Consider the following 56,064-nt stretch of genomic DNA (forward strand, 5'->3'; position numbering starts at 1 on the left):
CATGCAGGGCATGGATCACTCCGGCATGCAGGGCATGGATCACTCCAGCATGCAGGGCATGGATCACTCCAACATGCAGGGCATGGACTACCCCGGTAAGAAGGAGCCCACCCCAGAGAGCCGTACTACTGGACTACTACCGGCGGGCACGGCACAGCCAGGCTCACGTTATGACCAGCCGGGTATCGGCATTGACCCCAGCGAGAGACGCGTACTGGTTTATAGCGATCTCAAGGCATATACGCCTTGGCCGGATCGTCGCCCGCCTGGACGCGAGCTGGAACTACAGCTGACTGGCAACATGGAGCGTTACATATGGTCGTTCGACGGTAAGAAGTTCAGTGAGGTCAATGGCCCGATTCACTTTGAACACGGCGAGCGCCTGCGGTTGATCTTCGTTAATAACACCATGATGGAGCATCCCATTCACCTACATGGCATGTGGATGGAGCTGGAAAACGGCGCCGGCGAGTTGATCCCGCGGAAGCACACGCTGAACGCCAAGCCCGGGGAGCGGGTCTCCGCTTTGGTCAGTGCCGATGCACCGGGAAGTTGGGCCTTCCACTGCCACCTGCTCTATCACATGGATGCCGGCATGTTCCGGGTCGTCAAGGTCGCTTAAGGAGTGCGGACTATGCGTTTTACTGCTCAATTATTGGCGGGGCTGGGCTTCCTTACGTTTACCTCGGCTACCTTGGTGCATGCCGATGAGGGTTATGACGCTCCGCCAGGATGGGGCTTGCCGATGGAACAGCATAACTTCGGCACATTTCTCGTAGATCGCCTGGAGTATGCCTGGACAGACGAAAACGAAGAAGGCGTCGTCTGGGACTTTCAAGGTTGGTACGGCGGTGATTTTCAGCGCGTGTATATCAAGGGTGAAGGCGAGAACACCCAGGGCGATGGAGAGGATGGTGAGTTCGAGTCGCTAGACTTGCTTTATAGCCATCTGGTCGCCGACTACTGGGAGTTGCAGGGCGGCATAGGCTATCAGGGAGTGATCGCGTCCAACGACCACCCTGAACGCACTTTTGCGGTAATCAGCCTTCTTGGCACGATGCCCTACCGCTTTGAGGTTGATACCTCGCTGAGGGTCAGCGATGAAGGGGATGTGTCGGCCAGCCTGGAAGCTGAGTATGAAGTCCGGTTGACACAGCGCGCCATCCTGCAGCCGAGAGCTGAAATCGAAGTGGCAGCCAGCGATGTCGAAAAATTTGGCGTTGGCGAGGGTTTGAACTCTACCCGTGTCGGTTTGCGTCTGCGTTACGAGATCACGCGCAAGTTCGCCCCCTACGTGGGGGCGTACTGGGAAAAACAATATGGCGACACAGCCGACATGACTCGAGAGGAGTTCGGAGAAGTCGAAGGCTCCGGTGTCGTTGCTGGGGTAAGGATGTGGTACTAACCCTCGGACGATATTAAGGAGGATAAGATGCGAATAGTTTATGGGGCAGTCTTGACGCTGGTTGCGCTGGCTGCTGGCGGTGTTGCGATTGTCTATAGCGGAGCCTACAACGTTGCTGCAAGTGATGAGCATACGGCGTTAGGAAAGTGGGTAATGCATACCACAATGCATAACTCGGTCAAGGCGTCTGCTGATGACATAACAGCTCCTGACCTGAACGACAGCAGTCTGATTAAACAGGGCGCAAGTGCCTATGACTCGTTGTGTGCCGCCTGTCATCTTAAGCCTGGTTTGGAGGACACGGTACTACGGGCAGGACTCAACCCGATGCCACCCAACTTGACGAAGCAAGACCACTGGGGACCGGAAGAACAGTTCTGGATCATCAAGCACGGCATCAAGATGACCGGTATGCCGGCTTGGGGTAAAACCCACGAAGATCAGGAACTCTGGGAGATGGTCGCGTTTCTTCAGCGTTTACCTGGGCTCTCCGAGCAAGAATACCGTGAGTTGGTACAACCGGCAGGGTCCTCTACAAGCGGGCAGGCTGATGATGGGCATGATCACGAGCATGGTGATATGAACGCAATGATGGGTTCATCGTCCAATACCCCCTCAGATGATCATCATGGGGAGGATGATGGCCATGACCATGAGCATGGAAACATGAGCGGGATGATGGGCGCACCGTCAAAAACGAGTGATCAGCAAGGCGATGGCTACGCTCACGACCATGGGGATATGGGAGGCGAGGAGAAGGTAACGGCGCCGGATAGCCAAGATAAGGCATCCGATACCACGTCGCCTGCTTCTGCAGAGGAAGAAGCTGAGCCGGATGACCACTACGCAGATGGCCATACCCATTAACAGGTTGGGCTAGCGAGGCATGTCATGCGCTTGTTGCTCGTAGAGGATGACGACCTGCTGGCAGACAGCTTGGCCGAGGTCTTGGAAGATGAAGGGTACCGGGTAGATGTCACGGCGCTGGTTCGTGAGGCTGAAAAACTCATGGCCCGGGAGGATTACAGTCTAGTGATCCTTGATCTGGGACTACCCGATGGATCTGGCCTCGAAATGCTTGAAGGCTGGCGGCGCGGTGGCCACCGGTTGCCTGTGCTCGCCTTGACCGCCCGTGATAGCTGGGAAGATAAAGTGGCAGGCTTGCGACGAGGTGCGGATGACTATCTCACCAAGCCGTACCATGAGGCTGAGCTGCTCGCCAGGCTTCATGCTCTGCTAAGACGAAGCTCGGGGGCAGTGGAAGCGGAACTGCGAGTGAACGGGATTATTCTCGATGAAGTAGCCAAGCGAGCCTGTGGTGTCGATGGCTCTTGGCACACCCTTACTGCAACCGAGTACTGCCTGCTGCGTTATCTAATGTGCCATCCGGACCGGGTGCACTCGAAGGAGAACTTGCTTAACCAGCTTTATACACTCAACCAAGATGCTGCCGCGCCGAACTTGGTCGAGGTTTACATCGGCCGGCTGCGGCGGCTGTTAGGTAAGAACTGCATCCAAACGCGGCGAGGGCAAGGCTATGTTCTTCCCTCGCATTGACTCGCGAAGCTTGCGGTTTCACCTGCTAACCCGCTTGGGACTGGTTGCGCTAGTCGTTGTCGGTGTGATGTGGCTACTACATGGCATGTTACTGCGTGATCTGGCCCGAGAGTTTCTTGCGGATCGGTTGCATCAGGAAGCTCACTATACTATCGAGCGCTTGCAACAACATGGAGGGCCTCCAATCCAGTGGCTCGAGTCGGACTCTCTGGCCTCGGAGGTTTTCCATCACCTTTATGTTTTGCGTGTAGGAGACCAAGTCTCTTCTTCTCATCCGGACAGGCTTCCCCTCCTGTCGCCTTATCTAGGTGAAAGCAAGGCTGAAGTACTTGAAATCCAATGGCAAGGGCGGAAACAGCTTATCTACCGAGAAGCACTAACTGTAGAGGGCCAGCAAGGTGTCCTATTGATTGGCGAAGACTTTGCGCAAGTGGAGTCTGGGCTTGATGCACTGCATTGGTGGGTAGGAGCCATCGCCGGGGCCCTGTTAGTGCTACTGATATTGCTAAATTTAATCGCGGTCAATCGCAGTTTGCGCCCACTTGCTTTCTTACAATGGCAACTTGCTGAGATACAGTCGGGCCAACGGGAGCGGCTTGGTCTCGACGCACCGTCTGAGTTGGACAGCCTAATTACCCAGCTCAATCATTTTATGAATGAGTTGCAGCAGCGATTGCTCCGCTCGCGAGAAGCCGTGGCCAACTTATCCCATACGCTACAAACGCCGCTCGCAGCCGTTACACAAGTTTTAAGAGGTAGTCGGCCCATCGACGAGCAACGTCGTCACCGCATGCTGGAACGTATGGAAGGAATGCAGGCGCAACTGGCCTCCGAGTTGAGGCGGGCCCGTTTCGCCGGACCAGTGACTGGGCAGCGTGCCAACGTTACTGATGAGGCAGAAATGCTTATCGACATGATGCGCTCACTGTACCCAACGAAACGCTTCGGGTTGCAGGTTTCTCTCTCAACAAACCATAACATTGCTATCGAGCGCCATGACCTAAATGAGATGCTTGGCATCGTACTCGATAATGGCGGCAAATGGTCCCGCGAACGCGTGCTATGTCACGTATACCAAGACCAAGATTTAGTTATTGATGTGGAAGACGATGGCAAAGGGGTAGACTCATCGGCACTCTCTGAACTCGGTCAACGAGGGAAACGCCTCGATGAAAGCACTCCCGGGCACGGGTTGGGCCTCGCCATTCTGAAACAGATCGTCGCTCAGTATCGAGGCAGGGTGACGTTCTCTTCGCCTTCTGGGAGAGGGTTTCAAGTGCGGATAGTATTGCCCTGTTAATAGCTAAAAGTTAGAGCTTCAATATAGCTAGACGATTAAATTGATTCGCTTGGTTCGCCCGCTTTTGACGACTGCCACTCTGGCTCTTGCTACCCTCGCGCTGCCCGTGTCTGCCGACACGAACCATAGCCACGGGAGCAGTTCCGGCGGCCATCACTCTACTACTGCTCAGACAGTACAGGGTGAAGGTTGAATCGCCCCTAGTTTCGTAGACACCTCCAGGCCTTATACTGAAGGCATCAGGAGGTTCCATGAGCCGTCAACGATATACCGAAGAATTCAAGATCGAAGCCGTCAAGCAGGTGACGGAGCGAGGCCATCCCATTGCCGAAGTTGCCGCCCGGCTGGGAGTGTCCGGCTACAGCCCGTATCAATGGATAAAGCGCTACGCTAAGCTTGCGGAACATCGACAACAGAACGCTGATCTTCAAGCTGAGAACCGGCGCTTGAAGGCTGAGCTGAAGCGTGTATCAGAAGAACGAGATATCCTAAAAAAGGCCACCGTCGGAATGCCGCCCAGAACTTCGCCAGAGAGCCCGACTAAGGTGCGCGTTTATCCACGACCATGCGGACCAATACCCGGTGCGGCACCTGTGCCGCATGATGGCGGTGCATCCCAGCGGCCACTATCCCTGGTGCCGTAACGGCCTGTCTGAGCGGGCCCGGGATGACCAGCGCCTGCTGGGACTGATCAAGCACGCCTGGCTCGAGAGTGGCGGCGTGTATGGCTATCGTAAAATCCATCAGGACCTGCGGGAGGCTGGCGAAGCTTGTGGCAAGCATCGGATGGCCCGCCTGATGCGCCGGGAAGGGCTACGTTCTCAAACGGGTTACCGGCGCCGCCCTGGTTGATACGGCGGCACACCGGCAGTGGTATCGCCCAACCATCTGGATCGCCGATTTGAGGTGGCATCGCCCAATGTTGCATGGGTCACCGACATCGCCTACATCCGCACCTACGAGGGCTGGCTCTACCTGTCGGTGGTCATCGACCTGTTCTCTCGGCAGGTGGTGGGCTGGTCGATGAAGCCTCGCATGACCACTGACTTGGCGTTGGATGCCTTGCTGGCAGCGGTTTGGCGAAGAAAGCCGCAAGGCGTTGTCATGGTGCATTCGGATCAGGGGAGCCAGTTCAGCAGCACCGACTGGCAGAGCTTTCTGAAGGCCAATCAACTAGTGGGTAGCATGAGTCGCCGTGGTAACTGCCACGACAACGCCGTTGCCGAAAGCTTCTTCCAACTCCTCAAGCGTGAACGGATCAAGCGGCGAATCTATCCGACCCGGGAAGCTGCCAGGAGTGATGTGTTCGATTATATCGAGATGTTTTACAACCCAAGGCGCCGACATGGGACGAGTGATGATCTATCACCCGTTGAGTTTGAGCGGCGATACTTCCAGAGCCTGACGGGTGTCTAGAATACCCGGGGGATTCATTCTCCCGTTCCTTCTCTGTCGCCGTATCGCATCGACTACGCAACTCCGGCGCATTGATCCCGATGTTTCCCACCAGTAGTCGCTCACCGATGATTGGCGGTCAGCCTTCGATGTTTGCCCTGAATGTATCGGTATCAGAGGCTGGTGACCTCGGTCATCTTAATGCTGCATAAATCGTCTTGATCGTTTAAGCAAATATTGCTGCTTATGAAAGCACTTTGGATGGTGGCGCCTCACTCGAAGGGATTTGCTGTTGCAGAGACTTTTTTGTCAGAGGGGATCAGGCCGATATGAAGTCGTTCCAGCGTCTGACCAAATAGTTGTGCTCATCCATTGCTGTGTTCCAAACCGCAATGCGGCTCATGCGCGTCCGATAAGCTCCTCCGTCGCGCACTTCTCCGCGACGAATCATGCTACACGTGCCGGCCGGTCCCGGTAGGTCCTGCGCGGCGGGCTGACCGTCATACCAAAAGTCCCATTCCGAAGCTGACAGGTGGGGACGGGCCAGCTCTGGGGTAGAAATATAATAGCCTTGTCGCGCCATGACGGCCCCGGGCCATCCTGATAACCACCAATTGAGGTAATCGTAGGCGGCATCCAGGGTTCGGCCTTGCACGCCTCGAGAGATCGACATGCCGCCGTACCAGGCTCGATAGCCTTCCTTAGGCGAGGCCATGCGCACCTTGATCTGATGCTGTTTGAGAACGGTCATGGCCGGCGACCACAAGCTTTCGATACCGACCCGTCCGCGCATCATATCCGACGAGGCTTGGTCCTGATTGCTCCAGAAGGTACGAAAATGCTGCTGGCGCTTGAGGCTGATCAGGCAGCTGATGAGGGTGTCGATCTCGGCCACGCTGAGATTGCCGACATCTTCGATGTGCAGAAGCCCCGCCGCCTGGGCGGCCAGCGCGGCATCGATGGCGCCGATGGCGCTGTCTTCAAGCGAAGTGAGCAGTAAAGGCAGTTTCATCGGGTTACCCATCCATGAGGAGGCTGACGAATATGTTCTTGCATGAATATTTGGTGTCACCTTTCTTGCAGGACAAATTCGACGCACAGCGCGTTGGGTAACAACTGAATTTCTGGAATTTTTAGGATTCACACAGAAGTGGTGCAAGGAGGGGCGAAATGGGAAGCGCAGCGTTCAAGCGAAAATGTAGTGAATGTCTTACAAGTAATGAGGCATTGCTCTGGCGTAAAGGTCAGACTTTAAATAATATGTGCATGTACAAGCAATAGTGCTAGTAAGGTAACAAATACCTTGATTGCTTAGGATGAAACCAGAAATGACCCCCAAATCGGTAATGTGGCAACAGGTGAGGAATGTTTTCGAGGCGGTTGAAAGCCAGGTAGCCAAAGCCCTCCAACGCGAGCATGGGCTCGGTCTCACTGAATATCGAGCCTTGTACTTACTCTCTACGGCGCCGGACTCAGAGTTGCGCATGCAGGTACTTGCCAGCCAGTTGGGGCTAAATCAGAGTTCCGTGACTCGCCTGGTCGAGCGCATGGAGCGCAATAACTATACGATTCGCGATGTATGCCCGAACGATAAGCGTGGCGTGTATACCGTTATTACGGGACGTGGAAAACAGATCCAGGAGGAAGCAGGAAAAGATTATGAGGGCTTTCTGGATGTCGCGTTGGATGAGGCTGCAAGACAGCCGGAGAATCGCAACATCGTCGACTGCCTGCGGCAAATGATTGCATAACCCGCGGCTCAGCTATGCGGAACCTAACTCAGCACGACTCTTTGCCTGACATTCGGTTGCTTCTGAAGGGATTGGACGCGATAGCAAAGCATTAGGCACAGTTGCGCCATGACGCCAATCGTTAAAAGTTAAGCGTGAAACCAAGAGAGTGATAAATGGCGCGACTGAAGACACACCTGAAAGCAGAAGGAGCAGAGTTTCTCGTCCTTGGGCAGTTGCTGCTTCATAGAATTCCTTCCTACAAGACCTACACCAATATGCCGGGGTACGACCTCGTTGCAACCCATCCGGAAAACAATACCTCAGCCCGTATCCAGGTTAAAGCCGATGGAGGACAGGGGCCAGCGGCTTTCTTATCAATTGTTTTGATTGTGATTTTGTAGTAGCCGTCTTGCTCAACCGAGGCTCGAAAGATGGGAAAAAGGAGGTATTGGCACCCGAATTTTACGTGTTTCCAGTAGATGTGATACAGGCTGCCCCAAGAAGCATTGACTGGGGAAAGGTGAATATGAAGGGGATATCAGGCCTAGAGAGCTATCGAGAGGGGTGGGAGCTGGTGTCCGATTTTCTAGATAAATGAAACCGTAGTATTAGGGATGCACCTAACCATTATCCGGGTGGCTATGATGGTTTTGCTTGAGTTCAGGCATAAAAACAAAGATGTTCAGTAGGGGATGGAATAGGCGAATCATGATGAACGAGAAACAAAAGCAAATAGCAACCGTGGCGGGAATCATCTTTGTGCTGATGATCATCTTTCCTCCATTTTCCTTCCATTTACAAGGCGGCGCAGTAGTGAATAAAGGCTATGGCTTTATTTTTGATCCTCCCAGCAGGGGCGCAGCGATTAATATACCTACCTTACTAATTCAGTGGTTGTTTGTAGCAACCATTGGAGGAATTGCGTATAAGCTCTCAGAAGAGGAAGAGTAACAATCCAAAAGGATCCTCAGTCGTGATGTATTGCTACTGAAAGCGTAGAGGCGCCAGTCGGGATCTACACTTTTAGTAGAACATATCATTAACTTTTTCTCGCAGCGAATCGATCCGCATTAATGGTGGCCGCCTTCGCCCGGTATTCGCTGCTTTCATCGAAGACATAGGTTTCGGTAGTCGACATCGAAGCGTGCCCCAGTAGGATCTGCAGCTCGCGTAGGGCCATGCCGGCATTGAACAGGTCGGTGGCGAACGTACGGCGCAGGTCGTGCGGGGCGATCGTGATACCGGTCAGTCCCTCGGCCTGCTTACGGATGACATCGATGCGACTGTTGATGCTAGCCGTCGACAAGCCCTTGGCCACGACGTCAGGAGCCTTACGCTTGTTCCAGATCGGCGTGAACAGGGCGCCTGGCTTATCACCCCGGAACCGTTCGATATATACCATTAATCTTTCCCAAACCGATCCGGGCACCTGAATGATGCGGTCCTTGTTTCCCTTACCAGTGATCTTGATCTCGCGGGTGTGGAAATCGATGTCCGCCATTTGGATCCCCGACACTTCCGCACGCCGGGGGCCGGTGGTGGCCATCAAGGCAATCAATAACCCATCCCGGTGGGATCGGGCATCATCCCTGGCATCACAGACGTCAAGCAGGGCACGGATCACTCGCTCGGGATGGGCCTTGCCACCCGGCAGTTTTTTGTAGCGGATCGACGATACGCTTTTGATCAGTTCAAAGGTTTCGTGGCTCATTAGCTGTAGCTTCCAGGCTTCCTTAGCCACGCCGCGTAATAGGGCGCGGTAGGCGTTGCGTGTTGCACCAGAGAGCCCGAGGTCACGCAGGTGGGCGAGGAGCTCGTCGACGACGTCGGAGCTGAGATCTTCCCAGTGCACGAAGTCATAGGGGAAGAGCTGGTTGGGATGAAGTTTGCGGGCGTCGCCATCCACCTCAAGCTTTGAGGGGTTGGGGGCGCCGAGCAGCAGCGCCAGCTTGTTCATCTGACTGCGTTTGCTCACGGCAGAAACAGACGACTCCTGGGAGCGAAGGTGGCGGTACCCTGGGTTTCGCGATCGGGGCAGTGGTGACGGCGAAATCCGTACGGGGGCACGATCGAAGTCAACGGGAAAGGGCTGCAGCGGGGCGTCGACAACACCGCCGGCGGGCAGATAAGCGCCATCCAGGCTGGAAATGGGCTGCGGATAGGAGGTTTCGGACGTCATTAGGCCTCACTTATTTTATAGTCATTCATGCTGAAACCCGCATGGCTTCTGGCCTGAAGGCTTATTTTCACCGGATTTCGAGCCGTCGAATTTAAAATCTGACGAATCGCACGTACTAGGCATCCCAACTTTTTGCGTACAGCCGCCATTTTGCAGGCGTGGTCCGACCATGACCTGGTCGAGTCATACCGAGTCAGCCAAAGGAAGCCGAGGCTGAGTTAACCGATACGAACGCCCTATCGACTGATATCACCAAAACTAATTATAACGACCATTATATCAAATTTAGAATACCTCGGAACGCTTATGACCCTCTCCCCAGAAACCTGTGGTGCTCACGGATGATGAAGATTGCCATTTCGGGGAATTCGGGCATTCCTTCGGCGTACACGTCAGCCAGCCGCTCGTAATCCCTATCGCGGAAGCTGATGATGTCGCCGAATTGACGCAGCTGTACCCGATCGAAGATCCCGCCATGCACATAGCCGGAACCTTAAAGGAGTACTCGCCGCGGCCCAGCACGGCGACAGCATGCTCGCCGGCCTCGAGCTCCTCCATCAGGAAGCGATACTGATTCTCGCCCAACAGATTACGACTAATGGTCGGCGGATTGAGATGGGCAACGTACAGGTCGATGAAGTTTTTACCGGCCTCTTCAGGGGTAGCCTCGTCGAGCCCTTCGGCCTCGGTGCCCTTGAAGGCCTCGTCAACGTCGCCGTGGGTCAGGTGCAGTCGACGGATCGCGCCGTTGCCGGTGAGTTCGCTCCAACTGGCCGGCTCGAACACGTCTTCGCGGACAACGGCCGGCTTCTGTACCGCGCCGGCACTTGCCTCGACCAGGCCCAGCGCGACGGCGACATCATGAGCCGAACGCATGATGATCTCGTTGACGACCATTACCGTGACCGTGGCGCCGGTCACAGCATCCACCGTCACCGCGTCGGGGTCGGAAGAGCGCCCGACGACGACAAGCTGATCGGCGCTGATGCCTTGATACTTGGCGGTAAATTCGTGCAGCCTTTCTTCGGGAATACCGATAAGAAGAATCGGCTCGTGGTGCTCGAGGACGTAGGCATCCTGAATGACACCGGCGGCATCCATGAGAACCTGAATATTGACCGGCTTGCCTGAGTAGGCAGGAATATCCACCACATCCAAGCTCTGAAAGGCGTAGCCCAATATCCCCCCTGCCAAGGAAATGGTTCTTACGAAATAGTCGCCTTCCGGCTCGGAAACCTCGTCGGCTTGGGGAAAGGCAGTCTCGATACGCTGCTGCTCGACATCGCCGTACTCCTCCCTGGCCTCGACCGGCTGGAGGAAGAACAGAACGATGATGGCAAGCAGTAGCATGCCGACCTGGCGGTAGCGGAAAAGGTGGCCCCTTGCGGGTGGTCTAGCTTCCATGGTCGGCCTCGACTCAGGCTACGATGTGTTCCTGAATGGTGACGAGAGGCCGAACGCCATCACTTGATTGAAATCATTCTTTTGACCGGTCGGACAGAATTAGTTAATTCAATCGTATCCGGAAAAACGCCGGGGTTTTTTAAAACCCCAGCGAAATAACCATGAAAAATATAAGGGATTAACGCAGAAAAAATAAAAGCAATTACGCTGACGTTTGTACGCCAGTGCTCGATAAACAGGAAAGGGTATCAGGCAGAAATGCCTGCGATGGCATCGGTTAACTTGGCCTCACCATCGCAGACGTTGCCACGGGCGGCTACTCCTGTTGCAGGATCCACTCAGCCAGGATCTTGGCTTCTTCTTCGGTCACGGCGTTGGGCGACATCGGAATCGGGCCCCACTTGCCCTGGCTGCCATTCATGATGCTATCCATCTGCGTGGCGACGGCATCGTCCTGGCCAGCATACTTTTCGGCGACGTCGGTGTAGGCCGGCCCAACCATCTTGGTGTCGATGGCATGACAGGCGGCGCACACCTTGGTCTTGTAGAGCGTTTCGCCATCGATGGCCAGGGCAGACGACGCAGCCAAGGTGTCACCCAGGGCCAACAGGGGAATCAGGAGTTTTTTCATGGGTATCTCCTCTAAGGCTGCTGAGGCGGACCTCGCAACTCTGCCATGTCATTCATGTGCCGGTACACCAGTGAGCTTAGCCAGCCCGGTCATTACCGCACGGAATGACTTATACAAACTAGGCTAATCAAGTGTGCCGTCACTCGGCTTGATCGTAATCAAGGAGTTTTCCAAAAAGCCGCCGGGCTCCGCTGAGCCTATCGACGAGACGGCAGCCCGGGCCGATTAGATCGCCTCGATAATGATCGAACGCAACTTTTATGCTGACGAGGACTCGTATAGTGCGCTCATCACTCCCCTTGGATGACAGCACCATGAGCCAAGCGCAGGCCTTCGATCGCGCCCTGGTCGGAAAATACGACTTCCCGGGGCCACGTTACACCTCCTACCCGACCGCGCCGCAGTTCCACGAGGCCTTTGCCATGGATGATTACCGGCAGGCCACGGAAACCAGCAACGGCGATCCGTTGCCCAAGCCGCTGTCGGTCTACGTCCACATCCCATTCTGCAAGAGCCTGTGCTACTACTGCGCCTGCAACAAGATCATCACCCAGAAGACCGAGAAGGCCGTCGAGTACCTCGACTATCTCAAGCGCGAAATCGCAATGCAGGCCGAGCTGTTCGATGCCAACCGCCGGCTGACCCAGCTTCACCTGGGCGGTGGCACGCCGACCTACTTCACCAACGAGCAGCTTGCCGAGTTGATGGAGGCCTTGCGTCAGGCGTTCCGCTTCGATACTCGCAGCGCACATGAGTTTTCCGTGGAGGTCGATCCACGCACGGTGACGCCCAATCGCATCCATGACCTGCGCCGGCTGGGCTTCAATCGGTTGAGCTTCGGGGTGCAGGATTTCGATCCGGATGTCCAGGCCGCCGTCAACCGTATCCAGAGCGAGTCCCAGGTGCGGGGCCTGGTCGAGGCGGCCCGCGACGCCGGTTTCGACTCGGTCAGCGTCGACCTGATCTATGGCCTGCCGCTGCAGACCGTGGAGAGCTTCGATGCCACTCTGGCCAAGTTTATCGATATTCGCCCGGATCGTATCGCCGCCTACAGCTATGCCCACCTGCCCAGCCTGTTCAAGTCACAGCGTTTGATCCGCCCCGAGCACATGCCGCCGCCAGAGCGCAAGCTGGAATTGCTCGAGCTGACCATCCAGCGCCTGACTGCAGCCGGCTATGTGTATATCGGCATGGACCACTTCGCCCTGCCCGACGACGAGCTGGCCCTGGCTCGCGAGAACGGTACGCTGCAGCGCAATTTTCAAGGTTATTCCACGCACGCCGATTGCGACCTGATCGGTCTTGGCGTGTCGGCCATCGGCAAGGTGGCCGACAGCTACAGCCAGAACGTCAAGGAGCTTTCCCAGTACTATGCGCGTCTCGATGCCGGTCGCCTGCCGGTCAAGCGCGGTTACCAGCTCAGTGACGATGACCGCCTGCGCCGCGAGGTGATCATGGCCCTGATGTGCCAGGGCCGCATCGACATGGCCCACTTCGAGCGCCGCTACGGTATCAATTTCGCCAGCTATTTCGCCGAGTCGCTGGACCAGCTTGCCGGCCATGTCGCCGACGGTCTGGTAACGGTCGAGAACGGCACGGTGACGCTGCTGCCCCAGGGCCAACTGATGATGCGCAGCGTGGCCATGGCCTTCGATGCCTACCTCGGCGAGGGCCAGAGCGGCATGTTCTCGCGGACCGTGTGACGCCATGGAACACTTCTTTCTGGCCCGGGTCGTGCACGTTCTGTCCATCGTGCTGTGGATCGGCGGGGTGGCCATAGTGACTACCGTGCTGCTGCCGGCGGTCAAGCGCTTCAAAAGCGAGGCGGAGCGCGTGGAATTTTTCGAGAAGGTCGAGTCGCGCTTCGCCTGGCAGTCGCGGTTCACCACGCTGCTGGCAGGGCTCAGCGGCTTCTATATGATGCATGTGCTTGGCTGGCAGCGCCTGGCGATGACTGAATTCTGGTGGATTCACGCGATGATTGCGGTGTGGCTGATCTTCACGCTGATGCTGTTCGTGTTCGAGCCGCTATTTCTGCATCGCTGGTTCAATGCGCGCAGCAAGCGGGCCCCGCAATCCACATTTCGACTCGTTCAGGGGCTACACTGGTTCCTGCTCGCCATCAGCCTGATTACGGTGGCAGGAGGTGTCGCGGGCAGCCACGGCTGGTTCTGGATTTAACGAGATAGCAGGCAAGGAGGTACCCATGACTTCGACTGCTTCGCCACGCCGCCTGGCCTACCTCTGCCTGGCCTATAGCTGCGTCGGGCTCGGCGCCGCCGGCATCGCCCTTCCTCTGCTGCCTACCACTCCCTTCCTGCTGGTCGCCGCCTGGGCAGCGCCTAAAGGCTCGGCACGCCTGGACGCTTGGTTGCATAACCACCCATACTTTGGCCCGCCCTTGCGCGCCTGGCATGAACAGCGCGCCGTACCCCGGCACGCCAAGTGGCTGGCCTGCCTGCTATTACTGAGCAGTTGGCTGATCCTGTGGCTGACTACCGATAGCCCTCTGGTTCCGGTAATTACCGGCATCCTCTTTCTTAGCGTGGCGGCCTTTCTTCTCACCAGGCCCGATGCGGCGCCCGAGACGGCCAGAGAGGATAGCACTCCCTGACCGCCTCGGAATGACACGACACGGTGGCCGTTTACATTACGCCGTACTCAGCGCAGCGAGGCGCAAGCTGTCGATCGAGAATGCAAAGAAGGCCATCGTAGTTCCGGTGATCGTCCTTCAACTGCTTGAGAGCGGGGATAGTCATGATTGCCTCCTGATATAGTAGGCAGATAAATCCCTAATCTGCCCCCTTACTCTAGTGTCTTGATACGCATTATCTATGCATTAACTATGCCAATCTCAAGCGCCTAAAATCACCCTACCTTTTTATTCAGGGTAATAAAAGCCCGACCAAAGCCGGGTGAATATTACCTCGATGGGTATAATCCATGTTTCAAGAAACGCGACGATACGACAAAATAGATCTACTTAGACGCTTTCCTTCAACAGCATTTCCCGGATACGGCCGATGGCCTTCATAGGATTCAATCCCTTGCGGCAGACCCACATGCAATTGCCAATCTGACGGCAGCGGAAGACACTAAAGGGGTCTTAGAGCTCAGCCAATCGCTCCCTCGTTGTGGTATCGCGGCTGTCGTTCAGGAAGCGATAGTCCTGAAGCAGCCCCGCCGGCCCGATGAATTTTTCCGGGTTCCACCACCAGGAAGGGCACTGCGAAGAACAGCAGGCGCATAGGATGCATTCGTACAGGCCATCGAGCCTGTCACGGTCTTCGGGGCTCTGCAGGCACTCTATCGCCGACGGCGTGCTGTCATTGATCAGATAAGGCCGGACTTTCTCGAACTGCTTGAAGAACAGGGCCTGATCGACGACCAGGTCGCGAATGACCGGCATGCCGGGCAGTGGCCTGAGCATCAGCGTATTTCCCTTGCCCAGTGCTTCGGCCACCGAGGTAATGCAGGCCAACCCGTTCTTGCCATTAATGTTCATCCCGTCCGAACCGCACACGCCTTCGCGGCAGGAGCGTCGGTAGGCCAAATCGGGGTTCGAAATCTTCAGGGTTTCCAAAACCTCAAGCACCATCCTCTGACGGAACTCATCCCCGATCTCGAAGATTTCCATGTAGGGTGCATCATCATGTTCGGGGTGGTAGCGGTACAGCTGGATGGTAAGCATGGCCTTCCTCGTGGGTCGTGGGCGGATTGGGGTACTACGGAGCAGCATAATTCTCCTGGCTGCGGCTAACTAAGCCAGCATGCAAGTCGTATCGGCTAGCGAACAAGCTACCGGGAACACTATTCCCGCCTGGGCGCCATGATGCGCTGTATGGCCCCGATCAGCAGGGGACGGCGGCTACTAATGAGCCGCTTTCATCGTCACGATACCGGCAATAATTAGCAGAGCAGCCATCACACGCATTGGAGAGAGCGATTCTCCCAGTAGCCAGACACCTACGATGAATGCACCGATTGCGCCGATGCCAGTCCAAACCATGTATGACGTACCTAGAGGCAGGTGGCGCATTGCCAGGGCCAGAAGGCCAAAGGAAGCGATCATCGAGACGAGCATGATCGAGGTCGGCAAAAGCCGTGTGAAACCCTGCGACTCCTTCATGGCGTATGCCCAGACGACCTCAAGCAGGCCTGCAATGACGAGAATTCCCCAATACATAAACATTCCAATAATTGGGTCGTCCCGATACTAAGGCCCTTCAGGTGAAAGGTCGTCCTCTCCGAGCCGGGTTATAAACCGCAATGACATCTCGTGTCTTAATAATGCCTATGTCGTGTTTCCCTATCTTACGCAAGATCGACATGTGATGTGATCTCGACCTGGCTTGCTGTCATCAGGCGGTGGATTGGACAACGGTCCGTAATCTCATGCAACCGTTTCGCCGACGCTTCATCCTCGATGCCATGAAAGGTCAACGTAACATCAAGCCGGTAGATGCCTTGGCGCTCCTTGCTGTCATCACGTAGCACATGTGCCGTCACGCCCTGCAGGGGAAGTTCCTTGCGCCGTGCATAAATGATCGCAGTCATCTGCCTTGCAGACACCCAGTGACAAATCGAAGTGATCATGCGCATCGGGTGCCGAAGCTTCACCACCGAACTCAAGCGGAGCATCCGTCACGAACGACTCGAAGCTGTCTACCTGTACTTGTTGGCGTAGTGTTCCATTACGCTCTGTGGTAACGCTTATTCCCATGTCATTTCCTTATACCAGCGATCCCGAACTGTGCCCGAGGTGGCTCTGGCTGGCCACCCCAGGCTGGATACGACTCTGCCCCACCCCGCCGAATTCACCGCAGCGCGGCACTCGGCCCGAAGTGCTCATAGTGCCGGTGTTCCTCGGGCACGCCGAGAGCGTCCAACGCCTGGTCCATGGCCTGCATGAACGGTAGCGGGCCGATAAAGTAACAGCTCGGGGTCTGGTTGTGGGGCAGGTACTCGGTGAGCAGATCGCGGTTAATCAGGCCCTTGTACTGCTGCGTCTCCTCGGAGATCGGCTCACTGTAGAAGAAGCGATAGGTCAAGGCATCGCCATGCTGCGCGACCAGCGACTCGATATGCTCGCGGAACGCATGCACCTCGTGATGGCGGGCACCGTGCAGGTAGACGACCCGACGTCCTTCGGCCAGAGCCTGCTCGGCCAATGACAACATGGGCGTCTGTCCCACCCCGCCACTGACCAGAAACACCGGCGCATCGCGGTCATCGAGGATCAATTCGCCCACCGGCGGCAGCAGCTTGACATGATCGCCTACCTTTAACCGATCATGCAGGAAACGGCTGGCGGCCCCTTCGGACTCCCGCTTCACCGAAATTCGATAATGATCCTCGCCCGGCTTGGAGGTCAGGCTGTACTGGCGCAAGGTGCGCTGACCATCGACATCCAGCGCGATGCCAATGTACTGCCCCGAGTGAAAGCTCGATATCGGCTGGCCGTCACTAGGCTTGAAATAGAACGAGACGATCTCGCTGCTCTCCTGGACCCGATCAACAAGCTCGAAATCGCGCTCACCACGCCAGCCTCCCGGTGCCTTCTCCAAACGCTGATAGGAAACTTCCTCGGCTTCCATCAGCCGATCGGCGAATTCCCAGTACAGGCCGCCCCAGGCGTCGGCGATCTCGGGGATAACTGCATCGCCCAGCACTCGGCCGATGGCTTCCATCAGGCACTCGCCGACAATGGGATACTTGTCAGGCTGCAGATTAATCGCCACGTGCTTGTTGACGATCGGTGCCATCATCTCTTCCAGCGCCTCGGGATCGTGGCGATTCAGGGCATAGGCGACGACCGACCGGGCCAGCGCGCGCGGCTGGGCACCGGTCTCTTGATGGCGCATGTTGAACATCGAGCGCACTTCGGGATAGCGCTCGAACATCAATGGGTAAAACGTCTGGGCAATCGTTTCGGCATGCTCTGCAACCACGGGCGCCGTTGCCTTGATGACCTGAAGCTGATTCTCGTTGAGTTCGCGCATAGAACACCTAATTAATGGGTAGATTCAATGATAGGGTATGCACAGGCCTATCTAGCGATGGTAAAAAAGGGTGACATTTTTAATGGCTTGGGAAAGCCGATACGCTCATTGTTCATAAAGCCACCTCGCTGCAGCCTTGGATTCTCTCTGGGTCCTGGGGCTTCGTTCAGCCGGGACGCCCGTCGGCGCGTGGCTGGCTCAGGATTGGCCAGTAGACAAGCACGAAGAGTAGAAACGCGACGGCCCAGGCAAATGCCGAACCGATGAGCGCGGGGTATGCCAGTTGCGGCACGAATGCCGCGATTATGCGTACCAGCCCCGCAATGATGACGGCGACATAGATCCATATCGCAAACCGCGGCAGCTGCATTGGCCGCCCAGTATGGCCCATGGCCACGCGGGTCATCACACCCAGGATCAGGGTACCGCCAGCACCTGCCCCCATCGCATGCATCCACACACTGGGCGACAGTTCCAACCAGGGCGTCATCGCCTTGAGCAGCAGGGCAACGACAATCCAGGCCAGAGCAAAGTGAAGTATCCACAGCAGCGGCTCTTCCGAGGCCTTCCAACCGCGCCAAGCAAAGAGCCGCCATCCGTTAATGAGTGCAGCGAACAATGCCATGACACTCGCCAACGCAGGTAAGGACATGGTCAGGTCGGCTGGAACCATAACGACCGTGCTCCAGAAAGCGGCACGATCCAACGCCTCCGAGCGTCTGACCTGGGCGGGATCCCTGCCCTTCATGCGTAGCCAGTTGGCAGTGAATGCCGGCGTGATTCGACCGCCGACCACGACCATGATCACGGCAATCAGATCCAGTGCCAGTATTTCACCCAGACGCCCTCCGGTGGGCCAAATTCCACTGAACCCTAGATGCATCAGCAGGTTGGCCCCGGTGAGTAGCGCAAGCAGCGCGACCAGCACCAGATTGCGGCGGTTGCCGTGACGCAGCAGCACCCGTGCGACATAGGCCGCCATTAGCGGCAGAAAAGCCAGGTCGATTGCCTCGACCAGCCACAATGGTAGCCAGCCCGACAGCCATATTGCCGCCCGCCCGGCAGCCCACAGCAGGATCAATGCCAGCAGACCGCCGCCACGCAGGGGCGAGGCTCCTGTCCAGTTGCACATCGCGGTGAGCAGAAAGCCTGCGATGGCTGCGGGTACCATACCGAAGAGAAGCTCATGGGCATGCCACTGTACCGGGTTCACACCTAGCGGCAGGGGCATCCCAGCGAAGAGGAAAGCGACCCATGCCGCTACCAGGCCCGCCGCATAGAGTGCGGTAAGCAAGAAGAAAGGGCGAAAGGGAAAGGCTAATAGTACGGGAACATCGTTTGCCCGGCGGCTGAGCGTATCGCTCATGTCAAAGTCCTCGCTCTAGTGAATGGTCGGCATAGTAGTGTCAGGCAACAAGCCTGCATCTCCCCTCCTCGCACCGGCGCATGGATTTTCCGCCTAAGCGAAGTTACATGGTGTACCCCACGGCATGGCAAACGAGCGTCATCCTGTTGGGACTGGACCAGTATGGCGAAGCGGGAATCACGCAGTCTTGATCGAGGTCAGGTATGCGCCTCCCGGGCGGCATGCCCGGCCAGATACCGCCGTCGTGTCACGCCTGCATCGCCCTGCGGCCGTCAGCCAGGCCAGGCTCCAGGCGGCAGCGGCGCACCATAGCAGCGTCAGGTATCCTTCACCGAACGAAGGGACCATGAGCCGCAATACGGTTGCCACGGCGATCAGCAGGGTGAATGCAACGATGACCCTCTTGCGCCCCAGATCGGCTTCGCTCCGATTCGCGGACTGGTTGGCAAGCCGCAGCATGATGGCGCCCGTCAGCGTGCCCAGTGTCCCTAAGGTAATGATATGGATCAACGCCGGCGTCACTTGCTGGTACCCCTGAGCAATACCGTTGCTCACCAGGCCGGCCGCCAGCCCGCGCCGAGACAGAGCAGGTCGGGCCGCCCAGTGCAATGCCACAATTGCCAGCGCAGCAGCCGTAGCGAGGCCAGCAGCCTCACCGCCAATACCCCGGGCACTTCCCGAATCCGGTCGATGACGCCCATGATCTCCCGCTGCCCCGAGGCTTCCAGAACCAGGATCAGCACGCCTTTCGGGTCCGTGGCGTGCACCTCGGCCTTGTCCAGGACGTTGCACCAAGCGCATATCTCTTCCAGCCGCTCGGGCTGCAGCTGCACCACCAAGCTGGATATATGTACTTTTTCGTCCATGTCATCTTTCCTGTTTCACCATGTCACGGCCCCACCTTCACCGCCTGGGCAGGGCACCCCTCGACACAGGCACCACACCCGGTACAGGCATCGACCTCCACCGTCGGTTCGGGAACACGGTATTGATTGAAGGAAAAACGGATTGCCCCCACCTCGCAGCTTTCACCACAACTGCGGCAATAGATGCCTGTCATGCCGAGGCAGGCCTGACTGATCGTGGCCACGTAAGACCACGGCGCGTCCTGCTCGGGATCGCTGAACGCACCAGCGTCGCAGGCCTGGACACAGGCAGTGCAGAACGTGCACTCGCCGCGACTGAAGTCGACCTCCGGGTAACCGCCGCCGCCCTTGATCAGGGTGCCGGTCTCACAGGCACTCAGGCAGTCGCCGCACTGCGTGCAGCGATCCAGGAAGTGGGGCTCGCGCTCGGCCCAGGGCGGGCGCAGTACGCCCCCTGACCCGGGGCGGCCCAACAGCAAGGCACGCCGGGACTGGTCCACTGGCATTGACATGAAGGGCTGCCTCGCTAGCCCGGTGGCCCTGGTGGGCCTGGTGGGCCTGGTGGGCCGGCGAATATCTGGTATATCCAGACCAGAAAGCCATAACCGGCCACCACAATCACGGAGAGAATCGGGAACAGAATCCCGGCGAGGAAAACGAACACGGCCAATTCGCGTTTCTTTCGTTTTTTATCGTCGACTGCTTTTTCCATAGCCCCACCCAACGAAACGCTACTCATGTACTACCGCAGGAAGTAACTTTTGGGGAGGCAAACTCAGTAAATAACTAATCATAAACGGATTGATATGGATCAAGGGTGAGGATGCTTATGAAATGTCATCAGTTTGCAGGTATTGCAGTGTTGCTGGGGGCCTCTTTCGGCCCGGCGATTGCAGCCCCTGACATGACGCCAGAAGAATTGCTGGCAACGCTGAACGCATTGCACCAACGCCAGGCTGAGATCGCTGAACTGGCCGAACAGCGTGCCGACCGTGCCGGGGTAAGCGACCTGGCCGAGGCCCTACAGCAGGACCATATCATTCTTGCCGATTGGCTGGCTCAGGCTGCCGAAGGCGGTCCAGGCGATGCCTCTGCAGTCAGTCTTCCCGGCAGCGATACCTACCAACAGCTCAAGGGGCTCGACGGAGAAAAATTCGACACCGCTTTCCTGCGCTACCAGACCCAGCTTCATGAGCATGCGCTGGAACTGCTCGAGCAAAACCTCCCTGAAGAAAGTGAACTTTTCAGCTATACCAACCTCATCAAGGTGACCCACGAGGCCATGCGAAAACACCTGGCGCTGATCCAGGTAGAGCGCTAGAGCGTCATTTCCATGATCGATATCAACGGCTTGGGGCAGACACTTGCTTAATATCGGGTCGTCCACCTTCGGAGACCCTTATGGAACTCGTCTGTCCCGCAGGCAACTTGCCGGCGCTCAAGCGCGCCGTCGACGAAGGGGCGGATGCCGTCTACTTCGGCTTCCGCAATAACACCAACGCTCGCGGCTTCGCAGGGCTCAACTTCAGTGAAGGGCGCGCCGCGGAGGGTATCGAGTATGCTCATCGTCGCGACTGCCGGGTGTTCTGTGCGATCAACACCTACCCGCAGCCCGGCGGCTGGGCGCAGTGGTCGTCGGCTGTGGATCAAGCCGCCGAGCTGGGCGTCGATGCGTTGATCCTCGCCGACATGGGCCTGCTCGGCTATGCCGCGAGTCGCTATCCCGACCTGCCCCGGCATCTCTCGGTTCAAGGCTCGGCGACCAGCTACGAGGCGCTACGCTTCTATCAGCGCGAGTTCGGCATCCGCCGCGCCGTGCTGCCCCGTGTACTCTCGCTCAATCAGGTTCGCGATGTGGCCCGCCACAGCCCGGTGGAACTCGAGGTATTCGCCTTCGGCAGCCTGTGCATCATGGCCGAGGGGCGCTGCTATCTGTCGTCCTATCTCACCGGAGGTTCGCCCAACACCCGCGGCGTCTGCTCGCCGGCGGCGCATGTGCGCTGGGAGCAGACCGACACAGGGCTGGAATCGCGCCTCAACGGCGTATTGATCGACCGGTATGCCGAGGGCGAGCGCGCCGGCTACCCGACGTTGTGCAAAGGGCGCTTCGAGGTTGCGGGTTCGACCTACCATGCCATCGAGGAGCCGACCAGCCTCAACACGCTGGACCTGCTGCCCGAGTTGGCCGAGCTCGGCATCAGTGCGGTAAAGATCGAAGGTCGCCAACGCAGCCCTGCCTATGTCGCCCAAGTCGCCGCGGTGTGGCGCCAGGCGCTCGATTCCCTGACGCGTGACCGAGAGCGCTTTGCGCCGACGCCCGCCTGGCAGGCCCAGCTCGGTGCCCTGTCCGAAGGCACCACCACCACATTAGGCGCCTACGAGCGTCGCTGGAAGTGACCTTACGACGAGGAACCACCATGCAACTCTCCCTGGGCCCGGTACAGTTCTACTGGGCACGCGAACGTTATGCCGTATTCTACCGCGAGGCCGCTGATTGGCCGCTGGACATCGTCTATCTCGGCGAAACCGTCTGCTCACGGCGCCGCGACATGAAACTCGACGACTGGCTGGGTATCGGCCGTGAGCTGCAAGAAGCCGGCAAGCAGGTCGTGCTCTCCAGCCAGACCCTGATCGAGTCCGAGGCCGACCTGCGAGGCCTGCGCAAGCTATGTGCTAACGGTGAGTTCACCATCGAGGCCAACGATCACAGCGCCCTGCAACGCGTGACTGAGGCCGGTCTGCCCTTCGTCGCAGGTCCGGCACTGAATCTCTATAACCTCGCCTCACTGGACACGCTGACACGGCGCGGGCTCACACGCTGGTGCATGCCGGTGGAGTTGGCTCGCGATGCCTTGGCCACGCTACTGGATGAGCTCCAGGCCCGCAGTCTCGACGCCCCCTGCGAGGTCTTTGCCTATGGCCACCTGCCCCTGGCCTGGTCGGCACGCTGCTTCACCGCGCGCCACCACGACCTGCCCAAGGACCGCTGCCAGTTCGTCTGCCAGCAATATCCCGAAGGGTTGCCGCTGCGCTCGCAGGAATCGCGTGAGGTATTTACTCTCAACGGCATCCAGACCCTGTCCGGCGCCTGCTACGATTTGCGCCACGAGATCGACGACATGAGGCGCCTCGGCGTAGCCGTGGCACGCTTGAGCCCACGCGCCGAGGACATGGCCGAGGTCGTCAACGCCTTCGATAAGGCCCGCCGCGGCGAACTGCCTGCGCGCGACCCGCTGGTGCTGGTGGACGCCGAGACATGCGCTGGCTATTGGTACGGCCGGCCGGGCATGGACGCGGTCCAGGCCGAGGCGGGCCGCCTCGGCTAGAAGATGTGCATTTTGGAAAAGACAGGACAGGGCGGGTCGAAGATGGCCGAGCCACGGAGAGCTCAGAGCGTGACGCGCAGCCGAACCTGTGAGTAGCCACCGGCCGGAAAGCGTGCCCGTGTGGCCGGCTTCTCCACAACGCTAGCGAGTTGACGGGTATGCTTGAGTAGCGCCTGCGTGAACAGTTGTAGTTCCATGCGCGCCAGGGGTGCCCCAGGGCAGACGTGAACGCCCGCACCGTAGAGCAGGTTGAGGCTGGGATCGCGATCGAGCCGGAACTCATCCGGATCGCCGAATGCCGCCTCGTCGCGGTTGGCCGAGCCCCACAGCAGGGTCAGGCGTTGCCCGGCCTCGGTACGCCGTCCACCGATCTCCACCGGACAGGTAGTGACGCGCCGGTTGGACATCAGCGGGGCATCAATACGCAGGATCTCGTCGATGGCGGCGGGCAACAGTTCGGGCTCGCGACGCAACCGGGCCTGCACCTCGCCATGCTCGGCCAGGTAGCGCAGCAGGATGCCCACGCAGGCCGAGATGGTGCCCAGCTCGCCCACCGTCCAGTTACGGATAATGCTGACCACCTCCTCGTCGGTCAGCGCTCGCCCGTCGACACGCTCGTTCATCAGCCGGGTGGTAACGTCATCAGGGGCCAGCGCTCCGGCCAGGCGCCGCTCCGCCAGCAGACTGCGGATCACCCCGTCGAATTCCAGTGCCAGTCGACCCAGCGCCTCGCGATCACCGGCCAGGGTCGCCGCCTGCTGGCGCTCCACCCAGGCCTGCATAGGTACGTGCAGCGCGTCCGGCCAGCCCATGAAGGCGCACTGCACACGAAGCGCGAACGGATGACCGAGCGCGGTCATGACCTCAAGCTCACCCTCAGCTGGTAGGCTATCGATCAGCTCCACAGCAATCTCGCGGCACAGCGGCTCGAAATCGCGCATGGGCCCCGGCGCGAAGTAGGGCTCTATCAGGCGTCGGAAACGGGTGTGCTCCGGCGGGTCCATGGCGTTGGGGATAGAGAGATGACGGCTGGCGGCGTTGCTGAACGTGGCGTGGTCCTCCAGTACGCGCTTCACGTCCTCGTGACGAAACAGGGACCACTGCAGGTAATCGCTGAAGGCGACCGGGCAACGCTGACGCATCGCATCGTAGGCAGCCAGCTGGTCGTCGAGTACGGTGTCGGCTCGCGGATCCCAGTCCTGATGGGGGCAGTGCTTACTCATGAGGTCTCCTTCCGGCGCTGGATCCGGGCATGCCGGCCCGGCGCCCTGTCTAGGCGTTCAGAGATTTCATCAGACCAGAATGCGACCAAAGAAGCCTTGACTTAAATCAGGGCACAGTCATGTAGTCCACAGCCAATGATGCGCTTCAGTCGCATTTTACTAACGAGGCTTGAGGGCACCACTTCGATAACAACGACGGGTTAACCCTTGGACGATCTCAAATAGAAGAAACGGTTCATGGATCAACGATTGGCCAAGCGTTCGAGGCGTAAGAGCCAATCGCCCAACCGTCCCTGGGCAATGCCTTCCTCAAGCCCGTCGAGCAGATTCTTGACCGTCAGCCCCAGTTCGGTATCCCCCTCGATGACCAGACGGCGCTGAAAGAACAGTCCGTCGGGGTCCTCGCGGCGCGTAGCCAGGCATAAAAACTCGCGCCAGCCACCCCAGATGACGACCTCGGGTGCCGCATCGACCAGTACCAGGCGAGAGCGCTCGACCGACAACCCAAGGGCAATGCCCAGATCCTCGATGGCCAAGCCCACACGGCGCCCCTCGAGATCGTCGAACTCGCCCTCGGCCAAGGGTGCGGCATAGGCCCGGTTGAGCAGCGGCTCGACCAAGCATCGCTTGACGCTCAGTGGGACCCTGGGATCAAGCGTTCGCAGCAGCGACGACGGTGATGGCAACGGCAACGACATGGCGGCTTTCCTCGCGATCAAATGGTGCCCATCGTGCCACCGGCCATCGCCACTCGGCATGACATATATCAATGCCCGGAACAGTATGCCGGCCTAGTCTAGGCACAACATGTAGTACATCAATGCCTTAACGTATCGCACACATAGGATTCACCATGCCTGCTGATGCTGCCCCGCACCGACTCGACATTGCCGCCACGGTCGAGGAGTACCTGGACCGAGAAGACTGGCGCGTACAGGCCAATGCCAACCAGGGGTATTCGTTGGGCGGTCTGATTCTCAATGCCTCCGGCAAGCTGATCGCCAATTACTGGCTCGACCGGGTCTATACGCATGAAATGGGACAGGCGCATCGGCAGGGGGCTCTGCATATCCATGACCTCGACATGCTGTGCGGCTATTGTGCCGGCTGGTCGCTGCGCCAGTTACTGCTCGAAGGTTTCAATGGTGTCTCCGATCGTGCGGAGAGCGATCCGCCCAGACATCTGTCCAGCGCCCTGGGTCAGATGGTCAATTTCCTGGGGACACTCCAGAACGAATGGGCCGGGGCGCAGGCATTCAGTTCCGTCGATACCTATCTCGCTCCGTTCGTGCGGCGCGATCGGCTGGATTATCCGGCCGTGCGCCAGGCCATGCAGGAATTCATCTATAACCTCAACGTACCCTCGCGCTGGGGCACGCAGACGCCATTCACCAACCTGACCTTCGACTGGGTCTGCCCCGAAGATTTACGCCAGCAGGTCCCGGTCATCGGCGACGAGGAGCAGCCCTTCACTTACGGCGATCTTCAGGCTGAGATGGACATGCTCAACCGGGCCTACCTGGAGGTCATGGAAGCGGGCGACCGCCAGGGTCGGGTATTCACCTTCCCGATCCCTACCTACAACATTACCCATGACTTCGACTGGGACAGTGCCAACGCCGAGCGCCTTTTCGCGCTGACTGCCAAGTACGGTCTGCCCTACTTCCAGAACTTTCTCAATTCGGATCTCGAGCCGCACATGGTGCGCTCGATGTGCTGTCGCCTGCAGCTCGATGTCAGCGAGCTGCTCAAGCGTGGCAACGGCCTGTTCGGCTCCGCCGAGCAAACCGGGTCACTGGGCGTAGTGACGATCAACTGTGCCCGGCTGGGCTATCGCTTTGCCGATGACCCGGCCGGTCTTTGCCGTGAACTGGACCGTCTGCTCGATCTGGCCCGCGACAGTCTGGAGATCAAGCGCGGGGTCATTCAGCAGTGGATGGATGAAGGGCTTTACCCGTACACCCGGCGCTATCTGGGTACGCTGCACAACCATTTCTCGACCGTCGGCGTGAACGGCCTCAACGAGATGGTGCGCAACATCACACGCGACCGGATCGACATCGCCGATGACGAGGGCCGCGACATGGCACTGGCCCTCCTCGATCATGTTCGTGCCCGGCTGCGTGAATTCCAGGAGAGCACCGGTCATCTCTATAACCTTGAGGCGACACCTGCAGAGGGCACCACCTACCGCTTTGCCAAGGAAGATGCCAAGCGTTTCCCCGGCATTCTCCAGGCCGGTAGCGCCGAAGCACCCTATTACACCAATTCCAGCCAGTTGCCGGTTGGCCATACCGACGATCCATTCGCGGCGCTGATCCACCAGGACCCGCTGCAGACACGCTACACCGGCGGTACCGTGTTGCACCTGTACATGCGTGAGCGCCTCTCCAGTGCGCACTCCTGCAAGCAACTGGTACGCACCGCGCTGTCGCGCTTCCGGCTGCCCTACCTGACGATCACGCCAACCTTCTCGATCTGCCCGGTGCATGGCTACCTGGCCGGAGAACACGAATTCTGCCCGCGGTGCGACGACGTACTGCTGGCACAACGGGCCTCGGCCTGCACCGAAGCGGCATGCTGAGCCTTTTCACCCAAGCAAGGAGAATCATCATGACGGCTTTTGCCGATATCGATCGTAACGCCCTGCCCAGCGAAGTTCGCCAGCGCTGTGAGGTCTGGACCCGCGTGATGGGCTATCACCGTCCGGTCAGCCAGTTCAATCCGGGCAAGCGTGCCGAACACCAGGATCGACGCCACTTCGAGGAAGCCCTCGCCATGCAGGTCGGCCAGGGATAAACGGAATTCCGCGGGCGGGGGACCACCCCCGCTCCAGGAGACATGACCATGGAAGTGATTGATTCCCGCCGCTTTTGCCTGCCGGTCGCCGGCCTGACGCCGATGACCACGTTGGACTTTCCCGAGCGGTTGGCCTGCGTGGTATTCACCCAAGGCTGTCCGCTGCGCTGCGGCTACTGCCACAACCCTCATATGCTCCCGCCTCGCCGGGGCGAGCCCTATGAATGGCAGGACGTCTGCGACTTTCTCGACCACCGGCAGGGCTTGTTGGAAGGCGTGGTAATCAGCGGCGGCGAGCCGACCCTGCACCGCGACCTGCCACCGGCCTTGCGTGACATCAGGCAGCGTGGCTTTGCTACCGGATTGCACACGGCGGGCGTCTATCCTGAGCGCTTGGCTCAGGCGCTGCCCTGGCTGGACTGGGTGGGGCTCGACATCAAGGGCTGGGGACCGGACTTCGATCGTGTCTGTGGCCGACAAGGCATGTGGCGTCGCAACGCCCAGAGCCTGGCACTGTTACTGGATGCGAAGGTCGAACTGGAATGCCGCACCACCGTGCACTGGCAGGATTTCCATTTGCGCGACGTGGAAAAACTCGCTCTATCGCTGGCAGATTGCGGGGTGCGACGCTACGTGTTGCAGATTGCCCGCCATGAACAATGCCTCGATCCTCACTACACCGTAGCCCTATCCGGCACCCCAACCGCGCATGCCGTGGACATGCTGGTATCGCGACTCACGCCGCACTTCGAGCAACTCACGGTGCGTCGTTAGCCTGAATGACATTTCGTCGCTACTTGATGCCCAACCGGCGCGCCAGCTTGTGAAGATTGCTCGAATCGACCTCGAGTAGCCGCGCCGCTGCCGACCAGTTGCCGTCGGCGCGCTCGAGGGCATGATGGATGGCTTGGCGTTGGCTGCGCGCCACGCTGTCGTGCAGTGCTTCCACCGGAGCGTCCCGGGATGGCGTCACCGTCACGTCCGGGGCGGTAGAAGCGGTCAGCGGTAGATCGAGCAGTCCAGGCTCCAACGTGACAATGTCCTCGCGGCGCGCGCCGTGGCTGAGCGCCTTGATCGCCGCCCGGCTGATGACGTGTTCGAGTTCGCGCACGTTGCCCGGCCAGTCGTAGCCACTCAGCACATTTTCTGCGGCCGGTGACAGCCGCAAACTACGCACCCCCAGGCGGGCCCGGTTGAGCTCGAGGAAATGCCCGGCCAGCACCAGTACGTCGCTGCCCCGCTCGCGCAGCGGCGGGATCGGTACCGGATAGACCGAGAGCCGGTGATAGAGGTCGGCGCGAAAGTGCCCGGCACGCACGCTGTCATGCAGGTTGCGGTTGGTGGCGGCAATTATCCGAACATCGACGTGGCGCGGCTCATCCTCGCCCAGGCGTTGAATTTCACCATTCTGCAGCGTGCGCAGCAGCTTGGCCTGGATGGACAGCGGTAGTTCGCCGACCTCGTCCAGGAACAGCGTTCCGCCGTCAGCCGCCTCGAAGCGCCCGGCACGGGCATTGCCCGCCCCTGAGAAAGCCCCCTTCACATGGCCGAACAGCTCGCTCTCGGCCAGCGACTCCGGCAACGCTGCGCAGTTGACCTGAATCAGCGGGCGCCGCCGACGCTGCGAATTCTGGTAAAGATGACGGGCGAACAGTTCCTTGCCGACGCCGGTCTCTCCGGTGAGCAGTACGGGCAGTTCGGAATCCGCCACCACCTTGAGCTCATCTAGCAACTGACGAATGGTTGAGCTCTGACCAATGATCTCGTCCTCCTGACGTTCACGGATATCCCTGGCAGTATCGCTTCGCGCCAGGCGCAGGCGACACACGTCCTGCTCCAGGCGAGTCATGCGCACGGCGGCCTCGGCCAGCAGGGTGAAACGTTGCAGGTCGTCCTGCGCACGCTCATCGAAGGTGCCGGGTGTGAGCGCATCCAGGGTTAGTGCCCCCCACAAGCTACCTTCGATATGCAGGCTGATGCCCATGCAATCGTGTACCGGCAAGGGGTCGCCGACATGATTGCCGACCAACCCATCGTAGGGGTCGGGCAGGGATGAGTCGGGCGGGAAGGCCACCGTCTCGCGGCGGGCAAGAATCGCCGCCAGACGCGGGTGCTGGGCTACCACGAAACGTCGCCCCAGCGCCTCGCGCACCAGCCCATCGACCGCCACCGGACACAGCGCATCGCCATCGAGGCGCAGCAGCCCCACCGCGCCACAGCGAAAGTACTCACGCAGGGTTCTGACCAGCCGCTGTAGACGTACTGCACTGGGCAGTTCGGCGGTGAGATCGGCAAGCACGACATCTTCCAGCATGGCAGGGCTCCTGACGGATCATGGCGGACGGGGGCGGCGAGGTAGAAACCACCGAGCCAAGGTCATTATCACCCTCCCTGCGCGGGGTAGAATTGACCGCGATCAATAATACTCAAGCCCAATCAACGACTTAAAAGTTGGCACGCCGCGTGCAATAGAAGGATACAGACTTATCACTGGAGCACGCCATGACCCTTCTCGACCAGCCCGTCGGCCAACTGGCCCGCCAACTGCCCGGCGCTACCCGGATATTTCATGACTACGGCATCGACTTCTGCTGCGGTGGCCGCACTACCTTGCGCGATTCGCTCTTCGGCCGCGACGCCGATCTCGCGCGTCTCGTCGCCGCCCTGGAAGCGCTGCCCGCCAGCCAGCCCGGCGAGCGCGACTGGCAGGACGCCAGCCTCAGCGAACTGATCGATCACATCCTGACCCGCTATCACGCCGTACATCGCCAGCAGATGCCCGAGCTGATCCGCCTGGCGCGGCGCGTCGAGCACGTCCACGGAGAGCGAGGAGGTTGCCCCAACGGCTTGGCCGACCACCTCGAGGGGATGCATCAGGAACTGGAGAGCCACATGCAGAAGGAGGAGATGATCCTGTTCCCCATGCTCAAGCGCGGCCTCGCCCATAACGTCCACGGGCCGATTGCCGTGATGCGTTTCGAGCACGACGAGCACGGCGAATCCCTGGCCCGGCTGATGGCGCTCACCAACGACATCCAGACACCCAAGGGTGCCTGCACCACGTGGCGAGCGCTATATGCCGGCCTGCGCGAATTCCGCGAGGACCTGATGCAGCACATCCATCTGGAGAACAACGTGCTGTTCGAGCGGGCCACCGCCAGCCAAGGCCTGGCAGGTGAGCCAGTACCCGCTTCGCCGGTTATTGCCGAGACACCCCAAACATGATCGAACGCAACTTTTGCCGGTCGGTGACACCGTATAGTCGCCGCCATTACGTCACTGTCAGGAACCGCAACATGTCATTCACAGCAATCAACGATCAGGCCAATGCGCAGGAGGTTCAGCATGGCTAGCTACCGCAAACTCTGGGGCCTGCTACTGTTGGTCCTGGGTATCTCTTTTGCCTTGCTGGGGTACTTCGGCAAGGAAGTCTATCGCGAAGCGCCGTCGATACCCGACCGGGTCGTCACGGAAAACGGCGAGCTGCTGATGACCGAGGAAGGCATCCTTGATGGCCAGACCGCCTGGCAGTCCGTGGGTGGTATGCAACTCGGCTCGATCTGGGGCCACGGCGCCTACCAGGCGCCGGACTGGACCGCCGACTGGCTGCACCGCGAGCTGGTGGCCTGGCTGGAACTGGCTGCCGAAGCTACCTATGGCGCACCCTATGCCTCGCTGAGCCCAACCGAGCAGAACCAGCTCGAGTTCGAACTCAAGCAGGAATACCGCACCAACACCCTGGATGCCGCCAGCGACACGGTCGTCGTGTCCGAGCGTCGGGCCCAGGCCATGGCCCAGACTGCCGATTACTATAGCCGTCTGTTCAGCGATGACCTGGCACTTCGGGGCACCCGCGAAAGCTATGCCATGAAGGAGAACACGCTGCCGAGCGCCGAGCGCCGTGCGCAGATGGCCGACTTCTTCTTCTGGACCGCCTGGGCCGCTGCTACCGAGCGACCCGGAAGCGACGCCACCTACACCAACAATTGGCCGCATGAGCCGCTGATCGACAACACCCCGACCGCAGAAAACATCATGTGGTCGCTGGCCAGTATCGTGCTGCTGATCGCCGGTGTCGGCCTGCTGATCTGGGCCTGGGCCTTCCTGCGCAAGGAAGACGAAACCGAGCCTGCCGCACCGATCCAGGATCCGCTGACTACCATCGCCCTGACTGCATCGCAGAAGGCACTGGGCAAGTACCTGCTGCTGGTCGTTGGCCTGTTCACCTTCCAGGTATTTCTGGGTGGCGCGACTGCGCACTACACCGTGGAAGGCCAGACGTTCTACGGCATCGAAATGTCCAAGTGGTTCCCCTATACCCTGCTGCGCACCTGGCACATCCAGAGCGCGCTGTTCTGGATCGCTACCGGCTTCCTCGCTGCCGGCCTGTTCCTCGCACCGATCATCAACGGCGGCAAGGACCCGAAATACCAGAAACTGGGTGTGGATATCCTGTTCTGGGCGCTGGTTGCCGTGGTCGGGGGCTCCTTTGCCGGCAACTACCTGGCGATTGCCCAGATCATGCCGGAGAACCTCAACTTCTGGCTGGGTCACCAGGGCTATGAGTACGTCGACCTGGGCCGCCTGTGGCAGATCGGCAAGTTCGCAGGCATCGCCTTCTGGCTGGTGCTGATGCTGCGCGGCATCGTGCCCGCCCTGCGTCAGCCCGGCGACAAGCACCTGCTGGGTCTGCTCACCGCCTCGGTGGTCTGTATCGGCCTGTTCTACGGTGCCGGCTTCTTCTACGGCGAGCGGACTCACCTCTCCGTGATGGAATACTGGCGCTGGTGGATCGTCCACTTGTGGGTGGAAGGCTTCTTCGAGGTGTTCGCAACGACTGCACTGGCCTTCATCTTCTGCAGCATGGGCCTGGTCTCTCGCCGCATCGCTACCACTGCCAGCCTGGCTTCGGCCTCGCTGTTCATGCTCGGCGGCATCCCCGGCACCTTCCATCACCTATACTTCTCTGGCACCACTACCCCGGTCATGGCGCTCGGCGCCACCTTCAGCGCGCTGGAAGTCGTCCCGCTGGTCGTGCTCGGCTACGAAGCCTGGGAGAACTGGAGCCTCAAGAACCGCGCTCCGTGGATGGAAAACATCAAGTGGCCGCTGCTGTTCTTCGTCGGCGTGGCCTTCTGGAACATGCTCGGCGCCGGGGTGCTCGGCTTCATGATCAACCCGCCGATCGCGCTGTACTACATCCAGGGCCTCAACACCACCGCGACTCACGCACACGCAGCCCTGTTCGGTGTCTATGGCTTCCTGGCGCTGGGCTTCACCCTGCTGATCCTGCGCTACATCAAGCCGAACCTGGTATTCAACGAGCGTCTGATGAAGGTCGGTTTCTGGTGGCTCAACGCGGGCCTGGTACTGATGCTGTTCACCAGCCTGCTGCCGGTCGGTATCATCCAGTTCTTTGCCAGCGCCAGCGAAGGTCTGTGGTATGCCCGTAGCGAAGCCTTCATGCAGCAGCCGCTGCTGGAGACCCTGCGCTGGATCCGCACCATCGGTGACGTAGTCTTCATCGTCGGCGCCCTGGCGGTGGCCTGGCAGGTCGTCTCCGCCCTGCTCGGACGCACACAACCGCAGCCGACCGGAAGCGCCGGCATCGAGGCCAAAGGCAAGATTTCAGCCTGACGCACGGCAGAACATACCAAGCAACGATTTCAGGATGGCCCTCGCGGCCATCCTTTTTTACTGGGCGATTGCCAAGCAGAATCCTGACATGGCGCAACGCAATGCACTTACCGAGTCGATTTCACGAGGACACTCATGGATTACTTCCTGATAAAGCATATCCACATGACTGCCGCCGGCCTCAGCCTGGCGCTTTTCAGCCTGCGCGCCTGGTGGTCGGTGCGCGAATCGCCGCAACTGCAACGGCGCTGGGTGAAGGTATTACCGCACCTGATCGATACAATACTTCTGGCCGCGGGGATTACGCTGATGATCATGCTGCGCGCCTGGCCGACGCAGCACCCGTGGCTGGCGGCCAAGCTGGTCGGCCTGGTGGCCTACATCGTCATTGGTACACTGGCGATCAAGCGTGGAAAGACACCCACGATCCGCGCCGTGGCATCCCTCGTCGCCATCGCCATCTTTGTGTACATCGTCGGGGCGGCGCTGTCGCATCACCCTTGGTCGTGGTGGATGCAAGTCTGAACCGCCGAGTATGGCATTCAACGAAAGTGCCATTTTCGGGTATGAGTAGCCTGCTAGGCTAAGCGAACCAGTGCGCGTTACGCGCACACTGGTTCGTTAAACAATAAAAAGAGATTCCTGCCCGAGAGAAAACACCACTCCTTCCTGTCGCTCTCCTTCTCTGCTCTGCTGACGGCCTTTGCCCACTCCTCCTTGGCAGACACTCAGGTCGTCATGCTCGGCACGGGTACTCCGGTGCCCAACGGTGAGCGCGCCGGCGCAGGCGTTGCAGTCATCCATGACGGTGAAGCCTATCTCTTCGACGTGGGTGCCGGCGTCGTCGAGCGCGCCACGCAAGCCGCCGAGAGGCTCGGCATCGATGCACTGTACCCCACGAACATCGAGCACCTGTTCCTGACCCACCTGCACAGTGACCACGTGCTGGACTACCCGGCGCTGCTGGGCACTTATTGGTGGCGACGCGAAAACCCGCTGCAGGTCATTGGACCCAAGGGAACACAGGGAATGAGTGAAGGCATGTACCATGCTGGCGGCGGATACCGAGACGCGCCTGAAGGACAAGAGTCCTGTCACCAATCCCGACGCCGCCTATGCCGAAGTGACCGAATTCGATCAGCCCGGCACGGTCTACGAGACGGAGGATATCCAGGTGGAAGCCTTCCCCGTTTCCCATGGCGACTGGGACTTGGCCTATGGCTACAAGGTCACCACCCCCGACAAGACCGTGGTGATTTCCGGCGATACCTCGATCAACCAGGAAGTGGAGAAACAGGCAGCAGGTGCCGACATTCTGGCCCACGAGGTCATCAGCCGCACGGGCTGGGAGGGCCTACCGAAACAGTGGCAGGACTATCATCAGTACACTCATACACTGACAAACGAGTTGGCCGAACTCGCCAACCAGGCCCAGCCGGACCTGTTAGTGCTCACTCACGTACTGCATTACGGCGCCCCTATCGAGACGGTAGTGGAGGAGATCCAGCGCGACTACAGCGGCGAAGTCCGACTGGCCGACGATCTGGACGTCTATGAGTAGCGCTGGCCTCCGATAGCGACAGCCAGCGTCTCAGTTCCTGTTACCGCCCGCCATCCTTCGAGGCGGGCCGTAACTCGGCGGTTCAGGTGCCCAGTTATGACGCGTCGAACATGCCGGCAAACAGCGCGCTGGGCAGGTAGCGCTCGCCGGAGTAATGCCAGCGCAATACCGGTATTTCCGCTGGTGGGCTCGATGATTTCCTTGCCGGCCCTGAGTAGCCCTTGGCGCTCGGCCTCCCAGACCATGCTCGCGCCGATGCAGCACTTCACCGAATAGGCGGGATTGCGCCCCTCGGTCTTGACCAGCACATTGCCGTACCCCAAACGGCCCAGCCGTACCAGCGGCATATTCCCGATGGAAAGGGAGTTATCGTCATAGATGCGTGCCATGCAAGCTCCTGTCATTGTCGTTGAGCCCGCGGAACGGGACTCCGCCGAGCCACGATACCAGCCTATGCGGGCCTAGGGGCATCATGAACAGAGCGGACCGGACTCCGCCCTTTCTGCCGCGTCCTTAACGAAGCATCTGTAGGCGGCGCGGCTGCAGTTCATTGAGGCTACTGTCAAAGATCATGGCGATGCGATTCATCAGCAGATGACCTGCCGGGGTCAGCAACAGCGCCCCGCGTTGGAGTTCGACCAGGCCATCCTCAGCCAGGGGCTGCAGTGCCACCAGCTCAGGGGCGAAGTAATTGCGAAACACGATGCGATGGCGCCGTTCGACATCGGCGAAGCGCACCCGTCCTTCGCCCATCAGCCGCCGAATGACATCTTGGCGCAGCAGATCGTCAGCCCCCAGCTCGAACCCCCGCCAGATAGGCAGGTCGCCGGCATCCAGGCGGACATAGTAGCGTGGCAGTGCCAAGGCGTTCTGGTAATAGTTGCCGTTGACATGACCGATCGCCCCGGCACCCAGGCCGATGTGGTCGGCATCGGCCTGGGCGGTGTAGCCCTCCGTGTCGCGCAGTAGCTTGCCGTTGCGCTGGGCGACGGCCAAGGCATCGGTGGGCCAGGCAAACTGGCCCATGCCGAGGTGTACGTAGCCCGCTGCCGTCAGTTGCGTCACTCCCGCCCCGAACAGGGCCAGTGCTGCCTCCCGCAAGAGCAGCCCCGCGTCGCTCGCCAGCAGGCGTCCTGGCTGCGTCTGGGAGTGGCGGTAAAAGCCGATGCGTTCGGGCCGAAGTTCGGTCAGGGCCCTAAGTGCAGCCGACAGACCTTGGGGAGACTGTCCCGGTAGTCCCAGTATCAGGTCGACTCCCAGGGTCTGGAAGCGCGCCCGCCGAGCCGCATCAACCAGTTCGACCAGGCGATCCACACCCAACGAACGATCAATGGCCCGCTGTGCCCGCGGGTCGAGAGCACGGACACCGAAGTTGAGCCGATTGAAGCCCAGTGCGGCCAAGGTAGCCATGCGTTCGAGGGCGATATTGAGCGGATCGATCTGTAGCGAGACATCCCGCGACGGCCCTTTTTCGAGCCCGAAGTGGCGATGCAGGGTGTTGAGCAGATCGGCCAGTTGGACATCGGACAGGCAGGTCGGCGTACCGCCACCGATGGAGAGCCGCTCAATGGGCCGGTCATGGTCGTAGAGCGCGCCCTGCAGGGCGATTTCACGCTTGAGGTACGTGAGGTAACGCGCCGTTGTATCGGGTTCGTGCATAACGATGCCGTCGACCGTGCAGTGACGGCAGCGTCGATGGCAGATCGGCACGTGGATATAGGCTGCCAGCGGCTTGGGGATCGGATCCTCGTTGCTGGCCTGAGCCGCCTGAAGGTAGTCGGCAGCCGAGACGGCTTCGCAAAAGCGAGCCCGCCGCGGATAGGTAACGTAGCGCGGAGCGGGCTGGTCGTACTTGCCCAGCAGGGCAGGATCGAAACTCGTGGGGCGGTCCATCTCGTCACCAAAGTGAGCGTGTACAGCTTCACTTTAGCGACCGACGCGCCGCCCGGCGTTGATTCAAGTCACGCCGAGACGAGGCATGGCTTGATCTCGGTCAGGCCGAAACCATCAAGGCGGCATGCAGCAGCCCGGCCACAGGCAGGCTCAGGCACTACCGAATACCGCCTGAAAGTCTCTGGCCAATGTTCCTAGGATATTGGTTTCCGAGAGCAGACAGGCGCAGGGCTCGATCCCGTCAGCGTAGGGCCTGCCCGAGGACAGCGGTTCATTCTCGTCGGGCCAGTAGGGCCGGTCTTCCTGCAAGGAGAGCTCAGGTGTGCATTTCTTCATGGCGACGCTCCGTAACGACTGGATAGGGGGCGGCAGGCCGAGGCCAGGCTCACGAGCAGTTTGGATAATGAGCCGCCTTGCTGATGGCCGGCCTGCCAACGCAGAGCTATCAATGGTTTGCAGGAAGCGTGCCAGCTATTAGCTGACTGAAAAGGCAGGTCTTTTTTGCGGATGGGTAGTAACTACCCCACACAACCAAGGTAAAAATTACCCTGTTGGGTGAAGTTCACCCACTGTCAGCGTGAAGCGGGAGCGGTGCGGTCTTGCGGAGCGGGATTGCAGTCCAGGAATCAGGCCTGGCCGGCTACCGGAGCGAACATTGCTCGCTCCGGTACTCGTTTGGGTTGCAGCAGGGATTGGTGGCTTACGCCTTGGCAGCCAGGTCGCCTTCATTGTTGCCGTAGGCCAGCGCCTTTATGGCACAGACATCGACGATCTCGATCTCCTTGCCGGCAATGCTGAGTAGCCCCTGCTCCTCCAGGCGGCGGAAGGTGCGGCTCATAGTCTCGGGCACCAGGCCCAGGTAATTTCCTAGATCGAGGCGCGACATCGGCAGGCGGAAACGCAGTGCTGACAGGCCACGGTTGGCGAAGCGCTCGGAAAATTTGAGCAGCACGACGGCCAGGCGCTGCTCGGCAGCACGGCGCGTCAACAGGTGCCCGGTGCTCTGCTCGGCGAGCAGCTCGCGACTCATGATCCGCACCAGCTGGTGCTGCAGGGTCGGCAGGCGGTCCCCCAGGCTTTCCAGCTCGGCATAGGGTATCTCGCAGACACTGGTCGATTCCAGGGCGATAGCGGTCGAGGGATGATCGCGCGAGACGATGGCATCCAGGCCGATGACATCACCCGGCAGGTGGAAGCCGGAGATATGCTCGTCGCCGTTGGCCAGCAGCGTGGATGCTTTCACCGAGCCGGTACGCACCGCAAAGATCGAGTTGAAACGCTGACCGGCCTGGAACAGATAGGCGCCACGGGCGACCGGCTTGCGACGCTGAACGATGCTGTCCAATTCGCCGATGTCTTCCTTCGACAGGTTATCGGGCAGGCACAGTGAGCGCAGACGGCAATCGTGGCAGTTGCTGCGTGTTTCACTCAGCGTGGCAATACGGGTCATGGCGAATCTCTCCTTCCTGCGGGGGGCCCCGCAACGTCATGAACATGATGTTACTCAATTCCCGCTTCAGCCCCGATAGCCCTTTATAGGTAGTCGGGGTGATATTGCGAGGTAAGCACAGGGATTTCCGGCTGCGCGCCGGCATTCTGCAGGCCTCCCCCGCCGTGCATCGGTAACGGAAGATAGCAATGCCCACGGCCTACCCCGAATGCTTCACGATATGAACAGCAGCCGAAAAAAACGTCCATCGCAGCACTAAAAAATCTTTATAAATAGATGATTACCTATCTACCTCCCGCTACCTCTTAAGGGGTAGCCGGCCTACCCCGCCCCTCAGGCCCCACCACGCAACTTGACTGAAATCAAAATCGCCCCGTCACGATCTCCCTAAGGTGATCCCAGTCCACCTACGGGAGGAGGTTCGCCATGGCAAGCCAGCCGATGCACTCATGCCCCCTGGCTCCGGCAACGTGACCGAGCCGACGACTCCCTGACTCATGACCGGAATCCATCGAGGCAAGACACAATGAGCCATTTTCTCGACCGACTGCAGTACCTGGGCAAGGCCCGCGATGCCTTTGCCAATGGCCATGGCGAGACCCGTAGCGAGTCCCGTGACTGGGAAGACGGTTATCGCGCCCGCTGGCAGCACGACAAGATTGTGCGTTCCACGCATGGCGTGAACTGTACCGGCTCGTGCAGCTGGAAGATCTACGTCAAGAACGGCTTGGTGACCTGGGAAACCCAGCAGACCGACTATCCGCGCACCCGCCCCGACCTGCCCAACCATGAACCGCGCGGCTGCCCGCGTGGCGCCAGCTATTCCTGGTACCTGTACAGTGCCAACCGACTCAAGTACCCGCTGGTGCGCAAGCGCCTGATCCAGCTGTGGCGCGAGGCACTGGCCCAGTACATCGATCCGGTACTGGCCTGGGCCTCCATCGTCGAGAACCCCGAGAAGACAGCGCATTACAAGAAGGCCCGCGGCATGGGCGGCTTCGTGCGTGCCGACTGGGATGAGCTGGAAACTCTGATCGCGGCGTCCAACGTCTATACCGCCAAGCAGTACGGCCCCGACCGTATCATGGGCTTCTCGCCGATCCCGGCGATGTCGATGGTCTCCTACGCCGCCGGTGCCCGTTACCTGTCGCTGATCGGTGGGGTGTGCCTGTCATTCTACGACTGGTACTGCGACCTGCCACCGGCCTCGCCGATGACCTGGGGCGAGCAGACCGACGTGCCCGAGTCCGCCGACTGGTACAACTCGAACTACATCATTGCCTGGGGCTCCAACGTCCCGCAGACACGTACGCCTGACGCCCACTTCTTCACCGAAGTGCGCTACAAGGGTACCAAGACCGTCGCCATCACCCCGGACTACGCCGAAGTCGCCAAGCTGTGCGACGAGTGGCTAAGCCCCAAGCAGGGTACCGATGCGGCCCTGGCCATGGCCATGGGCCACGTGATCCTCAAGGAATTCCACCTCGCCAAGCCCAGCGTCTATTTCACCGACTACGTGCGCCGCTACACCGACATGCCGTTCCTGGTCGAGCTGGAAACCCGTGAGGACGGTACTTTCGCACCCGGCCGGCAACTACGTGCCAGCGACTTCGATGCCAACCTGGGCCAGGACAACAATCCCGAGTGGAAGACCGTGGCCTGGGACGAGACCAGCAACCGTCTGGTGGTGCCGCGCGGCTCCATCGGCTTCCGCTGGGGTGAAGAGGAAGACGGCGAAGGCCGCTGGAACCTCGAGCCGCTCGACGCCGACGGCAACGAAGTGTCACTGCAACTGTCGCTGGCCGAGAAGCATGACAGCGTCGCCAAGGTCGGTTTCCCCTACTTCGGCGGTATCGCCCACGAGCATTTCAACCATGTCGCCGGCAACGACGTGCTCTATCACAACCTGCCGGCAAAGTGCCTGACCCTGGCCAATGGCCGTGAAGTACTGGCGGTGACCGTGTTCGACCTGATGGTCGCCAACTACGGCATCGACCGTGGCCTGGGCGCCGAAGGCGAGGATGACGGTGCAACGTCCTATGGTCAGGTGCGTCCGTATACCCCGGCCTGGCAGGAGCAGATCACCGGCGTACCCGCCGCGCAGGCCATCCGCCTGGCGCGCGAATTCGCCGATACTGCCGACAAGACCCATGGCCGTTCGATGATCATCGTCGGTGCCGGTATGAACCACTGGTACCACATGGACATGAACTACCGCGGCTTGATCAACATGCTGATCCTGTGCGGTTGTATCGGCCAGAGCGGTGGCGGCTGGGCACACTACGTGGGCCAGGAGAAGCTGCGTCCGCAGACCGGCTGGACCCCGCTGGCCTTCGGCCTCGACTGGCAGCGTCCGCCGCGTCACATGAACGGCACCTCGTTCTTCTACAACCACTCCAGCCAGTGGCGCTACGAGAAGCTCGAAGTCAGCGAGCTGCTCTCGCCCATGGCCCGTCGCGAGGACTTCACCGGTAGCCTGATCGACTTCAACGTGCGCGCCGAGCGCATGGGCTGGCTGCCGTCCGCGCCGCAGCTCGACACCAACCCGCTGCAACTTGCCGAAGCTGCGCGCGTGGCAGGCGTCGACCCGGCCGACTATGTGGTTGCCCAGCTCAAGAGTGGCAACCTGCGCTTTGCCGCCGAGGACCCGGATAGCCCCCAGAACTTCCCGCGTAACATGTTCGTGTGGCGTTCCAACCTGCTCGGCAGCTCCGGCAAGGGCCACGAGTACATGCTCAAGTACCTGCTGGGGACCAAGCATGGCCTGCAGGGCAAGGACCTGGGCGACATGGGCGGCGCGCTGCCCGAGGAAGTCACCTGGCGTGAGGACGCCCCGGAAGGCAAGGTCGACCTGCTGGTGACCCTGGATTTCCGCATGTCCACCACCTGCCTGTACTCCGACGTGGTGCTGCCGACGGCGACCTGGTACGAGAAGGACGACCTCAACACCTCGGACATGCACCCGTTCATCCACCCGCTGACCGCAGCCACCGACCCGGCCTGGGAAGCGCGCAGCGACTGGGACATCTACAAGGGCATCGCCAAGGCCTTCTCGAAGGTGTGTGTCGGCCATCTGGGCCAGGAAACCGACATCGTCACCCTGCCCATGCAGCACGACTCCCCGGCCGAGCTGGCTCAGGCCGAGGTCAAAGACTGGAAGAAAGGCGAGTGCGAGCCGATCCCCGGCAAGACCATGCCGCACCTGATCGCGGTGCAGCGTGACTACCCGGCGACCTACGAGCGCTTCACCTCGGTCGGTCCGCTGCTCGACACCCTGGGCAACGGCGGCAAGGGCATCAACTGGCAGACCCAGTCCGAGGTCGAGCTGCTCGGCAAGCTCAATCAGCGCAAGACCGAAGGACCGGCCGCAGGCCGTCCGAAGATCGAGACGGCGATCGATGCCGCCGAGATGATCCTGACATTGGCTCCCGAGACCAACGGCAACGTGGCGGTCAAGGCGTGGAATGCGCTGTCTAAGATCACCGGTCGCGAGCACTCTCACCTGGCGCTGCCCAAGCACGAGGAGAAGATCCGCTTCCGCGACATCGTCGCGCAGCCACGCAAGATCATCTCCAGCCCGACCTGGTCAGGCCTCGAGGATGAGCACGTGTCGTACAACGCGGGCTATACCAACGTCCACGAGCTGATTCCGTGGCGTACCGTGACCGGCCGTCAGCAGTTCTATCAGGATCACGCCTGGATGCGTGCCTTCGGCGAGAGCCTGCTGGTCTACCGTCCGCCGATCAACACCAAGGCGATGACCGGCCTGAAAGAGCACAAGAGCAACGGCAATCCGGAGATCGCGCTGAACTGGATCACCCCGCACCAGAAGTGGGGTATCCACTCTACCTACAGCGACAACCTGCTAATGCTGACGCTGTCGCGCGGTGGCCCCATCGTCTGGCTGTCCGAGGACGATGCGCGCTCCATCGGCGTGGAGGACAACGACTGGATCGAGCTGTACAACGCCAACGGTGCGGTCGCCGCCCGGGCGGTGGTTAGCCAGCGGGTCAAGAACGGCATGGCGATGATGTACCACGCCCAGGAGCGCATCGTGAACGTGCCCGGGTCAGAGGTGACCGGCACTCGTGGCGGTATCCACAACTCGGTGACCCGCGTATGTCCCAAGCCGACCCACATGATCGGCGGCTACGCCCAGCTGTCCTACAGCTTCAACTACTACGGGACCGTGGGCTCCAACCGTGACGAGTTCGTCATCGTGCGCAAGATGCACCATGTCGACTGGCTGGACGGCGAGGGCAACGACAGCGTGCAGGAGAAAGTCGAAGGCTGAAGCTAGCCATCACACCAACCACCAACGAATCGCCCCGCTGATTGCGGGGCGATTTTTTTATTGCTATCAGCTAACCAGAATTCTGTTTCCCTAACTTGCAACGTCTTCGCCCTGGTGCACACAGCGCGTAATGTCCTCTGTGGACGGCACGAATTCTTCCCGCACCATCAGAATCAGTGCATTGGTATTGAACCGGTGATCGTGCGCGGGATGGCAGTTGATAGTCCCATCCTCCGCAACGGAAGCCATGAGCGTACCCATGCCCGCTGACATGAGCCGGCAGGTCACGTCGGCCCATACGGCATCTTCCAACTGCACCGGATAAAGCATGGCGTGATCGTCATGGTGGGTGAACAGGTTCTCCAGGATTTTCTCCGCACCTGGCGCGACCAGAGAACGCACGAGCATTTCAGGGTAAGCACGGATCGGGCGCAGGGTCGTGTTGGCCCCAGCCAGCTCGGTGCGGCGACGGTTCCCTTCATGGACGCACTCCGCCACCGTGTAAGGCTGGGCATCACCGCAACTGCCCTGCAGCTGCATCAGCACATCCAGCGTGATGCTGTCGGTCACCCGACTGTATTCATCACGAGCCAGAATGATAATGGCCCGGGCCTGCGCGGGCGTGACGGCCTCCAACGCCTGGGGATCGGCAGGCTCACCATGATGATGTACGACCCCATCTCGCGCAGGCTCTCGGGCAGCCCATCGGGAAAGGCATCGGTGAGAATCTGCACAGGCACGTCCCCAAGCGACTCGGTCGTGCGCAGTTGAGCCACGAGCCGCTCGAAATAGACAGCCGCGTTGTTGTTGGGACTGTTGATGATCAGTACATGATCTTGCAACTTCCACCTCCAGCGGCCCTTGATCATGGATTCCTTACGTTTGAGGCGGTAGTCGATGTAGTCGCTGGCCAGCTGTGCCAGCAAGGTAATACCGGCGACATAGAGCAACACCACGGTTGCGGTCCGCCCCAGTGGGGTCGCGGCCGAAAAGTCGCCATAGCCCACCGTGGTCATGGTCGTGAGCTTCAGCCAGAGTGAATCCTCCCAGCCCAGGCCCTCGAAGACCACCATCGCGAGAGTATGCAGACCCGTCAGCGCCATCAGCCAATAGAACGCCCGGTGTCCCCTGTCGCTGCATCAATGGCAGCGTGCGGAGTGATTGCTGCCTAGCTTACTCCTAAAACAGCGTTTTGCTATGAAACGAAAGGAGAGGAATCGAGCTGACTTGATTGAACTCATTCCAGGCATCGAGACGATGAATCTGATCTGGCTGAGAGGCCCCAGGTTGACTCTAGTCAACGCACCTCGCCGGCATCCCCCGCATAGTGCCCGCCAAGTGCTGCTTCGACGCTTCTAGTGGAGCTGAACGCGAGCGCAGAATCGCCAACGTTCTTGAGGAACTCTTCATGGCCATCGCCAACTACGCCGGCCTGCTCGCTGAAGCCCATCGTCAGCCCGAGCCCCAACGCCTGCTGTTCGTGTTCGCCAAGGCAGAATTGCCGGACAATCCCGATGCGCAGCAGCGCGAACGCTTCGAGCAAGGGGAAGGCGGCGTGCTGACACCAGCGCTGTGCGTCGACAAGACGCTGGATGAGCTGAGTGACATGACTTCCCTGATCGAGGAGTCCCATCGCACCGGTGTGAGCTGGGATATCGTCTTCGTCGCCGCCCTGGCTGGCGACGGCGTGAATCCGCCCACCAGCGAGGAAGCCGAGGGCCCCCTGCAGCGCATGGTCGAGGCCCTGCAGATGGGCAGCATCAGTAATTTCCTGGCCTTCGATCGCCAGGGCAATGCTGTCGATATCCAGTAGTCCGCTAAGCTGACGATATCGCGTTTCGATGGGGGGCTTACGAGACGCCCTGGTTGACCGCCCATACCGCCGCCTCGACCCGCGAGCGCAGGCCAAGCTTCTTGAGCAGGTTCTTGACGTGTACCTTCACCGTGCCCTCGGTGATATCGAGCCGGCGCGCGATCATCTTGTTGCTCATGCCGCGGGCCAGCGCACGCAGGATATCCAGCTCGCGCGAGGTCAGCGCCGACAGTGCATCGGCGGGCGCCGCCCGGCCACCGCTGACGATACCGGCGAGAATCGCGGCAAGTTGCGGGCTGATCACCAGCTTGCCCTCGGCCGCCTCCTTGATACGCGCCAGCAGGTCCTCGGGCTCCATGTCCTTGAGCAGGTAGCCATCGGCACCGGCGCGCAGTGCGGCGACCACATCGTCGTCGGCATCGGAGACCGTGAGCATCACGATCCGCGTATCGATGCCATTGCTGCGCATCTGGCGCAGTGCTTCCAACCCATCCATCTTGGCCATGTTGAGATCCATCAGGATCAGGTCGAGGTCGAGTGAGCCTGCGACGTCGACAGCCTCGGCGCCGTTGGATGCCTCGCCGGCAATGACCATGTCCGGGTCCATCTCGACCAGTTGGCGCACGCCACGCCGGAACAATGGGTGATCGTCGACGATCAGGATGCGTGTCTGGCTCATTGGACGCCTCCCAGCATATTGACCGATTCGCTCCCGGTAGTGACCTGCGGAGTGAAGCACAGTATGGCTTCCGTTCCGCCCACGTCGCGATTGTGCATGTCCAGCGTGCCACCCAGGCCGGCGGCTCGCTCGTTCATGATCGTGGTGCCGTAGTGATTCGGCCGCGCATGCTGCGCAGGCAGCCCCACCCCGTCGTCGCGGATGCACACCTTGACCTGACCCGAGTCGGTAGTCTGCAAGTGGATATCGCAGTTTTCGGCCTTGGCGTGGTGGACCACGTTGGATAGCGCCTCGCGTACGATCTGCAGCACATGAATCTCCTCGTTGGGGGTCAGCGGGCAATGCCGCAACTCGTATTCGAGCAGGATCTTGAGTTCACCACGCTGGGCAAATTCGCGCACCGTCTCGTTTAGTGCAGCTTCGAGCCCCGGCTCGGTCATCTTCAGACGGAACGTATTGAGCAATTCGCGCAGTTGTCGGTAGGCCGAGTTGAGGCCTTCGCGCAGTTCGTCGATAACTGCCTCTTGCTCGTCCGCTGAACGCTGCTGGCGAATCAGCGATTGCAGGCGCGCCACCTGGATCTTCAGGTAGGAGAGCGACTGGGCCAGCGAATCATGCAACTCGCGGGCGATCACCGCGCGCTCATCCATCAGCGCCAGGCGGCGTTGCTCGTCGTTGTTCTGGGACAGTGACAGGGTCGTGGCGATCAGTCCCGCCACAGTCTCTACCAAGTCCATCTGCCAACGCTGCGGCGGGCTAATCGCTGGGTACTGCATCAGCAACACGCCGTAGCGACGGTCGGACTCGCTGACCACCACTGGGCGTACCCTCGGCGGTACACGCTCACCGCTCAGGCAGGTGCCGCAGTCGGGTGCCTGGCAGAAATCCGGGCGGTCGCCCCGTTGGGTAGAGATGCGCTGGTAGGCACGCTCCGCCTCGCCATGCGACAGACACAAGGTGATCGGGCCGGTACCGGTCACCTGCTCCAGCCGCTCGAGTACCTCACGAAAATTTTCACTGCCGGGGGTCGAGCTGTTGAGCTGACGGGCGGCCTGGTAGAGCAGACGTAACGACTCGTTGCTGCGCTTGAGTTCGGCGGTCTTGGCCTCGACCCGCTGCTCGAGCTGCGCATACATCTGCGACAGGCTCTCGTTCATCTGGTTGATGGTGCGCGAAATCAGACCCAGTTCATCGTCGCCTGCATAGTCCACGTGGCCTTCGAAATCGCCCTGACGCGAACGGTTGACTACATGGAATAGCTCGCGCAGTGGCGGCATCACATCATTGACCAGTTTGTACATGGCAATGAACACCAGGATCAGTGTCAGGAACAGGACGATCCCCTGGAACAGGCGCAGCATCTGGATACGCGACTCAGCCTCCTGCTGCAGTTGGTTGACCAGGCTGTCCACTTCACTGACGAACTTGACGACCTGAGCGGCCAGCGCCTGAGGCGGGCGCGCCTCGGCGGTGAGCAGCACCGGGCGCAACATGCCCTCCCACGTCTCGACCACCGAGGCATAGCGATCGGCCAAGGGGTGTCGGGGGTCATCGGGGATCAGCTCGGCAATGGCCGGGCTAGCCAGGCCGACATCGAAGCGCTCGACCTGTTGCCGCAGCACCTCGTCGTCCACTGGCGCCTGCAGACGCGTACTCAACAGCCGATAGGCCTGCATGCGCAGCGAGCCGGCCTGATTGATGGCCGCGGCATCGCCGCTGGCCGTCTCCGCAATCATGATCGAACCCAGCATGCTGGTCAGGGCGAGGATGACGATCCCCGCCATGGTGAGACCGGCCCGGAAGATCAACGAGCGGGTAAGCGATTGGGACATGCGCGCTCCGAACAGGACTACCTCCAATGCCTCGCTGTTGCTTCAGCGGGCCCCAATGCAATCCTGAACTTCTTAAAAGTGTTGATAAAACAAACCGTTGGACAGAAACCTCAGGCTACCTCTTAAGGAGTAGCCAGGCTAGCCTACCCGTTCCCCCCGCGGACTCCCTTGATTCGAGTCAACAAAGGCCGAGTGCATCGTGCCTATGGTTGCGTCAGGTTCCACCGGGAGGGCTCGCGATGGCAAGCCAACAAGTCAAACAGTTATCCGTGCTCACTCTGAGTACGACAGCCTTCACCCTGTGCTTCGCCGTCTGGGTGATGTTCGCCATTATCGGCATACCCATCAAGGCAGAGCTGGGCTTGACGGAAACCCAGTTCGGCCTGCTGGCCTCGACGCCCGTGCTCACCGGCGCGCTGAGCCGGTTGCCACTGGGCATGCTCACCGACCGTTTCGGCGGCCGTATCGTGTTCACCGTACTGCTGCTCAGCACGATCGTACCGATCTGGCTGATTTCGGAAGCCACTGCCTACTGGCAGTTTCTGGTATTGGGGCTATTTGTCGGCCTGGCCGGCGGTTCCTTCGCTGTGGGCATCGCCTATACCGCGCGCTGGTTCAGCAAGGCTCGCCAAGGCTTCGCCATGGGCATCTTCGGTGCCGGCAACGCCGGCGCGGCGATCACCAAGTTTGTCGCCCCGAGCCTGGTGGTGGCCTTCGGCTGGCAGATGGTACCGCGCGTCTATGCGGTCGCCATGCTGGTCATGGCCGTGGTGTTCTGGCTGTTCACCTTCACCGACAAGACCCACCAGCTAAGTGCGAACGTCTCGCTGAAGCAGCAGCTCGCTCCGCTCAAGGACGCCCGAGTGTGGCGTTACTGCCAGTACTACTCGATCGTCTTTGGCGGCTACGTGGCGCTGTCATTGTGGCTGACCAAGTACTACATCGGTGAGTACGGCCTGTCGCTCCAGACCGCCGCATTGATCGCCACGATATTTATTCTGCCTTCCGGCGTGATCCGTGCGCTCGGTGGCTGGCTCTCCGACAGGTTCGGCGCCCATTCGGTGACCTGGTGGGTCATGTGGACCGCCTGGATCTGCCTGTTCCTGCTGTCGTACCCGAAGACCCAGATGACCGTGCAGACGGTCGAAGGTTCCGCCGAGTTCGCTCTCGGCCTGAATGTATGGGTCTTCACTGCCCTGCTGTTCGTGGTGGGCATCGCCTGGGGTTTCGGCAAGGCCTCGGTGTTCAAGTACATCGCCAACGACTTCCCCAACGACATCGGCGTGGTCTCCGGCATCGTCGGCCTGTTTGGCGGCGTGGGCGGTTTCCTGCTGCCGGTAATGTTCGGCGTGCTGCTCGATGCCACCGGCGTCAACAGCACCATCTTCATGCTGCTCTACGGCATCACCTGCGTTTCCCTGCTGTGGATGTACTTCGCCGAAGTGCGCCGCAGCGATTACTTCGCGCGTCCCGATACCCACCCCGCCGTGGTCCAGGACGCCGCTCTCGTATCCCGTACCCAACCCGTTTCACAGGCTCAGGAGGAATCACCATGAGTACCATGCAGCCCATCGGCGCAAGCCCTGGAAGAGGGCCGGTCCTTGTCGACTGGCGACCGGAGGACAAGAGCTTCTGGTCATCCATCGGCAAGCCCATCGCCAAGCGCAACCTGTGGGTCTCGATCCCCGCCCTGCTATTGTCGTTTGCGGTGTGGATGGTGTGGAGCGTGGTGGTGGTCAACCTGCCACGTGTCGGTTTCACCTACACCACCAACGAGCTGTTCCTGCTGGCTTCGCTGCCGGCCCTGTCGGGCGCCACGCTGCGCATCTTCTACTCGTTCATGGTGCCGATCTTCGGTGGCCGGCGCTGGACGGCGATCTCCACCTTCTCGCTGGCGATCCCGGCGGTGGGCATCGGCTTCGCCACCCAGTCTCCTGACACGCCCTACGCGATCATGGTATTGCTGGCGGTCCTGTGTGGCTTCGGCGGCGGCAACTTCGCCTCCAGCATGGCCAACATCAACTACTTCTTTCCCAAGGATGAGAAAGGCACTGCGCTGGGCCTGAATGCTGGCCTGGGCAATCTGGGTGTCTCGGTAGTGCAGTTCGTGGTGCCACTGGTAATTACCGCCAGCGTATTCGGCGGCCTGGGTGGCGAGCCACTAACGCTGACCAAGGATGGCGCTTCCCAGCCGATCTGGCTGCAGAATGCCGGCTTCATCTGGGTACCGTTCATCCTGATCACTGCCGTGGCTGCCTGGTTCGGCATGAATGACATCGCCGATGCCAGGGCATCCTTCCGTGAGCAGGCGATCATCTTCAAGCGCAAGCACAACTGGCTGATGTGCTGGCTGTATGTGGGCACCTTCGGCTCGTTCATCGGCTTTTCCGCTGGCTTCCCGATGTTGATCTCCAACCAGTTCCCCGACGCCAATGCCATGCAGTCTGCCTTCCTTGGCCCGTTGGTGGGTGCCCTGCTGCGCCCGGTGGGCGGCTGGGTTTCCGACAAGCTGGGCGGCGCCACAGTAACGTTGTGGACCTTTGGGGGTATGGCGGTGGCGGTCTTCGGCGTCATCGCTTTCCTGCCCAGCGCCGACAGTGCCGGCAACTTCTGGGGCTTCCTGGCCATGTTCATGGTGCTGTTCGCCCTCTCCGGCATCGGTAACGGCTCCACGTTCCGCATGATTCCGGTGATCTTCATGACCCAGCACCTGCGCCAGGCCGGTGATGACGCCCAGGCTCAGGAGCAGGCCGCCAAGCAGGCCGCCAAGGAAGCCGGTGCGGTCCTCGGTTTCACCTCGGCGATTGGTGGCTACGGTGGCTTCTTCATTCCCAAGAGCTACGGCACATCGATCGCCCTGACCGGTAGTGTCGAGGGTGCCCTGATCGCCTTTGTCATCTTCTACGTGAGCTGTATTGCCATGACCTGGTGGTACTACGCTCGCAAGAATGCCGAGGCGCCGTGCTGATCCACCTAACGCCTGGATAACCCGAGTATCGAGACGAGCCGGCCATTGCCGGCTCGTCTTTTTCGTTATCGCGGCACGGCTACCCCCAAAGAGCCCGCCCTCGAGGCCCCCTACCTCCAAAGGCATAGCATTCCCAGAAAAACACTTTCCTGACAATGAGTTGCAAGACTCTCTTCCTCTACCCCCAAGGGAGTACACGCCCGGCGGTGCCAAGCAGTGGGCCCAACGACTTGATTCGAGTCAAAAACCCCGCCGCTCAAAAGGCCCAAAGTGGCTTCCAACACGACGCTTCAACGGGTCCAGGGAGACATCGTGCAGCGGCCTGAACCGGCGAACACCGCCTGGCCTGATGCACCGCTGCCGACTGGTTGAAGACACAACTACCGCGGAGACCGTGATATGAAAATTCGCTCACAGGTGGGCATGGTCCTCAACCTCGACAAGTGTATCGGTTGTCACACCTGTTCGGTGACCTGCAAGAATGTCTGGACCAGCCGCGAGGGGGTCGAGTACGCCTGGTTCAACAACGTCGAGACCAAACCCGGCGTTGGCTATCCCAAGGAGTGGGAAAACCAGCAGAAGTGGAAGGGTGGCTGGCTGCGCAACAAGAACGGCTCTATTCAGCCGCGCATCGGAGGGCGTTACCGCGTGCTGGCCAAGCTGTTCGCCAACCCGGACCTGCCCGAGATCGACGACTACTACGAGCCGTTCGACTTCGACTACCAGCACCTGCACAAGGCCGGCGAAGGCAAGCATCAGCCTGTGGCACGTCCGCGCAGCGCCATCACCGGCCAGCGCATGAACAAGATCGAGTGGGGTCCCAACTGGGAAGAGATTCTCGGCACCGAATTCTCCAAGCGCCGCAAGGACGCCAACTTCGAGAAGGTCCAGGCCGATATCTACGGCCAGTTCGAGAACACCTTCATGATGTACCTGCCGCGCCTGTGCGAGCACTGCCTCAACCCGACGTGTGTGGCGTCGTGCCCGAGTGGCGCGATCTACAAGCGCGAGGAAGACGGCATCGTACTGATCGACCAGGACAAGTGCCGCGGCTGGCGCATGTGCATCTCGGGCTGCCCGTACAAGAAGATCTACTACAACTGGAAGACCGGCAAGTCCGAGAAGTGCATCTTCTGCTATCCGCGCATAGAGTCCGGCATACCGACGATCTGCTCCGAGACCTGCGTGGGTCGCATCCGCTATCTGGGTGTGATGCTCTACGACGCCGATCGCATCCAGGAAGTAGCGTCGTCTCCCGACGAGCGTGACCTGTACCATCGCCAGCGCGATATCTTCCTCGACCCCTTCGACCCCGAGGTGATCGCCCAGGCCAAGCGTGACGGTATCCCCGAGAACGTGATCAAGGCCGCTCAAGCCTCGCCGGTCTACAAGCTGGCCATGGACTGGGGCCTGGCACTGCCGCTGCACCCGGAGTACCGCACCCTGCCGATGGTGTGGTACGTGCCGCCGCTCTCACCAATCCAGTCCGCCGCCGAGGCTGGCCATATCGAAAGCGACGGCGTACTGCCTGACATCGAGTCGCTGCGCATCCCGGTGCGTTACCTGGCCAACCTGCTGACTGCCGGTGAGGAGGAGCCCGTGGTGCTCGCGCTCAAGCGTCTGATGGCGATGCGTCTGTACAAGCGTGCCCAGCAGGTCGAGGGGCGTAAAGCCGAGGACGTGCTCGAGGCGGTGGGCCTGACCGAAGCCCAGGTCGAGGAGATGTACCGCTACCTGGCCATCGCCAACTACGAGGACCGCTTCGTGATCCCCACCAGCCATCGTGAACAGACCCGCGAGGCCTTCCCCGAGCGCGGCGGCTGCGGCTTCTCGTTCGGCAACGGCTGCCACGGCGGCGATAGCGACACCAGCCTGTTCGGCGGACGCAAGCACACCACCACGCTGGTCAAGCCGATGACCCACCGCGACCACGAACATGAAACAGCATCTGTACCGGTGAGCGGCGTCAGCCACTTCACCCCGAAGCCGGCCCAGCCGAAACGCCCCGCGCCGGAGGAAGAATCCAATGCGTAGTCTGATCGTCCTTGCCCGCCTGCTCGACTATCCCACCGAGGAACTGCAGCAGGCCGCCGCTGAAATGCAGGCCATCGTGGCCAACGAAGACCACCTCAGCCACCCGCAGCGCGCCGCGCTGCATGGCTGGATCGGGCGCATCGTGAGCGCCGACCTGCTCGATCTGCAGGCCGACTACGTAGCGCTGTTCGACAAGGGCCGTGCCACCTCGCTGCTGCTATTCGAGCATGTGCACGGCGAATCCCGCGACCGCGGCCAGGCGATGGTCGACCTGCTCGACCAGTACCGCCAGGCCGGCTTCGAGCTGAGCGCCCGCGAACTGCCGGACTACCTGCCGGTGTTCCTCGAATACCTGTCGACCTGCGACGAGGCCGATATCGCCCAGCAGTTGAGCGATATCGCCCACATTCTGGGACTGCTCGCTGCCCGACTGCGCGAACGCGAGTCCGATTATGCGCTGGTGCCCAGCGCGCTGCTGGCCATGGTCGGCGCCGATCTCGCCATCGACGAACATGCCGAGGCCGTCAGCAAGGAAGCGCGCGACGACACGCCTGCCGCTCTCGATGCGGTATGGGAAGAAGAAGCCGTGCGCTTCAACGCCACCTCCGACGAGGACTGCGCGCTGCAGTCTGCCACCGGCCGTCGCCAGGCAGAACTCAAGCGCCAGTTCCAGGCGGACGTGCCGATCCGCATCGTTCCACCTACCGTCAACGCCGCCCAGGGTCACTAAGCCAGGAGCCTGTCGTCATGAACTATCTCAATGAACTGCTGTTTGGTCTGTACCCCTACGTGGCCGGGACCATCTTCCTGGCCGGCGCCCTGCTGCGCTTCGACCATGGCCAGTACACCTGGAAGACCGGCTCCAGCCAGATGCTCTCCAAGCGTCAGATGCGCCTGGCCAGCAACCTGTTCCACATCGGCATTCTAGTGATCTTCTTCGGCCACTTGGTCGGCCTGCTCACTCCGCACTGGGTCTACGCCCCGTTCATCAGCGCCGGCGCCAAGCAGGTTACCGCCATTATCGTCGGTGGCATCGCCGGGGTGATGTGCCTGGTCGGCGGCGCCATGCTGCTGCACCGCCGCCTGACCCAGCCACGCGTACGGGCCACCTCCAGCCGTGCCGACATTGTGATCCTCGCGCTGCTGGTCGCTCAGGTATCGCTGGGCCTGCTGACCATCATCCCCGCATTGGGCCACCTCGACGGCGGAGCGATGCTGAGTTTGGCCGAGTGGGCCCAGGCCATCGTGTTTTTCAAGGGTGGCGCTGCCGAGCACCTGGCCGAGATGGGCCTGATCTACAAGCTGCACATCCTGCTCGGCCTGACCATCGTGCTGGTGTTCCCGTTCACCCGTCTGGTGCATGTGTGGAGCGCCCCGCTGGGCTACGTCGGCCGTCGCTATCAAATTGTCCGTCGCCGGGCCTGAAACTGCCCTTGCTCGGCCAGGCAGTATTGGCCTGGCCGAGCAGACACAGTTTCACTGTTGAGGATTGATCAAGATGCAACTGATTCCACTCGAAACCCTGCCCGCCAGTGCGCAGACCATGGCGATTCCACCAGTGTGGGTCGGCGACGTGAACATCCCCGTCGAAGACATCGCCCGGGAGATGCAGTACCACCAGGCCGACTCCGTGGAAGAGGCCCAACTGCAGGCGGCGCGTGCCCTGGTCGTGCGCGAGCTGCTGCGCCAGCGCTGCAGCGAGCTGGGCTGGGAAATCGAAGACAGAGAGGAAGCCGCCCTGGCTGCCCTGCTGGATGCGGAACTGGATGTTCCCGAGCCCGCCGAGGCCGACTGCCAACGCTACTTCGAGGCCAATGGCGAGCGCTTCAGCGAGCCGGTGCGTCTGTCGGTTCGCCACATCCTGCTGGCGGCTGCGCCGGACGACGCCGCAGCTCGCGACAGCCAGTACCGCCTGGGCCAGACGTTCATCGCCGAACTGCAGGCCGTGCCCGAGCGCTTCACCGAGTTAGCCCAGCGCCACTCCGCCTGCCCCTCGAAGGACAATGGCGGCGAGCTGGGCTGGCTGACGCCGGGCCAGACCGTGGCCGAGCTGGACCGCGCCCTGCAGCGCCTGCCCGAAGGGCTGCATGATCGGCCGCTGGCCTCGCGTTACGGCTGGCACGTGGTCAGCGTCGACCATCGCGAGGGTGGCCGTGCCCTGCCTTACACCGAAGCCGCCGAGCGAGTGCGCCATACCCTGCGCGAGCAGGCCACGCGCCGTGCGCTGCGTCACTACCTGCTGGCCATGGAAGCACGCCTGGGCGTCAGCGGCGTGGCCCTGGACGACGACGCATCCGGTGCCCTGATTCAATAAGCCATTCCAGACGCATCCCGTAACTTCATATTGCCGCCACCTGCGGGTGGTCGAGGAGGATCCCATGGCCCACGTCCACGCCGATGCGCCCTTCGTGCCGCTCAATATCGCGGTGCTGACGGTCTCCGATACCCGCGGCTTCGACCGCGACGGCAGCGGCGACCTGCTCTGCGCGCGCCTCATCGAGGCCGGCCACTGGCTGGGCGACCGGCGCATCGTCCCCGATGATATCTACCGTATCCGTGCGGTAGTTTCCGAATGGATCGCTCGTGACGGCATTCATGCCGTGCTGGTCAACGGTGGCACCGGCTTCACTCCGCGCGATACCACCCCCGAGGCACTCGCGCCGCTGTTCGACAAGGCCATCGAGGGTTTTGGCGAGCTGTTCCGGCAAATTTCCTATGCCGATATCGGCGCCTCGACGATCCAGTCGCGGGCCATCGGCGGCGTGGCCAACCGCACCCTGGTGTTCGCCCTGCCGGGTTCGCCCAAGGCCTGCGCCACAGCCTGGGACGGCATCCTTGTCTCACAGCTCGACGCACGTACCCGGCCCTGCAATTTCGTGGCCATGGTGCGCCCCGATGCCTCGCCCTGTGCCAGCCGCCAGCCGGCCACACCGCCAGCCGCCGCGGAGCCACAGACATGAGCTGCGCCAGTTGCGATACCCTCACGCCCGGCCTGATCGACCTGGATGACGCCCGCCGTCGCCTGCTGGCCGACGCTCGGCCCCTGACGCCAAGCGAAAGCTGCCCGCTCGATGCCGCCCCGGGTCGCATCCTGGCTGAACCGGTCAATGCCCGCCTGGCCATGCCCGGTGCCGACAACAGCGCCATGGATGGCTATGCCCTGCGCATTGCCGATCTCGAAACCCACCCCAACGGTCTGCCGGTCATTCAGCGCATTCCGGCAGGCTGCGCCCCGGCCCTGCTTGCCGAAGGCAGCTGCGCACGCATCTTTACCGGTGCGCCGATCCCCGCCGGTGCCGACTGCGTTGTTCCCCAGGAGCGCTGTCGCATCGACGACCAAGGCCGTGTCCATATCCAGGGCGAGGCGCTGCCCGGCGCCAATATTCGCCGACGCGGCGAGGAATATCTCGAAGACGCGCCGCTACTGCCCGCCGGCCAGCTCCTCGACGCCCCCGCTCTGGCGTTGCTGGCCAGTCAGGGTATCGTCGAGGTCGAGGTCTTCGCCCGCCTCAGAGTGGCGTTGGTTTCCACCGGTGATGAACTGGTCGAACCGGGCATGCCCCTTGCGCCGGGCCAGCTCTACAACAGCAACCGCGCCATGCTCAGCGCCCTGCTCCGGCAGCAAGACTGTGAGCTTGTTGACCTGGGCATCGTTGCCGATACCGCCGCCGGCCTGCGCGATGCACTGTGCCAGGCGCGCGACAGCGCCGACGTGGTGATCTGCACCGGCGGCGTCTCGGTTGGCGAGGAAGATCACATCCGCCCGGTGCTGGCCGGGCTCGGCGAGTTGATCTTCCACGGCGTGGCGATGAAGCCCGGCAAGCCCTTCGCCTTCGGCCGCCTGCACCGGGCCGTTGGTGACGTGCCGCTACTTGGCCTGCCTGGCAATCCAGTTGCCTCGCTGGTGACCTGGCAGGTACTGGGGCAGGCCTTTGTGCAGGCCTGCCAGGGCCGCCGCCCGCGTCCGTTGCAGCAGTTCCCGGTCAAGGCGGGGTTCAGCCGCCGCACCACGCAAGGCCGTCGCGAGCTGCTGCGAGTAGTACTCGATCCTACAGAGCCCAGCCCGGTAGTGCGTTTGGCTGGCGGCCAGGGCTCGGCCATGCTCGGTGCAGCCTGCCAGGCGGACGGTTATCTTATGGTGCCCGGCAATACGCCGGTGTTGGAGGGAAACGACTATGTGTTCCTGTCCGTTGCACAATTCGCCGTCTGACGCCGTCGCCAAGCGACGCTATCTACGCGACCTGGTACGCAACGTGCCGTGGCTGGCCCAGTTGCCCGAAGACGAACTCGACTATCTGCTGCAAGGCGCCAGAGTCCACGTCGCCGAAGGCCGTGAATGGCTGTTCCGCCAGCAGACCCCGGCGCATTGGATTTACGTGGTGGTCAGCGGCGCCGTACGCCTGTTGCGTGACACTGATGATGGCCGCCTGGCGACGATTCGCTGTGTCGAGCGCGGCGGTACGCTAGGCGAACTGAGCCTGATTTTCCCGCAGCCCACCTACTTCTATTCAGCCGAGACACTACGGCGCACCCATGTGCTGGCGATCAGCGCCAGTCGCTGCCAGGACAGTCTGGGTCATGAGAGTTGCCGTGGCGCCTTCATGACCCGCCTGTCCCAGGAACTGACCGAACGGCTGGAGGACATGGCTTTGCTGACCCAGGCCGACGCAAGCGCAAGGCTAGCCAGCTTCCTGCTACGCCAGCTTCCGGCTGGTAC

At 60.7% G+C, this 56,064-nt stretch carries 55 protein-coding genes and 3 pseudogenes (1 of these 58 only partly in view); 34 read left to right on the top strand and 24 right to left on the bottom strand.

The features are described 5' to 3' along the window. The 6 genes and pseudogenes from F568_RS23210 to F568_RS23215 all read left to right on the top strand — a co-directional run. Positions 1 to 622: multicopper oxidase domain-containing protein (locus tag F568_RS23210; RefSeq protein WP_040476591.1), on the top strand; the 622-nt coding region annotated here is incomplete at its 5' end. A 12-nt stretch (positions 623 to 634) separates the two neighbouring features. Then, positions 635 to 1,405, top strand: a complete 771-nt coding sequence (locus tag F568_RS0118060) for a copper resistance protein B (RefSeq protein ID WP_019020170.1) — start codon at positions 635 to 637, stop codon at positions 1,403 to 1,405. A 27-nt stretch (positions 1,406 to 1,432) separates the two neighbouring features. Then, positions 1,433 to 2,272 (top strand): c-type cytochrome, encoded by an 840-nt coding sequence (locus F568_RS0118065; RefSeq protein WP_019020171.1) that lies wholly within the window; start codon positions 1,433 to 1,435, stop codon positions 2,270 to 2,272. Positions 2,273 to 2,296: 24 nt separating this feature from the next. Then, positions 2,297 to 2,962, top strand: coding sequence for a response regulator transcription factor (locus F568_RS0118070; protein ID WP_019020172.1), 666 nt, complete (start codon positions 2,297 to 2,299; stop codon positions 2,960 to 2,962). An 85-nt stretch (positions 2,963 to 3,047) separates the two neighbouring features. Continuing rightward, positions 3,048 to 4,262 carry a sensor histidine kinase gene (locus F568_RS0118075; RefSeq protein ID WP_229804351.1) on the top strand — a complete coding sequence of 405 codons (1,215 nt, stop codon included), beginning with the start codon at positions 3,048 to 3,050 and terminating at the stop codon, positions 4,260 to 4,262. 251 nt (positions 4,263 to 4,513) lie between these two features. Then, a pseudogene (locus tag F568_RS23215) lies at positions 4,514 to 5,678 on the top strand (IS3 family transposase). A 298-nt stretch (positions 5,679 to 5,976) separates the two neighbouring features. On the opposite strand, the gene F568_RS0118085 reads toward F568_RS23215, so the two are convergent. Next, positions 5,977 to 6,669: an extracellular solute-binding protein gene (locus tag F568_RS0118085; RefSeq protein ID WP_019020176.1), complete on the bottom strand. Its 693-nt coding sequence runs from the start codon at positions 6,667 to 6,669 to the stop codon at positions 5,977 to 5,979. 316 nt (positions 6,670 to 6,985) lie between these two features. On the opposite strand from F568_RS0118085, the gene F568_RS0118090 reads away from it, so the two are divergent. The 3 genes from F568_RS0118090 (at position 6,986) to F568_RS0118100 (ending at position 8,341) form a co-directional block, all read left to right on the top strand. Beyond that, positions 6,986 to 7,408, top strand: a complete 423-nt coding sequence (locus F568_RS0118090) for a MarR family winged helix-turn-helix transcriptional regulator (RefSeq protein ID WP_019020177.1) — start codon at positions 6,986 to 6,988, stop codon at positions 7,406 to 7,408. 155 nt (positions 7,409 to 7,563) lie between these two features. Continuing rightward, a complete protein-coding gene (locus F568_RS25445; protein ID WP_211213453.1) occupies positions 7,564 to 7,791 on the top strand; it encodes a hypothetical protein in 228 nt (75 codons plus the stop codon). A gap of 310 nt (positions 7,792 to 8,101) precedes the next feature. Beyond that, a complete protein-coding gene (locus F568_RS0118100; protein WP_156817489.1) occupies positions 8,102 to 8,341 on the top strand; it encodes a hypothetical protein in 240 nt (79 codons plus the stop codon). Between the two features lie 88 nt (positions 8,342 to 8,429). Here F568_RS0118100 and F568_RS24010 read toward each other — a convergent pair whose 3' ends face one another. From F568_RS24010 to F568_RS0118115, 3 genes are all read right to left on the bottom strand, one after another. Then, the gene (locus F568_RS24010) at positions 8,430 to 9,569 is read right to left on the bottom strand and encodes a tyrosine-type recombinase/integrase (RefSeq protein ID WP_019020179.1); all 1,140 of its coding nucleotides are present in this window, start codon (positions 9,567 to 9,569) and stop codon (positions 8,430 to 8,432) included. A gap of 285 nt (positions 9,570 to 9,854) precedes the next feature. Further along, positions 9,855 to 10,973 (bottom strand): FMN-binding protein, encoded by a 1,119-nt coding sequence (locus F568_RS23230; protein ID WP_229804350.1) that lies wholly within the window; start codon positions 10,971 to 10,973, stop codon positions 9,855 to 9,857. A gap of 316 nt (positions 10,974 to 11,289) precedes the next feature. Then, positions 11,290 to 11,604 (bottom strand): c-type cytochrome, encoded by a 315-nt coding sequence (locus tag F568_RS0118115; RefSeq protein ID WP_019020180.1) that lies wholly within the window; start codon positions 11,602 to 11,604, stop codon positions 11,290 to 11,292. A gap of 314 nt (positions 11,605 to 11,918) precedes the next feature. On the opposite strand from F568_RS0118115, the gene hemN (F568_RS0118120) reads away from it, so the two are divergent. From hemN (F568_RS0118120) to F568_RS23235, 3 genes are read left to right on the top strand one after another with little or no spacing between them, the layout of a single operon-like run. After that, entirely contained in the window at positions 11,919 to 13,307 is a 1,389-nt protein-coding gene (gene hemN / locus F568_RS0118120; RefSeq protein ID WP_019020181.1) for an oxygen-independent coproporphyrinogen III oxidase, read from the top strand. 4 nt (positions 13,308 to 13,311) lie between these two features. After that, positions 13,312 to 13,785, top strand: coding sequence for a membrane protein (locus tag F568_RS0118125; protein ID WP_019020182.1), 474 nt, complete (start codon positions 13,312 to 13,314; stop codon positions 13,783 to 13,785). 25 nt (positions 13,786 to 13,810) lie between these two features. Continuing rightward, positions 13,811 to 14,218, top strand: a complete 408-nt coding sequence (locus tag F568_RS23235; protein WP_019020183.1) for a YbaN family protein — start codon at positions 13,811 to 13,813, stop codon at positions 14,216 to 14,218. 369 nt (positions 14,219 to 14,587) lie between these two features. Here F568_RS23235 and F568_RS23240 read toward each other — a convergent pair. The 9 genes and pseudogenes from F568_RS23240 to napE form a co-directional block, all read right to left on the bottom strand. Next, a pseudogene (locus F568_RS23240) lies at positions 14,588 to 15,295 on the bottom strand (succinate dehydrogenase iron-sulfur subunit). 180 nt (positions 15,296 to 15,475) lie between these two features. Then, positions 15,476 to 15,790 carry a DMT family transporter gene (locus F568_RS0118145; RefSeq protein WP_019020186.1) on the bottom strand — a complete coding sequence of 105 codons (315 nt, stop codon included), beginning with the start codon at positions 15,788 to 15,790 and terminating at the stop codon, positions 15,476 to 15,478. Between the two features lie 128 nt (positions 15,791 to 15,918). After that, the gene (locus tag F568_RS26235; RefSeq protein WP_019020187.1) at positions 15,919 to 16,161 is read right to left on the bottom strand and encodes an OsmC family protein; all 243 of its coding nucleotides are present in this window, start codon (positions 16,159 to 16,161) and stop codon (positions 15,919 to 15,921) included. 260 nt (positions 16,162 to 16,421) lie between these two features. Further along, positions 16,422 to 17,606: an NO-inducible flavohemoprotein gene (gene hmpA, locus F568_RS0118155; protein WP_019020188.1), complete on the bottom strand. Its 1,185-nt coding sequence runs from the start codon at positions 17,604 to 17,606 to the stop codon at positions 16,422 to 16,424. Between the two features lie 166 nt (positions 17,607 to 17,772). Further along, complete coding sequence (locus F568_RS0118160; protein ID WP_019020189.1) at positions 17,773 to 18,972, bottom strand: NnrS family protein; 1,200 nt, start codon at positions 18,970 to 18,972, stop codon at positions 17,773 to 17,775. 177 nt (positions 18,973 to 19,149) lie between these two features. After that, positions 19,150 to 19,587: an NnrS family protein gene (locus F568_RS0118165; RefSeq protein ID WP_169338683.1), complete on the bottom strand. Its 438-nt coding sequence runs from the start codon at positions 19,585 to 19,587 to the stop codon at positions 19,150 to 19,152. After that, on the bottom strand, positions 19,524 to 19,838 hold the full coding sequence (locus tag F568_RS25305) for a chaperone NapD (protein ID WP_019020191.1): 315 nt from the start codon (positions 19,836 to 19,838) through the stop codon (positions 19,524 to 19,526). The genes F568_RS0118165 and F568_RS25305 overlap by 64 nt, the downstream gene beginning before the upstream one ends. A gap of 23 nt (positions 19,839 to 19,861) precedes the next feature. Then, positions 19,862 to 20,350, bottom strand: coding sequence for a ferredoxin-type protein NapF (gene napF, locus F568_RS0118175; protein WP_019020192.1), 489 nt, complete (start codon positions 20,348 to 20,350; stop codon positions 19,862 to 19,864). Positions 20,351 to 20,364: 14 nt separating this feature from the next. Further along, positions 20,365 to 20,550: a periplasmic nitrate reductase, NapE protein gene (napE, locus tag F568_RS0118180; protein ID WP_019020193.1), complete on the bottom strand. Its 186-nt coding sequence runs from the start codon at positions 20,548 to 20,550 to the stop codon at positions 20,365 to 20,367. Positions 20,551 to 20,667: 117 nt separating this feature from the next. Here napE and F568_RS0118185 point away from each other — a divergent pair, with 117 nt between their 5' ends. The 3 genes from F568_RS0118185 (at position 20,668) to F568_RS0118195 (ending at position 23,164) form a co-directional block, all read left to right on the top strand. Then, on the top strand, positions 20,668 to 21,159 hold the full coding sequence (locus F568_RS0118185) for a DUF4142 domain-containing protein (RefSeq protein WP_019020194.1): 492 nt from the start codon (positions 20,668 to 20,670) through the stop codon (positions 21,157 to 21,159). An 80-nt stretch (positions 21,160 to 21,239) separates the two neighbouring features. Further along, positions 21,240 to 22,235 (top strand): ubiquinone anaerobic biosynthesis protein UbiU, encoded by a 996-nt coding sequence (gene ubiU / locus F568_RS0118190; RefSeq protein ID WP_019020195.1) that lies wholly within the window; start codon positions 21,240 to 21,242, stop codon positions 22,233 to 22,235. Between the two features lie 20 nt (positions 22,236 to 22,255). Continuing rightward, positions 22,256 to 23,164 carry a U32 family peptidase gene (locus tag F568_RS0118195; protein ID WP_019020196.1) on the top strand — a complete coding sequence of 303 codons (909 nt, stop codon included), beginning with the start codon at positions 22,256 to 22,258 and terminating at the stop codon, positions 23,162 to 23,164. A gap of 62 nt (positions 23,165 to 23,226) precedes the next feature. Here F568_RS0118195 and F568_RS0118200 read toward each other — a convergent pair whose 3' ends face one another. Both F568_RS0118200 and ubiT read right to left on the bottom strand, forming a co-directional pair. After that, positions 23,227 to 24,387, bottom strand: a complete 1,161-nt coding sequence (locus F568_RS0118200) for a cytochrome P450 (RefSeq protein WP_019020197.1) — start codon at positions 24,385 to 24,387, stop codon at positions 23,227 to 23,229. A gap of 242 nt (positions 24,388 to 24,629) precedes the next feature. Continuing rightward, positions 24,630 to 25,085, bottom strand: coding sequence for a ubiquinone anaerobic biosynthesis accessory factor UbiT (ubiT, locus tag F568_RS0118205; RefSeq protein WP_019020198.1), 456 nt, complete (start codon positions 25,083 to 25,085; stop codon positions 24,630 to 24,632). Positions 25,086 to 25,240: 155 nt separating this feature from the next. Between ubiT and F568_RS0118210 the strand changes: the two genes are divergently transcribed. Genes F568_RS0118210 through F568_RS0118220 form a run of 3 tightly spaced genes read left to right on the top strand, consistent with a single transcriptional unit; the run spans position 25,241 to position 27,960 of the window. Continuing rightward, on the top strand, positions 25,241 to 26,971 hold the full coding sequence (locus F568_RS0118210; protein ID WP_019020199.1) for a ribonucleoside triphosphate reductase: 1,731 nt from the start codon (positions 25,241 to 25,243) through the stop codon (positions 26,969 to 26,971). A 29-nt stretch (positions 26,972 to 27,000) separates the two neighbouring features. Next, on the top strand, positions 27,001 to 27,186 hold the full coding sequence (gene nrdD / locus F568_RS0118215; RefSeq protein WP_019020200.1) for an anaerobic ribonucleoside-triphosphate reductase: 186 nt from the start codon (positions 27,001 to 27,003) through the stop codon (positions 27,184 to 27,186). Between the two features lie 48 nt (positions 27,187 to 27,234). Continuing rightward, a complete protein-coding gene (locus F568_RS0118220; RefSeq protein ID WP_019020201.1) occupies positions 27,235 to 27,960 on the top strand; it encodes an anaerobic ribonucleoside-triphosphate reductase activating protein in 726 nt (241 codons plus the stop codon). A 19-nt stretch (positions 27,961 to 27,979) separates the two neighbouring features. Here the strand turns inward: F568_RS0118220 and norR are convergent, their stop codons facing one another. Further along, on the bottom strand, positions 27,980 to 29,500 hold the full coding sequence (gene norR, locus F568_RS0118225) for a nitric oxide reductase transcriptional regulator NorR (RefSeq protein WP_019020202.1): 1,521 nt from the start codon (positions 29,498 to 29,500) through the stop codon (positions 27,980 to 27,982). A gap of 188 nt (positions 29,501 to 29,688) precedes the next feature. On the opposite strand from norR, the gene ytfE reads away from it, so the two are divergent. The 5 genes and pseudogenes from ytfE to F568_RS25830 all read left to right on the top strand — a co-directional run bounded on the left by ytfE (position 29,689) and on the right by F568_RS25830 (position 34,384). Next, on the top strand, positions 29,689 to 30,411 hold the full coding sequence (gene ytfE / locus F568_RS0118230; RefSeq protein ID WP_019020203.1) for an iron-sulfur cluster repair protein YtfE: 723 nt from the start codon (positions 29,689 to 29,691) through the stop codon (positions 30,409 to 30,411). 120 nt (positions 30,412 to 30,531) lie between these two features. Beyond that, the gene (locus tag F568_RS0118240) at positions 30,532 to 32,823 is read left to right on the top strand and encodes a nitric-oxide reductase large subunit (RefSeq protein ID WP_019020204.1); all 2,292 of its coding nucleotides are present in this window, start codon (positions 30,532 to 30,534) and stop codon (positions 32,821 to 32,823) included. Positions 32,824 to 32,958: 135 nt separating this feature from the next. Beyond that, entirely contained in the window at positions 32,959 to 33,348 is a 390-nt protein-coding gene (locus F568_RS0118245) for a SirB2 family protein (protein ID WP_019020205.1), read from the top strand. Between the two features lie 213 nt (positions 33,349 to 33,561). Beyond that, positions 33,562 to 33,744: pseudogene (locus tag F568_RS25825) on the top strand (MBL fold metallo-hydrolase); the annotation flags it as partial. Between the two features lie 127 nt (positions 33,745 to 33,871). Continuing rightward, the gene (locus F568_RS25830; protein ID WP_019020207.1) at positions 33,872 to 34,384 is read left to right on the top strand and encodes an MBL fold metallo-hydrolase; all 513 of its coding nucleotides are present in this window, start codon (positions 33,872 to 33,874) and stop codon (positions 34,382 to 34,384) included. On the opposite strand, the gene F568_RS26240 is transcribed toward F568_RS25830, so the two are convergent. From F568_RS26240 to fnr, 4 genes are all read right to left on the bottom strand, one after another. Continuing rightward, complete coding sequence (locus F568_RS26240) at positions 34,375 to 34,773, bottom strand: pyridoxal-phosphate dependent enzyme (RefSeq protein ID WP_019020208.1); 399 nt, start codon at positions 34,771 to 34,773, stop codon at positions 34,375 to 34,377. The two genes, F568_RS25830 and F568_RS26240, sit on opposite strands and share 10 nt — an antisense overlap. A gap of 124 nt (positions 34,774 to 34,897) precedes the next feature. After that, positions 34,898 to 36,277, bottom strand: a complete 1,380-nt coding sequence (gene hemN, locus F568_RS0118260) for an oxygen-independent coproporphyrinogen III oxidase (protein ID WP_019020209.1) — start codon at positions 36,275 to 36,277, stop codon at positions 34,898 to 34,900. A 150-nt stretch (positions 36,278 to 36,427) separates the two neighbouring features. Then, a complete protein-coding gene (locus F568_RS0118265) occupies positions 36,428 to 36,613 on the bottom strand; it encodes a hypothetical protein (protein WP_019020210.1) in 186 nt (61 codons plus the stop codon). A 364-nt stretch (positions 36,614 to 36,977) separates the two neighbouring features. After that, on the bottom strand, positions 36,978 to 37,727 hold the full coding sequence (fnr, locus tag F568_RS0118270; protein WP_019020211.1) for a fumarate/nitrate reduction transcriptional regulator Fnr: 750 nt from the start codon (positions 37,725 to 37,727) through the stop codon (positions 36,978 to 36,980). A gap of 526 nt (positions 37,728 to 38,253) precedes the next feature. Between fnr and F568_RS0118275 the strand changes: the two genes are divergently transcribed. Beyond that, positions 38,254 to 42,021, top strand: coding sequence for a nitrate reductase subunit alpha (locus tag F568_RS0118275; protein WP_019020212.1), 3,768 nt, complete (start codon positions 38,254 to 38,256; stop codon positions 42,019 to 42,021). 90 nt (positions 42,022 to 42,111) lie between these two features. Here F568_RS0118275 and F568_RS25450 read toward each other — a convergent pair whose 3' ends face one another. Both F568_RS25450 and F568_RS25455 read right to left on the bottom strand, forming a co-directional pair. Then, positions 42,112 to 42,591, bottom strand: coding sequence for a hypothetical protein (locus F568_RS25450; protein ID WP_051088002.1), 480 nt, complete (start codon positions 42,589 to 42,591; stop codon positions 42,112 to 42,114). After that, entirely contained in the window at positions 42,588 to 43,124 is a 537-nt protein-coding gene (locus tag F568_RS25455) for a potassium channel family protein (RefSeq protein WP_051088003.1), read from the bottom strand. The genes F568_RS25450 and F568_RS25455 overlap by 4 nt, the downstream gene beginning before the upstream one ends. A 305-nt stretch (positions 43,125 to 43,429) precedes the next feature. Between F568_RS25455 and F568_RS0118285 the strand changes: the two genes are divergently transcribed. After that, complete coding sequence (locus tag F568_RS0118285) at positions 43,430 to 43,834, top strand: hypothetical protein (protein WP_019020213.1); 405 nt, start codon at positions 43,430 to 43,432, stop codon at positions 43,832 to 43,834. A 37-nt stretch (positions 43,835 to 43,871) separates the two neighbouring features. Here F568_RS0118285 and narL read toward each other — a convergent pair whose 3' ends face one another. Further along, entirely contained in the window at positions 43,872 to 44,513 is a 642-nt protein-coding gene (narL, locus tag F568_RS0118290) for a two-component system response regulator NarL (RefSeq protein WP_019020214.1), read from the bottom strand. After that, positions 44,510 to 46,345, bottom strand: coding sequence for a type IV pili methyl-accepting chemotaxis transducer N-terminal domain-containing protein (locus F568_RS23265; RefSeq protein ID WP_019020215.1), 1,836 nt, complete (start codon positions 46,343 to 46,345; stop codon positions 44,510 to 44,512). The genes narL and F568_RS23265 overlap by 4 nt, the downstream gene beginning before the upstream one ends. Positions 46,346 to 46,584: 239 nt before the next feature. Here F568_RS23265 and F568_RS23270 point away from each other — a divergent pair, with 239 nt between their 5' ends. From F568_RS23270 to F568_RS0118340, 9 genes are all read left to right on the top strand, one after another. Beyond that, the gene (locus F568_RS23270) at positions 46,585 to 47,901 is read left to right on the top strand and encodes an MFS transporter (RefSeq protein ID WP_019020216.1); all 1,317 of its coding nucleotides are present in this window, start codon (positions 46,585 to 46,587) and stop codon (positions 47,899 to 47,901) included. Then, positions 47,898 to 49,313 (top strand): NarK family nitrate/nitrite MFS transporter, encoded by a 1,416-nt coding sequence (locus F568_RS0118305; RefSeq protein ID WP_019020217.1) that lies wholly within the window; start codon positions 47,898 to 47,900, stop codon positions 49,311 to 49,313. Before F568_RS23270 ends, F568_RS0118305 begins: the two co-directional genes overlap by 4 nt. A gap of 399 nt (positions 49,314 to 49,712) precedes the next feature. Then, positions 49,713 to 51,347, top strand: a complete 1,635-nt coding sequence (gene narH / locus F568_RS0118310) for a nitrate reductase subunit beta (RefSeq protein ID WP_019020218.1) — start codon at positions 49,713 to 49,715, stop codon at positions 51,345 to 51,347. Then, positions 51,340 to 52,077, top strand: a complete 738-nt coding sequence (gene narJ, locus F568_RS0118315; RefSeq protein WP_019020219.1) for a nitrate reductase molybdenum cofactor assembly chaperone — start codon at positions 51,340 to 51,342, stop codon at positions 52,075 to 52,077. The genes narH and narJ overlap by 8 nt, the downstream gene beginning before the upstream one ends. Before the next feature lie 17 nt (positions 52,078 to 52,094). After that, positions 52,095 to 52,772, top strand: a complete 678-nt coding sequence (narI, locus tag F568_RS0118320; protein ID WP_019020220.1) for a respiratory nitrate reductase subunit gamma — start codon at positions 52,095 to 52,097, stop codon at positions 52,770 to 52,772. 73 nt (positions 52,773 to 52,845) lie between these two features. Beyond that, on the top strand, positions 52,846 to 53,661 hold the full coding sequence (locus F568_RS0118325; protein WP_019020221.1) for a peptidylprolyl isomerase: 816 nt from the start codon (positions 52,846 to 52,848) through the stop codon (positions 53,659 to 53,661). Between the two features lie 64 nt (positions 53,662 to 53,725). Beyond that, positions 53,726 to 54,307, top strand: coding sequence for a molybdenum cofactor biosynthesis protein B (gene moaB, locus F568_RS0118330; RefSeq protein ID WP_019020222.1), 582 nt, complete (start codon positions 53,726 to 53,728; stop codon positions 54,305 to 54,307). Further along, positions 54,304 to 55,557, top strand: a complete 1,254-nt coding sequence (locus tag F568_RS0118335; protein WP_019020223.1) for a molybdopterin molybdotransferase MoeA — start codon at positions 54,304 to 54,306, stop codon at positions 55,555 to 55,557. Before moaB ends, F568_RS0118335 begins: the two co-directional genes overlap by 4 nt. Continuing rightward, positions 55,523 to 56,064, top strand: partial view of a Crp/Fnr family transcriptional regulator gene (locus F568_RS0118340; protein WP_019020224.1) — the 5' portion only. 181 nt of this gene lie beyond the right edge of the window; the window shows 542 of its 723 coding nt (coding positions 1-542); its start codon is at positions 55,523 to 55,525; its stop codon lies off the right edge, out of view. Before F568_RS0118335 ends, F568_RS0118340 begins: the two co-directional genes overlap by 35 nt.

The organism is Modicisalibacter luteus DSM 23508 (genome assembly GCF_000378505.1).
Lineage (GTDB): Bacteria > Pseudomonadota > Gammaproteobacteria > Pseudomonadales > Halomonadaceae > Modicisalibacter > Modicisalibacter luteus.

What these genes read in the sequence shown, in the direction of transcription:
- F568_RS23230 (WP_229804350.1), bottom strand. Translation starts at nt 10,973, where the DNA reads ATGGAAGCTAGACCACCCGCAAGGGGCCACCTTTTCCGCTACCGCCAG.
- F568_RS25455 (WP_051088003.1), bottom strand. Translation starts at nt 43,124, where the DNA reads ATGGCGCTGACGGGTCTGCATACTCTCGCGATGGTGGTCTTCGAGGGC.
- F568_RS0118100 (WP_156817489.1), top strand. Translation starts at nt 8,102, where the DNA reads ATGAACGAGAAACAAAAGCAAATAGCAACCGTGGCGGGAATCATCTTT.
- F568_RS0118195 (WP_019020196.1), top strand. Translation starts at nt 22,256, where the DNA reads ATGCAACTCTCCCTGGGCCCGGTACAGTTCTACTGGGCACGCGAACGT.
- fnr (WP_019020211.1), bottom strand. Translation starts at nt 37,727, where the DNA reads ATGACCCGTATTGCCACGCTGAGTGAAACACGCAGCAACTGCCACGAT.
- narI (WP_019020220.1), top strand. Translation starts at nt 52,095, where the DNA reads ATGAACTATCTCAATGAACTGCTGTTTGGTCTGTACCCCTACGTGGCC.
- F568_RS0118075 (WP_229804351.1), top strand. Translation starts at nt 3,048, where the DNA reads ATGTTACTGCGTGATCTGGCCCGAGAGTTTCTTGCGGATCGGTTGCAT.
- ubiU (WP_019020195.1), top strand. Translation starts at nt 21,240, where the DNA reads ATGGAACTCGTCTGTCCCGCAGGCAACTTGCCGGCGCTCAAGCGCGCC.
- ytfE (WP_019020203.1), top strand. Translation starts at nt 29,689, where the DNA reads ATGACCCTTCTCGACCAGCCCGTCGGCCAACTGGCCCGCCAACTGCCC.
- F568_RS0118200 (WP_019020197.1), bottom strand. Translation starts at nt 24,387, where the DNA reads ATGAGTAAGCACTGCCCCCATCAGGACTGGGATCCGCGAGCCGACACC.
- F568_RS0118240 (WP_019020204.1), top strand. Translation starts at nt 30,532, where the DNA reads ATGGCTAGCTACCGCAAACTCTGGGGCCTGCTACTGTTGGTCCTGGGT.
- narH (WP_019020218.1), top strand. Translation starts at nt 49,713, where the DNA reads ATGAAAATTCGCTCACAGGTGGGCATGGTCCTCAACCTCGACAAGTGT.
- F568_RS0118325 (WP_019020221.1), top strand. Translation starts at nt 52,846, where the DNA reads ATGCAACTGATTCCACTCGAAACCCTGCCCGCCAGTGCGCAGACCATG.
- F568_RS0118245 (WP_019020205.1), top strand. Translation starts at nt 32,959, where the DNA reads ATGGATTACTTCCTGATAAAGCATATCCACATGACTGCCGCCGGCCTC.
- F568_RS0118275 (WP_019020212.1), top strand. Translation starts at nt 38,254, where the DNA reads ATGAGCCATTTTCTCGACCGACTGCAGTACCTGGGCAAGGCCCGCGAT.
- hemN (WP_019020209.1), bottom strand. Translation starts at nt 36,277, where the DNA reads ATGGACCGCCCCACGAGTTTCGATCCTGCCCTGCTGGGCAAGTACGAC.
- F568_RS0118160 (WP_019020189.1), bottom strand. Translation starts at nt 18,972, where the DNA reads ATGAGCGATACGCTCAGCCGCCGGGCAAACGATGTTCCCGTACTATTA.
- ubiT (WP_019020198.1), bottom strand. Translation starts at nt 25,085, where the DNA reads ATGTCGTTGCCGTTGCCATCACCGTCGTCGCTGCTGCGAACGCTTGAT.
- F568_RS0118065 (WP_019020171.1), top strand. Translation starts at nt 1,433, where the DNA reads ATGCGAATAGTTTATGGGGCAGTCTTGACGCTGGTTGCGCTGGCTGCT.
- F568_RS0118210 (WP_019020199.1), top strand. Translation starts at nt 25,241, where the DNA reads ATGCCTGCTGATGCTGCCCCGCACCGACTCGACATTGCCGCCACGGTC.
- F568_RS26235 (WP_019020187.1), bottom strand. Translation starts at nt 16,161, where the DNA reads ATGACTGCGATCATTTATGCACGGCGCAAGGAACTTCCCCTGCAGGGC.
- F568_RS23235 (WP_019020183.1), top strand. Translation starts at nt 13,811, where the DNA reads ATGACTTCGACTGCTTCGCCACGCCGCCTGGCCTACCTCTGCCTGGCC.
- F568_RS23270 (WP_019020216.1), top strand. Translation starts at nt 46,585, where the DNA reads ATGGCAAGCCAACAAGTCAAACAGTTATCCGTGCTCACTCTGAGTACG.
- F568_RS25445 (WP_211213453.1), top strand. Translation starts at nt 7,564, where the DNA reads ATGGCGCGACTGAAGACACACCTGAAAGCAGAAGGAGCAGAGTTTCTC.
- narJ (WP_019020219.1), top strand. Translation starts at nt 51,340, where the DNA reads ATGCGTAGTCTGATCGTCCTTGCCCGCCTGCTCGACTATCCCACCGAG.
- moaB (WP_019020222.1), top strand. Translation starts at nt 53,726, where the DNA reads ATGGCCCACGTCCACGCCGATGCGCCCTTCGTGCCGCTCAATATCGCG.
- norR (WP_019020202.1), bottom strand. Translation starts at nt 29,500, where the DNA reads ATGCTGGAAGATGTCGTGCTTGCCGATCTCACCGCCGAACTGCCCAGT.
- hemN (WP_019020181.1), top strand. Translation starts at nt 11,919, where the DNA reads ATGAGCCAAGCGCAGGCCTTCGATCGCGCCCTGGTCGGAAAATACGAC.
- F568_RS0118265 (WP_019020210.1), bottom strand. Translation starts at nt 36,613, where the DNA reads ATGAAGAAATGCACACCTGAGCTCTCCTTGCAGGAAGACCGGCCCTAC.
- F568_RS0118060 (WP_019020170.1), top strand. Translation starts at nt 635, where the DNA reads ATGCGTTTTACTGCTCAATTATTGGCGGGGCTGGGCTTCCTTACGTTT.
- F568_RS0118145 (WP_019020186.1), bottom strand. Translation starts at nt 15,790, where the DNA reads ATGTATTGGGGAATTCTCGTCATTGCAGGCCTGCTTGAGGTCGTCTGG.
- F568_RS0118220 (WP_019020201.1), top strand. Translation starts at nt 27,235, where the DNA reads ATGGAAGTGATTGATTCCCGCCGCTTTTGCCTGCCGGTCGCCGGCCTG.
- F568_RS0118085 (WP_019020176.1), bottom strand. Translation starts at nt 6,669, where the DNA reads ATGAAACTGCCTTTACTGCTCACTTCGCTTGAAGACAGCGCCATCGGC.
- F568_RS0118185 (WP_019020194.1), top strand. Translation starts at nt 20,668, where the DNA reads ATGAAATGTCATCAGTTTGCAGGTATTGCAGTGTTGCTGGGGGCCTCT.
- F568_RS0118305 (WP_019020217.1), top strand. Translation starts at nt 47,898, where the DNA reads ATGAGTACCATGCAGCCCATCGGCGCAAGCCCTGGAAGAGGGCCGGTC.
- hmpA (WP_019020188.1), bottom strand. Translation starts at nt 17,606, where the DNA reads ATGCGCGAACTCAACGAGAATCAGCTTCAGGTCATCAAGGCAACGGCG.
- nrdD (WP_019020200.1), top strand. Translation starts at nt 27,001, where the DNA reads ATGACGGCTTTTGCCGATATCGATCGTAACGCCCTGCCCAGCGAAGTT.
- F568_RS0118090 (WP_019020177.1), top strand. Translation starts at nt 6,986, where the DNA reads ATGACCCCCAAATCGGTAATGTGGCAACAGGTGAGGAATGTTTTCGAG.
- F568_RS0118285 (WP_019020213.1), top strand. Translation starts at nt 43,430, where the DNA reads ATGGCCATCGCCAACTACGCCGGCCTGCTCGCTGAAGCCCATCGTCAG.
- F568_RS0118125 (WP_019020182.1), top strand. Translation starts at nt 13,312, where the DNA reads ATGGAACACTTCTTTCTGGCCCGGGTCGTGCACGTTCTGTCCATCGTG.
- narL (WP_019020214.1), bottom strand. Translation starts at nt 44,513, where the DNA reads ATGAGCCAGACACGCATCCTGATCGTCGACGATCACCCATTGTTCCGG.
- F568_RS0118070 (WP_019020172.1), top strand. Translation starts at nt 2,297, where the DNA reads ATGCGCTTGTTGCTCGTAGAGGATGACGACCTGCTGGCAGACAGCTTG.
- F568_RS26240 (WP_019020208.1), bottom strand. Translation starts at nt 34,773, where the DNA reads ATGGCACGCATCTATGACGATAACTCCCTTTCCATCGGGAATATGCCG.
- F568_RS24010 (WP_019020179.1), bottom strand. Translation starts at nt 9,569, where the DNA reads ATGACGTCCGAAACCTCCTATCCGCAGCCCATTTCCAGCCTGGATGGC.
- F568_RS25830 (WP_019020207.1), top strand. Translation starts at nt 33,872, where the DNA reads ATGCTGGCGGCGGATACCGAGACGCGCCTGAAGGACAAGAGTCCTGTC.
- F568_RS25305 (WP_019020191.1), bottom strand. Translation starts at nt 19,838, where the DNA reads ATGGACGAAAAAGTACATATATCCAGCTTGGTGGTGCAGCTGCAGCCC.
- F568_RS0118115 (WP_019020180.1), bottom strand. Translation starts at nt 11,604, where the DNA reads ATGAAAAAACTCCTGATTCCCCTGTTGGCCCTGGGTGACACCTTGGCT.
- F568_RS23265 (WP_019020215.1), bottom strand. Translation starts at nt 46,345, where the DNA reads ATGTCCCAATCGCTTACCCGCTCGTTGATCTTCCGGGCCGGTCTCACC.
- napE (WP_019020193.1), bottom strand. Translation starts at nt 20,550, where the DNA reads ATGGAAAAAGCAGTCGACGATAAAAAACGAAAGAAACGCGAATTGGCC.
- napF (WP_019020192.1), bottom strand. Translation starts at nt 20,350, where the DNA reads ATGTCAATGCCAGTGGACCAGTCCCGGCGTGCCTTGCTGTTGGGCCGC.
- F568_RS0118335 (WP_019020223.1), top strand. Translation starts at nt 54,304, where the DNA reads ATGAGCTGCGCCAGTTGCGATACCCTCACGCCCGGCCTGATCGACCTG.